The organism is Sphingomonas changnyeongensis (assembly GCF_009913435.1).
GTDB classification, from domain to species: Bacteria; Pseudomonadota; Alphaproteobacteria; order Sphingomonadales; family Sphingomonadaceae; genus Sphingomonas_B; species Sphingomonas_B changnyeongensis.
On record NZ_CP047896.1, the window covers coordinates 57,672 to 115,342 of the forward strand.

A 57,671-nucleotide genomic window follows, 5' to 3' on the forward strand; every position below is an offset into this window, starting at 1 on the left:
TGGCTAGCGATTTGCCCGCTGCGACGTCGATGAGCGCGGCATGTTGTGAAGCGTCGGCCGGCTGGATGAGCGGCGGCGCCGTGCTGGCGAGCGGCTCGGCATCGATGTCTGGCACTTCGAGAGGGGTTGGATCCTCGGCAAGGGAACGCGCGCTCAGTAGTCCGGGCAGCAGCGGATGGTTGGCGAAGGCGCCATCGCTCCAGATGGCCGGGTCAAGATCCTTCCAGAGCACCATACGAGGAAAAGGCAGGACGGCAATCGTCGCGAACCGCCGGAGGGTCAGCCGCCGCCCCCGATCGAGCACTGCCTTCAGCCGGATGAAGTAGGATTCGGGCGCTTCGTTCTCGCGAAGCGCCGGCGTCTCCAACCCCCAATGCTGCCGCATCTTCTCCTGAAGCGCGACATTCACCTCCAGACCTTCGTTGCTCGCGACCAGCGTATACTCGTAGCGGCCGTGCACCACCTTTTGTTCGAGCCGGACCGGCAGGATCAGGACAGGCGCGTGGTGCTGTATGTCAGACTCGTCGTCCTCATACCATTGCACAAAGCCCAGGCAGAGAAAGAGTGTGTGGAGGCCGGTCTCCCGCTCGTGCGTCCGATACTTCTCGTAAATCCCTTTCAGCCGCTTTTCGAGCTCCTTGGCGGTCAGGAGGACGCGGATCCGATCGTCTTCGTGGTGATCTTCGACATCGTCGTGGTCCGAGCCGCGCAAGTCGAAGGAGGGATCAAAGCCATGCGCGGCGGCAAGCGCCTTCACATCGATCGACTTGCCATAATCCAGCTTGGGCAGACCCAGCTGCTGCCGGACCGTGTGGCGCAACGCGCGTTCGGCTGTCTGCCAGGCGCACATATCGGCTTCGTCCTCGCCCAGCCTTTCGGTAGCCTCGAGAAAGGCGGGATCGGTAAGCCGCGCGCGCTCATAGGCGATGCGGAACTCAGGCGTGACCTCGTCCTTCGGCGTTACTTCCTCGTCGGGCAGCGGCTCGAAGCCGAGCGGCCCCTCCTCCAGCGCTTCAAGCAGCAGGTCGGGCCGCTCGTCGACTATGCGGATATGGCTGGTGGAGCGGCTTCCATGCTTGAAAGCGATCAGAGGGTTGCGCTTTCCGAGATCGATGAGCCGGGTGCGCAGCGCGGTAACTTCCGCTTCGGTACGGCGCTGCTCTTCGGTCATGGGCTTCGGCTCCATGGAGGTTGACCGCAGCTCGGAGATCGCGGCGGACATCTGTGGGGCGGGCGTGAGCCCTGATTCGTCGGGCAGATAAATGACGCTCCGCGCACGCGACGCCTTGGTACGCGGGTGCTTGGACTTGGGATTGGTCTTAACCCGAGCCGGTTTGACCATTCCCGCTTGCAGCAGCTCTTCGACCCTCTTCGCGAGTGCTTTCGCGGATGGTGTGTTGCGGTGACGCAATTCCGACATGACCAGTTTCAGCTCGGCAGCATTTGCCGAGTTTCGGTCGACCATGGCTTTCAAGTCATCGGTCGTCTTGTAAAAGAGCGGCCGAGCCATTCACTCCCCCAAAAGGATTAATAACAACATAATTTGGAAATGAGCAGCGCAGGAGTATTTTACTTATTCGGCTCCGACTATAACTTCGCTAACGTTGTTTATGTTAATTTCCCAAACCGCGAGCGATAATAATTACTACGGTCTCGATGATGGCATGCCTGTCCATCCAAATGACAACCCACTATTCGGCAGTCTCCGACGAAACGTCGTCATCGTCTGGCGTGACTATCTGCAAGACTCCCGCTGACTCTGGTGTGTCAAGCGTCTCCACCTCTCGAAGCCGCCGCTCAACCGCCCGTGTTCTCTTGCCCGCCTCATCTACGGTGCGCTTTGCAGTATCAAGCTGCTTCCCCAGCTTCTCCCAAACCTGGCCATACTTCATGAACTCGGCCTTGGCCGCTCCCAGCACCTGCCACACCTCGCTGGAGCGCTTTTCGATAGCCAGAGTGCGAAAGCCCATCTGCAAGCTCGTAAGGAGCGCCGCGAGAGTGGTCGGACCTTGTACCATAACGCGATGTTTCGATTGAAGATCGCTGGCAAGACCGGGACGCCGGATCACCTCGGCAAAGAGACCTTCGGTAGGGAGGTACATGATGGCGAAGTCCGTCGAATAGGGCGGGTGGACGTACTTCTCGCAGATCGTTTTCGCCTGCAGGCGAATAGCCCTCTCGAGCGCCAAACCAGCCTTCTCGACATCCTCAGCATTGCCTCCGTCCTGCGCGACGAGAAGCCGATCATAATCCTCATGTGGAAATTTCGCGTCGATCGGAAGCCAAAGCGGATCGCCTCCACCCGCGCGTCCTGGGAGCTTAACAGCGAACTCCACCATCTCGGCTGACTCCGGCCGGATACGGACGTTAGCAGCGAACTGGTCCCGCGTGAGCATATCCTCAAGGAGCATCCCCAGCTGTACCTCACCCCAACCACCGCGCGATTTGACGTTGCTAAGGACGCGCTTCAGGTCACCGACGCCGGTCGCGAGGTTCTGCATCTCGCCTAAGCCCTTGTGGACCTGCTCTAGGCGGTCACTGACGAGCTGGAAAGACTCGCCCAGCCGCTTTTCGAGTGTACCCTGAAGCTTCTCGTCCACAGTTGCCCGCATTTTCTCGAGCTTGTCGGCATTGTCGGCACGTAGCGTCTCTAGCCCCTTCGACACTGTCTCGCGGAGCGCCTCCTGACGCTTGTCGTTGGCCTCGATGAGCTGCGCAACCTTACCTGTCACGCCTTCAAGTGCGAGGCGCTGCTCTTCTCGGCTGTCGCGCTGCGCAATAATCAAGCGATCGGACAGAGCGGTAACCGCTTCGTTGGTTTCGCGCAGACGGTCTGTTTGCGCGGCGGACATAACCTGAAGCGCAGTCCGCTGTTCCTCTCGAGCCGCTTTCTGAGCTTCAAGCAGCTGGTCGGAAAGGTTGCGAACCGCATCATTGGTATCCCTGAGCCGTTCGGCTTGGGCTGTTGAGAAGCTCTCAGCGTTCGCTCGGATAGCCTCTTCAAGCTTGGCCCGACTGTCCGCAGCCTCAGTCCGCATGAGGCTCAGCTGCTCTGTCTGCGACTTGCCGAACTCGCTTAGCCGGTTCTCCACAGCGGCGAAACGCCCTTCGAGCGACTCCGTCTGCGAGCTGAACATTTTCCGGAGTTCGTCACGGCCTGTGCGTGCTTCTTCGCGGAAGGCGACGGGCAGTTCCTTGGCGACCTGCTCAATCACTGCCAAGCGCGAGATCAGCTCGTCGGGCAGAGCAGCCGGCTTCCTGGCGCTCTGCAGAACCAGCAGCATGAGAGCGAAGACTGCGACCGCGAGCGCCATTGCGATGTACAATAAGCTTTCCACCCGGAACCCCCATTTACGTCAGTCGTCCAGCTCGCGCACAGATGCCTGCCGAACAACGTTATCGGCCGCCTTGGTTCTCGTCGCATGGCGAAAGGCCGCCAAGTGATGAACCGCGGTCATCTCAGCTGCGTCAAGCCGACATATCCCCCATTTGCATCATGCTACGACAAAATTGGTCGGAGTTGCTGTAGTTAGATAAGCAGACCCAAACCCTTGATTGCAAGGCGAAAAGGCCGCCCAAGTGCAGCAATCAGGCACTCGGTCTGGACGCGCCCCAGTCACTGCGAACCCCGTTCACCAGCTCGCGTTTGCGAGCTGGTCTCACAGTTTTCGGCGGATGGCGTCCTGCAGCAGCTCCTTGTCGAGCGACGGGTCGGCCACGAGCTTGCGCAGCTTCGAATTCTCGTCCTCGAGCTGCTTTAGGCGGTGCGTGTCAGGCGGCAGCATGCCGTCTTATTCCTTCTTCCAGTTGAAGTAGGTCGCCTGGCTGATCCAGGCCTCCCGGCCAATATCCGCTACGGGAACGCCGTCCGCTCCCTGCTTCAGAAAGAACGCCTTCTGGGCGTCAGAAAACCTCCATGCCCTCAGCGTACTTCGCTCTTCCCAGCCAGGGAGATTACGTAACTCAAAGCGATCCAGTTTTCCGAGATCAGATCACTCGGCGATGCCCCCTGGAAGGACCCGTGACAGCCATTCGGCGGGGCCCCTCTAGGAGCGGGTCAGCGGTAAGGCCAAGGCGGAAGCCGCAGGGCCGTCCTCAATCGCAGGGCCACTCGCACCTACCTGACGCAGCGGTGCCTGGCCCATCATCCTGTTAACGATTCCCGCCATAGACTCGGCGGTCGTCCGATCACCCGCTGAGATGACGGCGCAGTGCGGGTGCGAGTTGCGGCCCGTCTGCCACATGATCTCCACGATATAGTCGTGCCGGTGATGGTACGTCGTGGTGGAACGGCGCCCGAAGGACCAGCCGCCCCCGATTCCGCTCGATCCCATGAAGCCGATCATGGGCGAGCCGCTCGTCTTCGTCTTGGCGGTGGTGGTCGTCTCCACCTCGACGCTCGCCTTTAGGATCTGGTCGGGCGTGATCTCAATCTGCTGATAGTCGGTGCAGGTGTGGACGAGGCCGATGCGATCGTCCCCGGTGATGATCATCGCGCCTGGTCGAGGGTTCCACCAGCTATAGCGGCTGGCGACCGGCTGTCCTCGGGACAGGTCGTCCAGCATGCGCTTGGTCAGCCGCTTGAACATGGCGTTGGCCACCGGCTGCGCCAGAAGCCTGTTGGAAATACCGCACAGGAAGAAGGCGAAGATCGCCATGACGATGTCGCCGCCATGGACGCCGTTGAGCAGCCGGGGTCCGACCAACACGATCATCGGACTCCACTTTAGCGCCTGATAGATCAAGTCGATCTTCTTCGTCTCGGCTTTGATCTCCTCGTTCGTCATGTCTTCGATTCTCCCGTTTCAACGTCAGACAGCATCCCCTAACACTCAGGCGCAACTGGCTTAAATTGCGTGAAGAAGGCAAGGCTTGTGCGTACGTGGAGGAGAATGCGACGGGCCGGCGTAGCGCGACACGCCCGCACAGTCGTCCCACGGCCGATCCCCGCCCGTGCAGGGGAACCCCGTGCCAGCAGTCGACTGCGGCCGTTCTTCCCGAATAGCCATGGCAAGCCTCGGGTGGATGATCGGCGGATGTTAATCGGACGCACGAAAGGCGGCTTGAGCACGAAGCTCCACGCCGTCGCCCTCGCGAACGGCCGGCCCTTGAGCTTCTTCATGACTGCCGGGCAGTTCGGCGACTACACCGGCGCAGCGGCGCAGCCGGCTCGGAGGTTCGCTTGCCATTGTGTACTGGCAAAGGTGTTCCGGCAACGTCCCTACTGTAGACGGGATGACCCGCGCGAACCCGTCTTCACAAGATGCACCTGCGTTGTCACGACGCTTAGGGATTCACTATCCAAACCGCTCATACGCCTGCACCCTGCCAAGAGAGCCGGTTCTTTTGCAGGCGGCCGGCCGGATCATAGTCGATAACCCGGTACGGCAGGTCGGGACTCCAGTCCCATAGCACCAAGTTTCGGTTGGCCATGGTCGCCCCAGGGACGAAGCTCGGCACGATGATCCCGCTATAGCCGTCCAGACGAAGGCGGTCGGCGACCAGCCAGGACCGGGCGTCGCGGTTCGCTCGCTGGCACGCCAGCCATCCGCATGCGAGGTCGTCCATTTGGACGTTGTGCTTCTGCCGACCTGCCTCGTCACTTAGGTCAGCAATGTCCTCGCAATCGACTTCAAATTCGCACATCTTCAGCGGCTGAAGGCGATGGCTGAAGCCTTGGGTGCATTCGCCGACGACCCTCATGATATCGATCGCAAGATAAAGTGTTGGCTAGCCCTTGCGGTTGAACCGCCCCCCGGTGTTTGCCGCACCCCCGCCGGAGAGGGGAGTGAACGACCAGACGGGGTCATGGCCACGATAGCAGCGCCCCGAGAACCTCAAGCAAATCCGCCGAGCGCGAGATGATCGAGATAGTCGCGGACCGCGCCCGCCTTGCCGGACTTGACCAGCGCCTCCGGCGTGTGTCCGTCGAGGCCGGGGATCGGCTGGGAGCGATACCAGGCCATCTCCTGCGCCTAGCTGATCCCGGCCTTCCGACAGCTGTCCGCTACGGGATCGCCGTCCGCTCTCTGCTTCAGAATGAACGCCTTCTGGGCTTCCGAAAACCTCGATACCTTCATCGTCCTGCGCTCTTCCCAGCCAGGGAGATTACGGCGAAAAACTCTAACTCAAAGCGATCCAGTTTTCCGGGCTCAAATCACCGCCGAAATCGCCGGCCAACGTGTCTGGGGGCATGCCCCCAGACACGTTGCCATCCCATCAAACAACCATTGACTGGTAACAATCAGGGGAGCACGTCAACGAAGCCTAGCTCGTAGTCACTGCCAATAGACAGGTTCAGCTGGCAAGATAACCGGCTCGCTGCAATGCCGTCTGCAACTGCTCGCAAAGTCGGTCCAGCAAGTTGCGGGCGTCAGGGCCTGGTTCCATCGGCGCGCTCATGCGCCACCGACGATGCTCAAGAAAGAGCGTAGCCCAGAGTTCCGGTAGGTCGCCCGACCAGAAGCCAGTTTCGCGTGCCCGGGAAAGTTGCTGGTCAGCGAATACCGATGGTGTACCTAGACCGGCGCGTTGGATGAGTTCATAGCCATCGATTAGGTGCGCGATCCCGACTGAGTTGCTCCAATCGAGCTGCTCTGGACACAGGCTGCGTAGCACGACTTCAATATGCGCCCCGGCGCTTGCGCGCAACTGCAGGTTGAGGATGGCACTGATATCCACTTTGCCAGTCCCAAACAACAAATGCGCTAAGCCGCTGATGTCCGGAACCATCGTGAAGCGGCTTCTCCCAACGATCCGGTGGCCCGCACGCTCGGCTTTAAAGCCTTGAGCGTTGCCCTTGCTGTGGCGAACTAGTTTCGTGCCCAGATCGGGCAGTGGCTCGCCGGGCAGGCCGCCAAGCCATCCAAATGGGCCGATTTCAAGCGTCTCTGGATGGTAGCGCATCCAGACTACACAGCCCGAGGGTTTCGACGAAAGCTTGGTGTTTACGTTGACTTTGGAGCGTTTCCCACCGGCAACCGTTGCTTTGAGCTGGATATGGCGGACAATGCCGTTGGCTTCGATGACAAGGTCGTGGCCCTGAAGATCGACGTCGCCGCGCAGCACGTCAAAGTCGATGCTCCGCGTAAGTAGGTGTGCCAAAAGGTCAGCAAGGAAGCGGTACTCAAGAACCTTTTCAAGTACCGAGGACCTATAGGCAGGATCGGCGCTTATGACACCATCACTTGTGTAATCCGCTGCAGCCAAATCCGCCGCTCCTTCAAGTAAAGCCGGTTACGGCCCTATGGTCGTTAGTGCGGCACATTCCAAGTCTCTCCGTCCGCTAGCCGACAGACTGGAGGAAGCGTGATCTCGGGCGTCGCCCATGCGATGCCATGGACTGGCACTAGCCAGCGCGGATTTAGCTGTGCGGCAAAGCGCTCCAACTCTCGGGCGCTAGCGTGCCCGCTTGTGTGGAGATGCAAAGTCCTTGCACCATTCGCGGTTGCTCGGTTCCAACCGCTTTGGGGCGCATTCGGGTCGAGATAGCCTTTCCAGTTCGAGAACACATAGGTGTCATCCGGTTCAAACGTGATCCCAGCGCGCTCGAAGTCCGGGAACATCGAATCTCGCAGCATGATAATGGATGGTCGGCCAACCAGCCGCCGGCGAGAGATTGCATAGGGCTGCCTGGCCATCCTGTCGGCCTCAGCTGACCGGCCGGCACGATGGAAAAGGCGCTGTCCGCTCGGGAGAATAAGGACTCGCAGCTTGTCGAAATCGCGGCCTGGCCGAGGGATGTTCGTGTCCTGCGCCACACGGTTTAGGACATCAGCGGCATACAGGTCGATCACCAGTTCGCGGCCACTTCGGAGCGCTGCCCGATACAACGTGACAGTGCGGTCAATGTTCTGCGCCGACCACTGAACAAACACCTGCCCTCTGGTCCTGCCGGCAACATCTGCGAAGCGATGTTCAAGCTCGCGCTCGGTGATCACCGGCTTGGCCGTGCCGAGATTGGTTCCTTCCATCAGCAGCACGTCGACGGTACCCGCTAGCTTCTTTAAGGTCACCTCCACAAGCTTGGCCTTTCGCCCGTGCGTCCGAAAATCGCCCGTGTAGAGTAGTCGTGTGCCGGAACATTCGATCAGAAGCATGTAGGCGTCAAAGGCGCTGTGGTCGGTCAAGAACGGTGTGACCGTGAAAGGGCCGACCCTGAATGAACCTCCGCGACTGTTCCAACAGGTAATCGAACGATCAAGCACCCCGCCGAACAGCTCCTCCGTCAGTCGCATGAGCTCCGCCGATTTGTGCCCCGTCATTAGGGACCAATGATCGGGCAACTCACCCACCAACCCCCAGTGGTCCATGTGGGGGTGGCTGAAGAGAACGGTTGCTGGCCGTACTCGGTCCAACGTCAGCGGTAGCAAATCTCGAGCTTCACGAGGCGCATCCAAAGGACGACCCGCATCAAGAATGAGGCGCTCACCCTCGGCCTCAAGCTCGATGCAGCTACCGCCGATTTGCTCCGTCCCCCGATGGACAGTCAGCGATAGGGTCAAAGGCACTCCCCGGGCAGCGGGGTTTTGAGCAGTCGATTGGCACAGGCGCGACTGCATATCTGTCGTACGACGAAGCGTCGCTGATCGTCGCTGCCACCTGTCAAACGGTTCAGATGCGGTTCGAGGGTTTTGGCGGCAGGCAGACGGGTGTCCTTTGGGCAGAGGGGATCATAGTTGCCTACCACGATGCCCGGTTGCGGGTTGATCTGTGGCTTCATCCTTCCAAGCGCGCGCCACAGATCCCTTGCAGCGCCATGCTTGCCCGCCCTCTCGGCCAGCAGATCAAGACTTTGGCCGGCCTCCTGAAACGCGCTCTGAACCTGGAGTGTCCGGTGTGGCAACCGTACCCACGCTGTATAATCGGTCAGTTGCTGGCAAACGTGGGGTTCCGTGATGCCGCCATTTTCGGGAAGGGTGGCGCGGAGTTCGGCATTGTTAGCCAATTTGGCCTCCCAAAAGTCGATCTGTGTCTCGCCGTCATCCTTCGCATGCGCGACCACAATGTCCATGCGCGGGGCAACGAGCTTACCCCGCCGCTTCTCCATGCAGGACACCAGCTGATTGTCGCCGGGTAGCGCCATCTCGAGGTCGATCACATTGTGGTTGTTCGCCACGAGGTGTTCGACGAAGCGCTTCTCAGGCATTGCATATGTGGCAGCGGTCATAATCCATCCGGCCACAATGTTCCGCGCATCGCCCATCAGGTCGTCGCCTTGGTAGGTCCGGTAGGCGTCGGCTGGCGGCGGAGTAGCTGCCTTCGTCCCCTTAACGACGCCCGCCGCATACTTCCAGTGCACCTTGAGACGAGGTTGACGCCGGGGCGTGGATAGCTCGGCAACGGATTGGCCGTGTACGTAGAAGTTCAGGTATCCGTTTCGGATAGCAAGCCGCAGCGGGAACTCGTCGTTTGCCTTGCCGCCTGGGAGAACCCATCGATCGAACAGAGCGCCAATCAGTGAGTTTTGTTCGCCAACATGCTTCCCCAATGCGTCAGCGTCGAATCGTCTTTTGAAGTCAGTCATGTTGCTAATTTACCCCCCGCCTACGACATATCCGGTCGCATCCAATTTGGACTATGACATTGTATTGTACCATTTGCTAGTGGAGGCCGATGCAAGCATTCGCATGGAGTCATGTCGGACTGATCCGTTCAATCAACGAAGACATTATCGCGCTCGAAGGCTGGAACTCGCGCGATAGTCCCGAGGGCAGGTTGGCCCACCCTCGCACGTCCAGCTGGGCGTTGATCGCCGACGGAATGGGCGGTCATGCGGCTGGGGAAACCGCGAGTGAACTCGCCACGATGTATCTCTCCGAACTGCTGCCGGTCGCCACCAACAGGGCACAAATCGAGAAGGCGCTGGCTGCGATCCATCTGCGTCTGCACGAGATCGCTGCAGCTCACGCTCAACTTGCCGGAATGGGAACCACTATCGTTGGAGTGCTCCAACAGGGCTCAAGCGTGATGATGTTCAATGTCGGCGACAGTCGGCTTTACCGTCTTCGGCGGGGCGTGCTGGAGATGTTGTCCGAGGACGACAGCGTTGGCCACGCTCTGACCCAGTGCCTGGGAGGATACGCTCCGGAGCCGCTTCCAGTCGCGCATGTGAGCGAATGTGTCCTCGAGGAGGGAGATCGCCTCTTGCTCTGCTCTGATGGCCTCACCGACATGGTTGACGATGACGCGATCGCCGGCATCCTGTCAGCCAGTCACGAGGACCCTGCCCACATGCTGGTCGTGGCGGCGCTGGAGGCCGGCGGCTACGATAATGTGTCGGTTGTGGTGCTGCTCTGACCCCTCGCTTTCAATGAACAAGACGCTGGGCAGTGCCCGGCCATTCTCGGCTTGGTCATCGTCCAGCCCCCTCTGCCAGAATGTCCCCCCCTCAGGTCATCGCCATGTTCGCGATAAGCTTTGAGTCATCCAGACTGACTACCACTGCTGTCCGATTGCGGGGCTCGTATCTAGCTGGCTACCGTTCAGGCACCGGCCGCCGATCGACCTGAGCCGTTCAACTGGGGCCCATTGGACGTGCCCCCCCCCAGCCGAGGAAATTACGGCGCAAACCTCTAACGCAAAGCGTTCTGGTTTTCTGGGATCATATCAGCTTTTTGGCACCACCATCATCGCGGCCAGCAGACCCTCGTTATGGCTGCGGGACCAGCGCGGGACGATCAGTTTGCGCTACGCTGTTCGCTCAAATGAAGCGATCCCGCGAACGAAGCGCTGCGGACACATCGCCATCAAGGACGCAAACTAGGTGGCGCTGCGCCCCGCGGTTCGCATGATTGGTCCGATAGCCCTGGTAGAAACGGTTGACGAAGCCGGCCTTCTCCAGCTCGGTCAGGACCCGGCTGAAGTTGGCCGCACTGGTCTGGCGTGCACGCTCTTCAACATGCCGATCAACGATCGCCTGAGCTTCGAACAAGTCCTGAGGCAGCTTGCCCGCCAGCTCCGCCCTGACCCGTTGCTCCAGCTGTCGTCTGCGGTCGCGGTAACCGGACAGTTTGGCGAGACGCTTGCTGACATAGTCCCGTAAGGTCAGCCGTTCCTTATCGTCATCGATGATGCTCGGACCGACCTTGCCGCCCTGATCAGCCTGTTCGGCCAACAGGCTCAGAACCATATAGGCATATCGCGGGCGCCTGGAGCTCTGGTGCAGGCGATCCATAATCTTCGCCACGTTGAGCGCGGTATTGCCCACGATACGTCGCTCCTTCAGTCCCGGTCTGTTCCTCTCCTCCTATGCCAGAGTCTGAGGAATCCGCCAAGCCAGACGGCAATGAAAGCGCTGTGATTCCAATGCGTTTGTCCGCTGTGACACTTTGCCGAACCGGCCGCGTCTCCCGCCTAGATCCGAGAGATGTTCATGGCCCGTTCGTTCCGTCACAACTAGCAGAAAAGGAGTCGCTTTTGGTGAGCGTAAGCCGCGCGCAGGCAAAGTGTCACGTGCGACATCGACGTAGGATCTGTCAGCCTTGGGTAAGCGTTCGCCCAGAACCGTCTGAGGAAAAGCGGCCTGTTCGTTTTCGGCCCATAAAGCGATACAGGGAGGGAGGATCTATCGTGCCGTAAGCTCTACCAAAACCGATAGATCGCGCCACCCGTACGCATCTTCGACCAGCGTCGCGTTAGGCTGCCCATCGGCCTTCTCGCCCAGGACCACACCTCCAAGCTTTTCATAAAAGCTCCGAGCAGGATCATTCTGGCGTAACACCCACAGGCTGGCGGCAGAGTGACCGGCAGCAGCTAACTTTTCCGCCATCGCGCCTATGATCGCCCCTCCAAAACCGCGCTTGTGATGCGAACGGAGCACGTAGATCGCGCTGAACTCGCCACCAAATCCGGCGTCCGCTAGGGCCTGATCCCGCTGTTGTCCGCAGGAACCGAAGCCGATCACCTGACCATCATCTTCAGCAACAAAGATAGCGAGGCAGCCGAACGCAGCGGGCTCGCCAAGGATTTTGCTTCACATTGCGATACGCGCGTCAATGGACAGGGCCCCCAGCGGATGATGCCGGTGTACGTCTCGTGCCACGATGCGACATGGACAGCGCCAAGCGTTGCAGCATCTGCTTGGGTAGCCCTGCGAAGCACTGTGTCCATATCTACCCCTCGACTCTTATGGCAGCTATCCAAGCATGACCATCGAAAGGCGACGGGACAAGAAACCTTTCAAACTCGGTCGCGCTGGATAGGAGGCGAGCTATAAGCGGACGTCGGCCGCGCCGAGCAGCGCGCGGCGCCTTTTGGCGCAGCCGCTCGGCGGGATGGCCAAGAGTGGCGGGAATCTGCCTGTTGAGCCCTTGTCGTCGCTCGCTAGCGGTCGACGCTATTCGATCGTTGGCTCATCTAGTCGCTGCGCCAGCCAGCTATCGACGATCATCGAAACGCCAAATGGAATGTTTAGCGCGCGGAATATCTCAAGGGCATCCGGTTGGACCGAAAAACCAGATGCACCATTGTTTGACCTGTAGCCGCAAAACACGTCAACTTGCGCCTCAAGCGAGCGCAGATAGTCAATATGCGGCTGAACCTGTCGCCATAGTTCGCGTAGGTGCTCCGAAAGTTCGGTGTTCTCCGGCACGGCAGCGGTGAGGTGCCAAGCATCTGATCGATAAGGCTTGGAGCCGGGCCTGCGTTGTTCACCCTGACGATGTTGATGTGTAGGCTTTATGCCGAGACGATCTGTTAGCTCGTCTAACCGTAGACCGATTCCATGGATTCGCAGCGTAGCACTGTAAGCAAAATAGCTTGGCTCAGTCTCTGGGTCGGGGGGCGGGGCCGGCATCACTCTATCTAGCCGGTTTCGGGCCGCGTTCGTCAATGCCCGCTTCTGGGCACGAGGTGCCGGTCCACTTTTCAAGCACTGTCGGACGAAAAGGCCTGTGGGGCCACCCAATGCCAGGGCAGTAGCCCGTCCACCGGATTGATGCGGTGACCTCGTCCAATCCGATCAAGCACGTTGGCGAGCCAGACCTGTGGGTTGATCCCATTGAGCTTCGCCGTTTCGAGCAGGCTGTAGATCGCTGCTGCCCGCTCGCCACCGCAGTCGGCACCGGCAAAGAGCCAGTTCTTCCGACCCACGGCGATCCCGCGTAGCGCATTCTCCGCCAGGTTGTTGTCGACCTCGAGGCGACCATCCTCCGTGTAGGTGAGAAGTGCCGGCTTCAGACGAACGGCGTAGCGGAGCGCCTCCGCCAGCGGTGACCGAGCCGACACCTGCGCGAGCACGCCGTCTGCCCATTGGAAGAAGTCGGGCGCCTTCAGCTTGGAGTATTTCCGCGCCTTGCGGCGATCGTCATGCGGGTCTCGGGAGATCCGCCTCTCGACCTCATAGAGATCGCCGATCAGAAACAGCCCTTCACGAGCGATGGAGCGGGCGTCGGCATCGAGCACATCGTGCAGCTTGCGGCGCACGTGCGCCTAACAAGCAATGGGCATGATCAGCCCCGGCTGTCGATTGGCCGCGTAGAGCTTCTCGAACCCGGCATAGGCATCAGCCTGCAGGAAGCCTGCAAACGTCTTGAGGTGCTCGCGCGGGCGTTCTCCCTTGCGATCCGGGTTGTAGCGGTGGAGCGCCGCGGGTTTGTCGCTGTGACGCCATCGTCGATTGTCGCGCACGTACACCCATAGCCGCCCCGTCGCCGTCTTGCCGCTAGCCGGCGACAGCACCGGAACCGGCGTGTCGTCGGCGTGAAGCTTGGGGCTGGCCATCACATGCTCCGCGATACGGTCGACCAGCGGCTGCAGAAGCCAGCTGACCTGCCCCATCCAGTCCGCCAGCGTCGATCGGCTGATCTCGACACCCTCCCGCGCGAAGATCTGCGATTGGCGGTAGAGCGGCAGATGGTCCGCGAATTTCGACACGACCACATGCGCCAGAAGGCCTGGACCAGCTCGGCCGCGGGGCACCGGCTGCGAAGGTGCCGGTGCCTGACTGATGGCGTCACAGCAATTGCAGGTCAGCTTCGGCCGAACATGCCGAACGACGTGGAAGCGTCCCGGCACATATCCCAGCACCTCGGTCACGTCTTCGCCCAACCGCGCCATGGCGCCGCCGCAGCTGGTGCAACCGTCCGCTGCCGACGCCGGGGTAGCACCTCTTCGCGGCGGAGATGCGCAGGGAGCGGCTGACGGCGAGGCTGACTGCTTTCTAAGCCCGGTTCCTCGGCTGTCCTGTCGGCGATGACGCAGGTGGCATGCGCCTGCGCGGCTTCCAGATCCTCCAGCGATAGCTCTAGCTGGCCCGCCAGCAGCAACAGCCGCTCCGAGGACTGGCCGAACTTCATCCGCCGAAGGCGCGCAAGCTGGACCTTCAGCTTCTCGATCTGCAGCGTCGTGAGCTTGATCGCATTTTCGGCTACGGCGAGCTGCGGCCGGGTATCCTGATGCGCAGATCGCTCTGCTGCCAGCGCCTGCTCGGAGGCAGCGATTTTGGCTTGCATCGCCGCCAAAAGCGCCTTCACCGCATCAGGATTGTCGGGGATGTCCAGCGCATCGGAAGACATGTGTTCCATACCAGAACAGCGACTCTCGCCCAAGCAAAATGCGCGGATTTCTGCTGCTTTCCGCTACATCTGGACGGGCAATCGAGGTGCTTCCGGTGCCACCGTGCGACGCCAGTCCATCGCCTCGATCAGCAGCGCGAACTGCGCTGCGCTCAGGACCACGCCACCATTCACCAGCGGCGGCCAAACAAAACGAAAACGCTCAAGGCGCTTGGAGAACAGGCAGAGGCCGGTGCCGTCCCAATAGAGCGCCTTGAGATAGCTGCCCTTCCTGCTGCGGAAGAGGAAGACGTGCCCGCCATAGGGCTCCTGGTCGAACAGCGGCCACACCAGCGCCGCCAGGCCATCGAACCCGAGCCGCATGCTCACCGGCTTGCTGGCTAGGTACACCTTCGTGCCGGGCGGGAGCGAGATCATGCCGTTTGCCGCAGCACCCGCAGCACGCGGGCCAGTGCCTTCTCGTTGACGTAGGTGTCGACCGACAGACGCACCCCACCGGGCAGGTCGATGTAGATGCCACCGGGTCGCAAGCCCGGGTTCGGCCGTATCAGCTCCTCCTGCGTCGGCCCTGCCTCGCGCCCCGCGGCGCGGAATGGCGCAGCCACCTCGGCGCCCCGAAGAGCCACGGCGGGCTCTACATCGGAGCCGGTCGCCACTTCCCCATAGGGGACAAACTGGAGCGGCTCGCCCGTCAACAGCACCATTTCGCGCTTCCGCTTGCGCCAGCCATGGATCAGGCTAGGCGACATCCCCAGCTGCCGAGCAACGCCCACGATCGTGGCCCCCGGCGCGTCGCATTGCGCCAGCACAGCGGCCCGCTCCGCGTCTGAATAGCGCCGGCGCCGCTCCACATGGGTGATGACCTCCATCCGGCTCATCCGCACTCTCCTTTCGGAGTGCGAAAGGACACTCCTGAGTGCTCCCCGCCTCGCGCAGCAGAAGTTGCCACGCAATATGGGTCAGATCGGACGCTTACTGGCCTTATGCGCATTGGTAGAAAGGTTCATCGCCCGCGCACCTGATCCTAACAACAGCCCCATGCGGTTGGTGGTCGGTAATCGACGGGTGCCCAACCTACCGGGGCTGGTATGACCGTGCGGGCATACCGTCACAGCAGGGCGTGATTGGCGGACACGAAAAGCGCCGCCCGAGAAAAAGGATGCCCAAATACGATCTGAACTGCCTCGAACTAAGAGGTACGAGGCGTACCAAACGTTGCCCTCTCGGCAGTTACGACGCCGTGCACCGGCCGCAATCGAGGTGCCGCAATCGCAAGGGCAGCAGCGCAAGCGGCTGATGATCGTGCGATGCCCAAACCGCGGCAGCGATGATCTGCCCGAGTCATCTGCTTGCCGCTACGATGCGACCAAGACCCGACCCTGGTCTAACCTCCCTGGTCGCAGCGCCCCAACTGGGTAGGCCAGGAGATCCCGCACTAGCCTGGCCTACCCATTCTTGGTCATTTTGCCTCTGCTCCGGCGGCCTTTGCTCAAACTGCGGCATGTAGGTTGGCGGGCCCTCACGATCGGAAAAGAGCAGAACTCGCGCCACGTGTTGCCTTCGGCCTTGGAAACCAAGGCGCCATTCCCACATCTGCTCTGAGCATTTCTGGGTTAATCCTCGGAGTTCGAAACACGTGCGCGGTTCGCTTCTGTCCTCTGCCGGCGCGATAGCGCTGTCTCTCATTCCCCTCGTCTCAGCCGGCGCCCTGCTCGCAATGGCGATGCCTCAGGCATCGAATCCTGTCGACTGATCCTTTTGTGAGGGACCCAGATACAGACCCCGAGGAAGCCAAAGCAACGACGCAAAAAGCCCTATTTCTATGACGAAGTCATGCTGATCGCCTCCGATCTTGAGCCACCAGTCCAGACCGGAGTAAGCACAGTATCGGCGTTTTTTGCAGTGCCCCGCTATGTCCTAATGTGTTTGGCAAATATGTTTGCCCGGACAGACGCTGAATGTATCTGTTGCGCGATTTGGCGCGCCTTCTCCAAATCCAGCTCGCCCTTTTGCAACCCATACATAAGCGACGACGAAAAGTTCGTTATCGCCGTCAGCGGCTGACACATCTCACGAAGAGCATCACCAATAATGTCACCACCCGAACTAATGAGGCTTCGGGTAGAGAATAGTGATTCGACCTCTACAATGAAACCTGCATAGCCATGGAAATTACCACCGCTTTCCTCAATAGGCGTTCCGATATCAATGACTTCTCTAAACTGTCCGTCTGATCGACGTACACGAAAAAACAAAAGAACAGCCTCTCTTTTTTTCGCACTCGAAAAGAAGTATTCATGAACGCCGGGCCGGTCTCCTGTATGGACCATCTCGATCCAACCTTTCCCCATAGCATCAGTTGCGTCTTGCCCCGTGTAACTCGACCATCGGTCATTGACGTATACACAGTCTCCCTGTGAGTCACATTTCCAGAGCATCGCTGGCGAGAAACGGGTTACGTGTCGCAGATGGTCAACGTCATGCATCGGACATTTTCTTCTTGTGCGAGAACACCCCACAGTCGCACGATCATAGCTACAAAGGCATGCGTGGAAAGCGCGGCGTTTGCGCTTGTTGGTCCCGCCTGCTGATGTGATCAAACGAGACAAGCCCAAGACAACCCTTGGAGGGACGCGCCCCCCAAGCGTGAAATCTCACAATGAGGGCTGGCGATGCTCGGAGAGGTCAGATAGCCACCACAGCGCGAGCGCGCCGACACGACGCACCGCCAGAGCGCAGCCCGACGCAAACGCCTCGCCCGGTTACGCAGCCAGCCGCATGGCCGACCATTCCGACCGGGATCCGCGCTCATCCGCCGTTTCGAAAAACAGCACTTCATCCGCGCTCAGGCGGATCATCTGGCTCGCCTGCACCAGCAAACGCTCGCCCGCACGAAGCAGCCAAAGCTGCCGGTCCGCCGGCCGATTGGCCGCCGCAAGCAACGTCGCAGGGTCCACGACATCCCTGTCGAGGGCCAGCAGCTGACCATCAACATCCACAATGTTTCGAAAGCGAAGACTCCAACCGGTCATTGCGCATCTCCTGTGAAGCGATAAGCGCATGATGCCGCCCGGCGGCGTCAAAATCTGTCACCCCCATATTCGTGAAGCATGCACAGCGTGTTGACGAGCACCATCTCCTCCACGGTGCGGCACGGCGTCTCAAGCAGGGAGGGACTGGCAAACACCGTCGCTGCCACCTGGGCTCTCGACACTGCAACATTGATCCGGTTGAGCGAGAACAGGAACGCGATGTCGCGGGGCAGCTCCTCACCGCTCGATGTCGTCATCGACACCAAGCACACAGGTGCCTCCTGCCCCTGAAATCGGTCGACAGTCCCGACGCGGACCGCAGCCGGAAGACGAGCCCTGAGCGCGTTCACCTGCGCATTGTAGGGCGCCACCACCAGAACATCTGCGTGTCCGATCTCACGCTCCCGCCCGTCCCGGTCGCGATAGATCGAACCCTCAATCTCGGAAATCCGAGCGATGACCGCATCGATCTCCTCCGGGCTGACCTGAGAGCGCCCAACATGCAAAACGCTGCGCATCCCGGCGCCGACCAGATCCTCACCCGATCGCGTAACCAGCGTCTGCCGTGCCGATGCATCGTCACTCCGCAGCCGTCCCTCATAGACAGCAGCCGAGACGAAGCCGCAGACCCTTGGATGCATCCGGCGGCTGACCGGAATGAAGATGCCGCGATCGGCCGGCACAATACGATGACCGTCAAGGAGATACTCAAGACAAGACCGCCCGCTATCCCCCGGATGGTTCCCCTGCAGCGGCTGAGGCAGCTGCATCGGATCTCCCACCAGCACGATGTTGCGAGCACAACGGGCCATCGCAAGAATGTTGGCGAGTGAAACCTGACCGGCTTCGTCCACGATCAGGTGCTCGAACGCGGGAGCCGGGTACCGGGCGAAATGCCACGCTGTCGCACCAACGACATGCGCCGCCGCTATCTCCGGCGCCTCATTGTCGCTGACCAGCACGATCCCCCCAGGTGCGTCACCCTCGCCATCGTCAGAGGCTTTCTGAACGATCCGGCACTCGACGCCCTCAGCCCGTGCGCGCTCGGCAACAGCCGCCAGCAGATTACTGATCGCCTTGTGGCTGTTCGAAGAGACCGCGACGCGGGCCCCCGAACGGACAAGGTCGACGATCGACAAAGCGCTCACATAGGTTTTGCCCGTGCCGGGCGGTCCCTGAATGGCAAGCGTGGTTCCAGCCATCGCCCCAATAGCGCGACTGGTTTGAACCGGGAGATCGCCCTCTTCCCCGATCACCCCATCTGGCCGGGGGCCGTCGCGAAAAACGGGCGGCGACCGCGTCAACAAATGCTCGACCGCGGGGAGTGTGCCGGAGTTGGCAATCATCTCCTCGGTGACTGCTGCCACGGCGTCCTTGAGAACATCATTGCGCAGCGGTTTCTCGGGCAGAAGGTCGAGCCGGTCTGGCAGCGGGCCCTTGGCAGTCGAGCGCCGCAGGACAAGGGTGCCAGCTTCATGATCAATCGACCGCAGAATAACGTCTTCAGGCGCATCCGCCGGCTTCACGCATGGCGACTGACCGGCGCGCAGCTTCGTTTCCTGCGGCGGAAATCGGTAGGTACGTTCCCAGGACTTGGTGGTCACCTTGACCGGATCACCCACCGCCTCGAGCCCTTGAATGCATTCAAGGTCGTCGAGCAACTCCTCGCTATCCTGAGCAAGGCGGTCAAAAATGCCCCACCAGGTCGGTTTATCCTCGCGCTTGTAGAACTGGCTGAGATCGAGAAGCAGCCGAGCCACCTGCTCGCCAAGGCGCGCTCGAACCGGCTGTAAGCGCGCTTCAAGCGCTGCCAGCTCGGCGTCTTCGGCCGCTACATTTGAGAGACTGCCTGCATCGGGAACGGCACCAAGCGTCGGCCAAGGCAAGGCCGTCGGCCTGACCGTGCCCACCAGCCAGTCGCGAAGCAGCTGGGTCGAAACACAGTCGGTGCGGTTGTACTCGTGGATCTCATCGAGAAGCCGCTGTTCGCCCGTCTGGCGCCACTCCTCGTAGAACACGACACTCGCGCCGGCGGTCGCAACACTCGCCGCCCGCTTCTCCATGTAGAAGGCCTCGAGATCCTTGATCGAATAGCCCCGCTCAGAGGCCACAAGCGCACCCGAGACGACCTTGAAGAGGTCAACAAACCGGCGCTCCCGTTGCAGCTGATCCATTGCTGCCTCGCCCGTGCGATGCTGGGCCGTGAGCCGCCTCAGCGCTGCCATCTCATAGTTGGCGTAGTGATAGATATGCGCCTGCGGATATCTGCGCATTCGATCGACGAGGAAATCCAGCAGCTCAGCGACTGCACGACCTTCCTCCGCACGATCATGGGCCCAGAAGGCCCGAAAGCACCATTCGTCACCCTCGCGAAACCAGAGGCCGTGGAGATACTCTAGCCCACCCGGGAAATAGGGATCGCCCTCAATGTCGTAGAAGACATCACCCGCATCCGGTGCAGGCAGCAGGCCAAAACCCTTGCCCGGCTCAAGGGCACGAAGCTCAAATGTCGGCGGACCACCAGCACGGCGCGCTGATTGCAACCGGGCCTGGGCCACAAGCCGTCGCTGTGTCTCGAGTGCCATCCTTGGCACCCGACCGTTATAGGCCCCAAGGGCCGTCATCGTGTTTATGCCCGCAGCCTCCAGCTTTTGACGCTGGGACCTGCTGATGCCCGCAACCAGAGCAAGGCTATCCTCCGCCTCCCATTGCGCCTTGCAGTGATCGCTCCACCTGCATAGCCCACAAGCCGTGACCGGATCCGGGCGCGTCGCGGGTCGTTCGTCCACAAACGCTTCCAGCGCCCGCCTTGCATAGCGGGCATAAGCCGACACCTCGGCCAAGCAAACGGTAAAGCGCGTGCCATCGCCGAGCTGCAGATGCGCCGCATCCGGTGCGGCCCCCTGCAGGTCGGCAACCATATCGCTGTACAGACAAAGCTGGAGGACGTGCTTGGGATCGGGCTTTCGCTTCAGCTTGGTGTCGACCACCTCATAGGACCAGGGACCAAGCGCCGACGGGCGCTCTACACGCTCCAGAAAGTCGGAATATCCGCCCCACTCGCCCTCAAGAAGGGCGCCTTGGAAGATGACGTCCGCGCCGCTGCGCATCGCCTCGAGCGTGAGCTCGACAGACTGCTGTAGCGAGATCCGCGCCTTTGGGATCTCGACCACCCGCCGGCCGCTTGCACGCAGCTGCTCAAGATAGGCAAGCTCATGGGCATCGCCCTGCAGCTGCAGCAGCTCCGCCTCGGCGCTGTCTTCCCTCGGCCTGATATCTCCCACCTCGATCAGGCGGAGATCGAGCGTCGTCGCGTGCCTGCAACCCTTGAACCGCATCAGGTCCGACGCCGATAGCCGGAGCCCACCATCAATCTTGAGCATTCACACTCCCCTTGGGTGCATCATGTCGCATAAGGGTGACAGAAGCTGTCGGGGAGCCGAAATGTCTTTTGCGAAGGGTCAGGAGCTGCTCAAGCTCGCGATGATGGCGACGCGGCGCAGCGGCGTGTCGCTCGAGGAGATCGTCGAGGAATGGGGCTGCTCCCACCGAACAGCACAGCGGATGACCGACGCCCTCCAGACCGCCTTCCCACAGACCGAGGCCCAAGATGGCGAAGACCGGAAGCGGCGATGGCACATCCATGCGCGGGCGATCGCTCCCCTCCTCACCCCTTCGGCTGACGAGCTTGCCGCACTCTCAACCGCGATCGCCCAGCTTCAAACGCACGCGCTCGAAGCCGAGGCCGCATTGCTGAGACAGCTGCAATCCAAGGTGCGCGCTCTGCTGCCGCCGGGCGCCGGCACACGGCTTGCCGTGGATGAGGAAGCACTGCTTGAAGCCCTTGGCCATGCAGCGCGCCCTGGTCCGCGGCCAGCCTCGGATCATGAGGTGAATGCCGCCATCTCAGAAGCCCTGAAAGGCCCCTTCCTGCTTCGGATCGCCTATCGCAAGCGCAAGCAGGATAGCCCAAGCGAACGCATCGTTGCCCCGCACGGGCTGCTGCTTGGGGTCCGCCGGTATCTGGTCGCCCGCGATACTGCCAAGAAAGGCCGGAAGCTCCAGCATTACCGCGTCGAGGAAATCTACTCGGCTGAAGTCCTCCCCGAGAGCTTCGAACTCGAGCCTGGCTTCAACATACGGGCCCACGCCGAGAAAGGGTTTGGCTCGTACGAGAGTGAAGCCGAGCACGATGATGTGGTCTGGCGATTCTCACCCGACGCCGCAGACCATGCCCGGCGGTTCGTCTTTCATCCCACGCAACAGATCGATGAGGAACCCGACGGCTCCTTGATCGTGCGGTTCCGCGCGTCCGGGCACCTCGAAATGTGCTGGCACCTCTATTCCTGGGGCAAGTCAGTCGAGGTGCTCCAGCCCGCGAGGCTCCGCGAGATGGTGCAAGGCCATCAACGCGACTTTGCAGCCCTGCCCTAGGCGGAGCGCAGCAGGTGCGCAGCCCGGGCTGATGTGCCGCGGGAGAGGATCTCTACACCGCGGGCTCATTGGGATCAGGCGGGGTAATGGCACTGCAGCCGCAGGCCAGAAGCAGGGCAAGAACGATGGCGAGATGATCCGCTTCTCCGCCTCTCGCTCAGCGGAACTGGCGGCCTGCCCAGACGACGCGACCGATAATGGCCAGCTGGCTCAGCTTGCAGTTCGGCCAGCTTGGATAGGCAGGGTTGTCGCTCCGGATCGCGACCTCGCGAGAGACCGGATGGAGTGCCAGCCGCTTCACCATGAGTGCGTCGTCCAGCCTCAGGACGTAGATGCCGTCCCGCAGCCTGTCTGCCGCGTCAGCTTGGTTCACCATGATCTCGTCGCCATCGGATAGCGTTGGCGACATGGAATCACCCTGCACTCTGATCATCGAGAGCTGGTCTATCCGCGTGGCGACCAGCTGCCTGAGCCACCGCGCGTCGAAGCTGACCGGATGCAAGCCATGCTCACCGTCGACCGAGGCGCCGGCACCGGCCGACGCCCCGACATCCAGCCGCTTTATGGGCACGAGCCCCGTGCCAGGCATTGACCGCGCAATAGGCAATTGCTCATCCGACCCACCCAGCAGGGCCTCACTCACGCCGAAGTAACGCGCAAGGGTAAGCCGGTCGTCACCATCGAGCTTCTGCGGCACACCGCGCTTGATGTACTGCTGGATGTATGCCGGATTGCGTCCCAGCAGCCGCGACAAGCCCGCATAATCCTCCCCTCTCTCCTTGATCAGGCGATCGAGTGCAGCGCGTGGGTCGGCAGTGCTCATCACATACCTATGCCAGAGAGGAATTGCCTAGACAAATAGGAATATGAATACGACGCTAGGCACATGACGATTCGGAGAGGGTCATGCTGCTGAAGCGCATAATGGCGTTCGCACGGTTCACTCGATTGCCGCCAGCTACCTCGGAGTCAGTCCGGACGCGGGGCGCCCATTTGGTCTCGGGCCTCAGAAAGGCACGGCACCCCCATTGCAGGCTCACCCAGAAGGCAGAGACCTTCCTCGCAAGCTACAAGGAGCAGCAACCATGATGAGCCGGTGCATGGAGGTCGCAAGCGTCCTCGCGGCATTCGGCACCCTTGCCGGGTGCGCTGCTGTGACGAACCGGCTGGGCGCCCGTCCCCTACTCGGGGGATACAAGATCATGGACGCTCCCTCCTCCGAGGTGCCGATCGGCGCCCTTTGGCTGCAGGGACAGGGACCCGCGGGGCCAGGGACCGAGAGCACCAACGTCATCACCCGTCGGAGCTTCAGCTCGTTGATCCTGAACCGCGCCGCGCGTCGTGGCCTCGAGCTTCGGTTCGCCGAATATCTCGGGCTTCAGCCGGGCATCGCGGCAAAGCTATCTGTATCGGTCTCCGACATCAGCATCATGTCAGTGAGGGATACTGCCGCCCTGGGATATCAACCAGGCGAGGCTTTTCTATCGGACGCGATGAAGGCCTCCAGGATCACCATCACCACAGAGAGCAAGGCTGAAGCGGAGCTCATGGCGGGCCTTTCCTCTCAGGGGCTGCACGTCTCAGGGAAAAGCACCATCGACGGCCACGAAACGCTCACCGTAGAGGGCCTGGATCTGTTCTTCGCCTACCGGGTGCTACGCCTCCAGAAGGATCGAGCAAACCGGCCGATCGGCAAGTTGCTCCGCCAACCCAAGGCTCCAGGATGGTGATGGATGCTCAACACGGTCGTAGCGACCAAATCAGGTCTGCTCCATGCCGGCAGAATGCAACGCGGCTTGAGCACTCGCCTGTCCCGTCAACACAGACGGTGCATCCGTATTTGCCGTAAGCGCGCTCAGACTGTTGCTCAGACTGTTGCTCAGGCTCCGCATCGAGGAGAGCAATTCGGCGGACACTGTGATGTCAGGGGATGGCGATCGATGCGGCCAGAGGCACGACAAAACCGGCTCGTTTGCCGCTACCACGAGAACTATCGCCGCAACCTCAGGGCGATTGGCGGTGATCAAACCGGACAATCCGGATATCGCGGCGGGTGCCGATCGGCTTGAGGCAGGCGCAAAGTGGCTGAAGAACGAACAAGGCCCCCAGCGTTCGACCTTAAGAAACACGCGCACGGTCTTTGGGCGGGCGGTCTTCGGGTTGGTCACAGGTCACCGACATTCCCGCGTCCACCGTGCCTCATATCGAGGCACCGCATAGCCGCGCGCCATCATCGCGCAGGCAATGTTCAGGCGCCCCACATAGACCTTGGCAAGCGTCCGCCCATAGCGGTCACGACCGACACGTTCGACACGCAAGGCCCGGCCTGCAGTCAGGGCCTCAAGCGCCCGCTTGCTCGCACGACCGTCGCCCGGTGTGCAGGTCCTGTGTCGGGGGCAGCGCCGGATCTCCGGAGCATCAATGCCGGCAATGCGGATGCGCTCCGCACCACAGCGCAAACTGTCACCGTCAGTCACAATGCATAGAGCCATCGCGGCCAGGGTCACCAGCATGGGTCAGCGCCGACCTGACAGAGCAGCCCGCGCTGCGTCGGCAAGAAAACCCGACCGGTTGCTCGTGACCCGGTCGATCGCTGCTACCAACCCTTCATCCATCGTGATGTTGAGGCGGACCGCTCTGCCCGGACGATCCGCGCGCACCAGGATGCGGGCCACTTCCTGAACCTCCACGTCGCTCTGAAGACCGTCGAGCATTGACGGCCCTGGGATCGCCTCCCCGGATTGAGACATCACCATCAGATGGCCAGCGAGAGCATCCTCGGCATTAAGCGCAGCCTCCTGCACGGTCCCACCGGCGGACACACAGCCGGGCAGGTCGGGGAAGGTGACGCCAAAGCCTTGAGCCCCCCGCTCGATAATCGCTGGATAAAAGACAACAGCCATGGCCGGACCTTAGGTCGTTGGGCGACTTCATTCCATCCGCATCAGCTGTGACGGGAAAGGCGTCGCTAGATTGACCGCTTCCTCCATCGACCCGGTCAGCCAAGTCTCATAGGCCTCGTCCTGAAGGATCACCGGCATGGCCTTCGGATGCACGGGCCGCACCAGCTCGTTGGGTTCGCAGGTGAGAAAGGAATAGGCAGTACCCTCTTCGGTCGGTCGCCACACACCGGCGAAGGCGAACACCGGACGGCTCGGCACCGAAAACCAGCGCTTGGTCTTTGCGCCAGCCGGCCCCTCCCATTCACAAAATGCAGTCACCGGCACCAGGCACCGCCTCTCGGGTCTGCAAAGAGCCGTCCGCCAGAACGGGCTGGTGAGATTACGAACATTGGTGACCGGGGCGCGAGCCGACGGCGGCGGCGGGAACCCCCACCGCATCAGGTCCACTATGCGCCCCTTTCCCTCTGCACGGACCACCAGCGCCAGCGATTTGGGGTAGAGATCCTTTGCCGGATCAAAACCGCCCCCTCCCCCACCGCTTCGAATATCCGAGCGACCTCTGCTGCAGGTTCGCGCATGCGGTACAGGTTGCACATGGCGCCAGCCTGTCACAGCCAACCTAAAGCGCCAACAAGGCTCTTCGGCTCTTGCTCAGGCATGTGTCGCGCAGACCTCGCTCATTTCGCCAAAGCCCCCTGCCGAGCATTTTGAACAATAACCGAACCAGCCCCTATGCGGGCTGTCTGGAACGAGGACCAACACGAACTGCATGGGCGCTTTTGCCTCGCATAGCGTGGCTTGCGGGATTTTATCACTGCTTCGAAACACCCCCATGACCTGGCGCCTCTTTCAGCATCCCTTTCTCGCGCCTGGTGATCTTTGAGCTTGCACGTCACGTGATTCGGTCGGTGCCCTCACCTCAATCATTCAATGGGGTTACGAGACACGCTCGAGTCTCTCGTCTTGGCTTTGACCGCTATTCGCCGGACACTCGCAACGACGCCCCTGCTCTTCTATCGCGTCATCATTTTGCCAGCCCGTCAGCAGCCGCGCTTATCGAGCGGATGCTCCGAACCCAAAGATGCCGCCTGTTCGACCTGACGAACGCGCCAATACCGTTGGCTTGCCTTCCCCGCTTTCCCACAACGACACACCCAACAAGGATCGCCGCTTGCGCCAGCCGACCTTATCGTAAAAAACTGCTCGGGCTGAGCTAAGACCATGGGGTTTGAGGGTGATAGTGGGGTTATTCAACCGGATCTTCGCTGGCCAAAGGATCGATGAATGGGCGTCCGACAATACGCTCGAGGCAGCCAGAACGCTTAATCAGGTCGCCGGAGACCTTATCGTTTTCGCCAATAATGAGATCGCCCAGGCGAGCCTCAAAAATTCTTTGTTCAACCCTGCCGCCTTTATCCATGAGCGGATCGCACCAAGAGTCCGAAGCGTGGCAGAGTCGGTTGCCGTCGAGATCGTTGAGCGGGCGAACTCCACCTTGCTCGAACTTGTTGAGGAGCAAGCCGTTTGGTCACGAGGGCCAGAACACACCGAAAATCCAGAGAGTGCCTTCGAGGGAGCAAGCGATATCGTAGCTGCCGCAGCTCCATTAGCAATCGGCGCCGCCAGCGCGGTGGCGCTGCCCTTCGTGGCCGTAACCACCTCTACAGCTTTGTTCGGCTTGATTAGCACGACCGCAATCAGTTGGCCGATATTGCTCGGTGGCGGCGCTATTGCTGGCGTTGGTATTGCAACCGGTGTCGTTAACACAGCCAAGATTCGGGATCGGTCCTCGGTTCGCCTGCAAAAGCGGGCCCGACAGTTTATCGTTTCTTTTCTGATCGAGGGCAGCGAACAATCGCCCGCAGTCTTGCAGCGAATTGCGTCTGAGTTCGAGCAAACGGCAAAGCGGGCAAAGAAAATATGATGAACCTTCTCACCAACACGCTGCTGCGTAAAGTTCCCGACCATTTGATGTCTGGCGTTATGTCGGGTGAATATCGCGTATACGGATCAATACTACGTTCTGTTACGTCAGGACAGATTGTCGGACACTTGCAAGAGACTTCGCGCCTTTCTTCCTTATTGACCTCAAGCCCCCTCGATGTTCCAGGCCTTGCTTTTGAGGCTGTCAATATCGTTCAGAATGAACAGATAAAGTCAGCTCTTTCACTCATGCAGTCACTGCAGATCGCAAATATCGCGTTGAGCGGTATATCGATTGGGGTGTCGATTGCAGGAACCGCTTTGCTGATGCGCCGCATCAGTCAGGTCGAACAAAAGATAGACGCTATCCTACCGAGCATATCTGAAATCGCCAAGGGCGTTGAAGCTCTCAAGACTTCGATGATTCTGGACGATTTCACACGACTTCGCACATTGGCAAGCCAAGTGGAAGAAGCTTGGCTTCCGTCTGCCTCCCAATCCGAATGGACCGCCATCGCCCGCGACTCTCATTTCCTTGCAGATAGCTTCGAGAGGCGCGCTCGAGAGATTGGCAGCGCCGGCGATCATCAGGAAATCGAGCCCTTTCTGGATGCCTACGCATTGGCGTCTGGCCTGCGGATTACGGCAAGGCTCGCTGCGGGCCAAGACGACATCGCTCGTCAAGCAGCGACGACCCACACGCACACCCTTGTTGCGCTCGGCGGATCGTTACGCCTTGATCGGATGACCCTCGCCAGCATGAAACGCGCCGAAACAGCAGCTACGCCGGAATGGCAGGAGAAAGCCAACGAGCTAGCCGACAAGCTACGCTCTACCGTTAGGGCCGCTCGCGCACGCGAACTTGCTGCCGCTTCTTGCGCCGAGACGCTATACGAGCTCGATAGACAAGAGATATCGGGTCGCGAATGGCTTGAAGCGTCAAGAGACGAAAGCACCAGTCCGATTCTGTTTTTGCCAGTCCGGAACCAAAATGGATCCTGATTGACCTCCTTATTGCAGGGGATGACGATTGGGTTTTGTTTAACCGGACCCTCCTCAAGCAAGACAAGTCCCGGCGAGGGTCGCAGATCCTGTTGCAAGGATAGAGGCATATGCTGCACAGAGTCCTGTCGAGGCACGTCCGTCACAAAACGCTTTGTCTTTAGGGTTTCGAAATGCCGTATTCTGATCCCCTCGATCCTGAGGCGCTGAAAGAAAAGCAACGGCGACTGCGTGAGGGGTTTTCGACGCCCCTGACTCTTCGTGTACACCGATCACTGTCATGGCTCCGGCGAGCGCAGGCCGAGTCTGATGACTTCGATGTCCGCTTCATCCTTCTCTGGATAGGCTTCAATGCAGCCTACGCCGGAGACATCGAAGCTTCGGCAGCCTACCCTCCGCCGGAGAGCGAACGCGGGCTGTTTCAGGCCTTTTTCTCGACGCTCGTGCGATTCGATTCCCGGCACCGGATCTACGACATGGTCTGGAAACGATTCAGCCAAGAAATCCGCCTTCTTCTTGACAACCGCTATGTTTATCACCCCTTCTGGCAGCATCAGAATGGCGTCCCAGGTTATGCTGATTGGGCAGAGAAGCTTGAGCGCAGCAGGACGGCGATCAATCATGCGCTGCGCGAGCACGACACTGTCAGGATCCTGTCGATCCTCTTCGATCGCCTCTATGTCCTGCGCAACCAGCTTGTGCATGGCGGCGCGACCTGGAACAGCGACGTCAACCGCGACCAGGTTCGCGACGGCGCATCGCTGCTTGGATGCTTGCTGCCCATCTTCATCGACCTGATGATGGACAACCCCGACCACGGATGGCCGATGCCGAACTATCCTGTCGTGGAGTGACGCGCGCGATCTTGGCCACTCCGACGCGGGTTAGGTATCGCACTCAGCCAGCTCGACGTGGCTGATCCCGTCCGGGCCATTCACGGGCGGCTTGAGTACGCCGGCCGCAACCGCTGACGTGACCCCCAGCTTTCCTCCGGCTGGGATTAGAGCCGGTAGGTTGTTTTGCGCATCGGCGCGGTTGAAGCAATGGGCTGCGTAGCGGAGCCCGAAGGGCGGAGCGAAGCAGGCCATTGCTTGTTCAGTTCGGCGGCGAACGCCGCCGGTGTAGCGTATCCCAAGGCCGAGTGCGGTCTCTCCCGGTTGTAATCCTCGACCCAAGCCGCGATCTCGATCCGGGCATGGGCAAGGCTCATGAACAGGGTCTCGTTGAGCAGCTCGTCGCGCATGCGACCGTTGAAGCTCTCGACGTAGCCGTTCTGCATCGGCTTGCCGGGAGCGAGGTAATGCCACTCTACCCCGATCTGACCGCACCACGCCAGGACGGCATTGCTGGTGAGCTCGGTGCCATTGTCGCTGACGATCATGCCGGGCTTGCCCCGCTGGGCGATCAGCTGGGCCAGCTCGCGCACCACACGGTGACCGGATATCGAGGTGTCCGGCACCGCTGCCAGGCACTCTCTGGTCACATCATCGACCACGTTGAGCACGCGGAACCGTCTGCCAGAAGCCATCTGGTCATGGACGAAGTCCAGGCTCCAGCGCTGGTTCGGCAGCGCCAGCACCGGAGCCGGTGCCCTGGTCCCGACAGCGCGCTTGCGGCTGCGTCGTCGCCTTACCGCAAGCCCTTCCTCACGATACAGCCGCTGGGTCTTCTTGCGGTTGATCATCACGCCCTCTCGGCGCAGCAGGATATGCAGGCGGCGGTAGCCGAACCGGCGTCGCTGGTTGGCCAGCCCGCGCAGCTTCTCGCGCAGGGGACCGTCATCATCCCGGATGGAACGGTAGCGCACGCTCTTGCGATCGGCATCGATGACACGGCACGCCCGCCGCTCACTCATCCCGTGGTACGCCTGGAGATGAGCGGCAGCTTCTCGCTTCGCGACGGGCGTCACCACTTTTTTGAAAGCAGATCCTTCAGCGCCACGTTGTCCAGCATCGCATCGGCCAGCAGCCGCTTCAGCTTCGCGTTCTCGCTCTCGAGCTCCCGCAGCCGCCGGGCCTCGGACACCTCCAGCCCGCCATACTTGGCCTTCCAGTTGTAGATCGTTCCTTCCGAAACCCCGGGCCGCCGGGCCAGATCAGCGGTCTTCGCGCCCGCCTCCGCCTCCTTCACCACCCCGATAATCTGCTCCTCCGAAAACCTCACACGCTTCATCATCTGTCCTTCCTTCAGGCCAGTCTCTAATCGCTCGTGGAGGAAAATCAGGGGGTCACGTCAAGTTCGCTAGAAGGGTTCAATCAGGACCAGCGATGCGCAACGCGTCTTTGATCCGCAGCAGCAGCGCCATTGTCACCGATTGCATTCTGGTGAGATTTTGCCTGCGAGAGGGTGCAATCTCGCAGGTGTTCAATTCCATCAAGCCTCCGGTAGAAGCAGTATTTCGCCACGGACAATGGGCCGGACCATTGCTTCTGCAATAATTTTGGCTTCGGCTTCGAGGGCGCAGACCAATTTCTTCCGCAGGGCGTCCAGTGGCTCCCGGCTAATCCTAGGCGGCTCCGGGAGATCGCTGCGCCCGAGGGTGTTCAGTTTCTGCAACAGCTCCCAATCGCGCAGCAGGTGAATTTCCCCATCTGAACTTTGCCAAGCGCCCACAAGGATGCGCTGGATCGAATGACCTTGGCCAGTCACCTCGTCGGCGATGCTGGCGATCAGCAAGGGGGTTTCCAATCTTGCGCAATGAGCAAGGTAGGCTTCGCGCTCTTCGCCATCGCGCAAGGCACGATCGAACAAGGCGTGCCCGACGCCTACGAGACGGACCGGGGCATCCTTTCCGCCCAATTTGGCACTTCTGTCGAAGACGAGGCCCTTGTAGCGATCCTGGATAGCGTAGTCCGCTTCCGCCCAAGCTTCTGGAGCAAGTACTTCCAGGCCATCTTCGCGTCGCATGACACGCCGCCCATTCGCCTCCATCGCCAGAGTCAAGAACCGCTCCAGATCGGGGAGATCGACCTTGGGAAGGTTGCGGCCCACCTGGGCAAAATCAAAGCGGCTGACGCTGCCGAGCATGGTGCGAACTGAATCGATCAGGTCTTCGCCCCCTATTGTCGCTGCGTTGCTATCGAACCAGCCATCCAGTCCTTTGCGGCCATGAACCTGCGCTCCCGCGAACAGTGCCTCGAACGAACTTGCCCCCGTCATGCCGATCACGAGCTGACTGATATCCTCGCGTTCATCCATAGCGACATCAAGTGCCGCTTGAATCCGCTCAAGTTTGGCGTTGAGCAAATCCCAAATTCGCGCTTCGACTGTATCGGGATTGCGCAGGATGAAGACTTGCACTGGCCGCGTCTGGCCGTAGCGCGAAAGCCGACCAACGCGCTGGTGAAGTCGCATCGGGTTCCAGGGCATATCGACATGGATCAGCGTCGCGCAGCGGTCCTGTAAGTCGATGCCCTCGCCAGCAGCTTCGGTCGAAACCAGGAAACGCACGTCGCCGCCATTGAAGGCTTGTGCAGCGGCGTCGCGTGTCCATCCACGCGGACCGCGCTTACCGTTTGCGAGTGCTACGTCTTCCAGCCGATCGTCACCGTTGATGAACGCGCAGCAGCCGTGACCGAAGCGCTCGTGCAAAGCGTCGACGACCATCGCCTGGGTGGCTTTGTACTCTGTGAAGAGGAGAACAGGCTCATTCACCGGCACCTCGTCATCGATCAGGTTTACGAGGCGGTCGACCTTATTTTCGCGCACGATAGGTTCAGCAAGTTCGAGCAGCTCGTCCAGGCGGGCGACTTCGCCCTCCATCAGTTCCGCCAGCACCTTGTCCCAGGCGTTTTCATCCGCTTCTGCGCGCTCGTCGAGGGTCTCATCTTCGTTGGATTGCGGCACGACCAGCTTCGGTGCGCGTGCTTGTTCTGCAACCGCCGCCAGCTTGTTACGCCGGCGAATGAGCGCGCTACGGATCGCAGCGATCGAGCTGGCGGCCAGTTTTTGGAGGGCTATCAGCAGCAGCATCCGCGCCGACTGCGCTCGCCCGTCGAGTGTCGAGGCATATGCCCGACCGTCGATGATAAAAGCGCTCAAAGTATCGTAGAAGGCGCGTTCAGCATCATTGAAACTGTATTCGCGCGATTCCACCGTCACCGGAGTGAATAGTTTCTCGCCCTTGAGATCAGTGACTGTCGCCTTGTTGTTGCGGATCATGAAGTCCGGCAACTGAGCTAGCTGCGCATCCTCGTCCTTGTCTGGCCCGAATATCTTGTCGTCGAGCAAGCTGAGCAGCGAGAAGAAGCCAAAATCCTTGCCCCGATGAGGTGTCCCCGTGAACAGCAGCAGCGATCCGATCCGACGGCGCTCTTCCATGGCGCGCAGTAGCTGGAATGAAAGCGTCTCGCCCATGCGTTCGTCGGCGTTGAGGTGATGGGCTTCATCGACAACGACTGCATCCCACGCGTCGGCATTCAGGAACCGGCTACCCTCGGCGCGACTCTCGGAAACTTCCCGGCGCAGCGTATGGATCGAGGCAACAACCATCTGCGCGGTGTCCCAGAAATCCGCGGCAGGAGTATCTATTGAACGATCATACATGTGGAGCCTGATGTCGAACATCTGGCGCATTCGCTTCTGCCACTGCGGGACAAGCTTGGCGGGAGCAAGAACCAGAAGCCGCCGTATCTGCGCGCGCGCAATCAGGGGCGTCAATACCAGCCCGGCTTCGATCGTTTTACCAAGCCCGACATCGTCCGCTACCAACCAGCGGAACGGCCAGGTTCGGTTGACCTTGTGGCAGACCCATAGCTGGTGGGGCAAAAGCTGTACGCGCGACCGCGAAAACACCCCCCATTGATCGTTGATCGAGCGAATCGCCATGGCACTGGCGCGTAATAAGCCATCACCACTTGGATCGATCTTGCCGTCACAAAGCGCCAGTTCCAGGGATCGCGCCAGCGTCAACTCTTCTCGCAGAACGGCATGAATCGCTCCAGTAAACCGGACCACAACGGTTGCGCCGGCATCCGACACGACCTGCCCAAACCCATGTTGGGCATGAACGACCGGGGTGTTCGGGTGGAGCTCCGCCAAGGCTTCAGGCATAGGCTGCAAATCCTCCCAAATCGCCGTAAGGCAGGATTGGCGTCATGAGATTCGAGCGCGCCTGCGGATAGGGCCAAGTGTTAAACAGTTCGAGCGGCAGGTCGCCGTCAATGCCGAACGGCATTGGATCATCCAGCAACGCCGTGACCCGGCGATGCAGTTCTCGGCCGGTGTCCATGCCGGAATCGATCGAACCAAGACCGATTTTTTCGATGAAGCTCCGAATGCGCAGGCGCGTGCTCCAGGCGAACGGCTGAACAATTAGGGCATGTTCCCGCGGGTAGATTTCCCGCCGCGCCAATTCGCGCACAATCCAGTTGGCACCCATGCCCAGCGAGCGGGCGATGGGCGCTCCTTCCAAGTTCATCCGAGCAACATTGGCGTCGCTCGACGGACGCAGCAGGCTGCTCAGAGCCACCTTACCGCCTTCCTGGCGGACCATGGCCGGCAATTTCTTGAAGATTGACCGGTAAGTGTCGAGGTGCCGGGCGATCATGCACATATCGCCGAGGCAGCGGCGCCACATCAGATAGTCTTCGGGGGCATCAGGTTCGCTCCAGGCGATCAATCTCGCAACGTAGCCTTTCAGATCAGGATCGTCAGGGTCAACGTGAGCCAGCTCCTTCCACCACTTTTCCGTCCGGCCGCGCTCAACGAAAGATCTGGATTGTCCCGGCTTGATCCGCCCCAGAGTCTGAAATGAGCCAAGCGAAAGCAAGGTGAACCAGGCCTCGTCGTCGTCCTCGCGCAGGAGTTGAGGTTCGCACAATTCGCGATAGGTGGCTTTCTCGTAGGCGCTCACCAAGTCTTCGCGGTTTTCATCCCACCATTCGACCACGCCTGAGAGGATTTCTTCGGGGCGGAGCTGTTCTGGCTCGTCTTGATAGACAGGCGGCTGGAACGGAGCCTCATCGCTTAGTAAGGCGATGATCACGCGCTGTTCAGCTGCCGATAGCTTTGCAAATGCGAGGAGCGCGCGAGCGGCTTCTGCGGACTGCAGCCAGGGGACGTTGTGCATTTCGTTGGGCCGGGCCGCCAAGTATTGCAGTGCTGCCAGTTCGCGTCGCGAGTCTCCGCAGGCTGTGTCCAACCAGTTCTTCAAAGTTGCACGCGGAACATAGCCTACCGAAGCACGAGCCAACTGAGCAAACTCCACGGCATCACCAGAATAGTCGGCATGCAAACGCCCTGACGTCGGAGCAAAGCCAGCCCGCATACGCTCGACCTGCCCTTCCTGTGTCTCTCGCGCGTCCTGAGGGAAGAGGAGCTGGGTAGCCGACACGAATTTGTCCTCTTCGGATTTGAGGCGGACGTCGCGTATAGCTCGATCAACACGGTCGCGCTCTTCCTTAGGCCAGTCTTGGCGAGCACTGGGGTTGTACACACCTCCGAGAAGCGCCGCCTGGGCTGGCGATATGTCCGGGCTACTAAACAGGCGTTCAGCCAAAACGCCAAGATCGCACTTGGCCGGACGGGAGAAGCCGAGTTCTGTCAGGCGGTTCGCCCAGATAGTGTCTACGGCATTTGCACCGAGACCAAACTCGCCAAGCCACGCCGAGACACGTTGCAGGATGACTGGGTCCGAAAGCGAATGCTCGTAGACGCTGTCGATGCCATCCACACAGGCTCGCCCACCCGAAGCAAGAGGTACCACTGAGCATTGCGCCACGAGGGTAGACAGGCCCCGTCGGCCCACCGATGTATCTGGCGACCAGCCTTCCAGCACGTGCAGCGCTTCGGTCAGTTCGTCCGCAATATCAGTGTACATTAGATCGACCAGTCGATCGAAAAATGCGTCTCGGCCTTCCGGATTTAATCCGGAGATGGCTGCCACTTCGGCCCAGTTTTCATGCAGAGCCACCAGGCGATCCCCGAGCGGGCCGCCTCGATTACGAAATTCCTCGACCTTGTCGCTGGCCTTGCCGTGGAGCCCCCGCCGACCCTGGTCCATCTCGAAGGGACCATTCAGCAACCAGGCACCGGCAATGACCTCCCCGTCCATCGGAACAAGGTTCCAAAGTCTGCTCCATGTGCGGGGAAAGGCTACCGGCGAGCCATCGACGATCTGAACGAACATCCGGTAACCGCCGTCGAGATCGAGTTGCAACGCGCGTCGGCCACGTCCATAGTCGACCATTGCCAGACCCAGCCCAATATCCTGCGGCTTTGCTTCTCCGGACGACAGCTCATCACCATCGCATAGGATAATCTGGCCGATTTCCGGCGCAGTGACTGGCAGGAACGGCGCTACCAATGCGAAGGCATCCCACGCCATGGCGGCGCTATCGGCCAGTTCGATTGGAACCGGTAAATCGATCACCGTGGCCAGCGACAGTGTGCGATTATACCGCTGTTGCAGCGCGCGACCCTCCTCCCAAGGCTCAGGGATCATCCCCCCAGAATGCGAAATCGCAGGCGTCCGCTAGCCACCCGCGCGTCATTGCTGAGCATGTGTACGGTTTTGAAGCCCAGCCCGTGCCGCCCGTGCATTCCGTCTTTTTCGGACGAGTCCATGTCCAGCATATTATCGAGATCGCGCGCAAACCGCGGCGGAGCATTCGGCCCGGGATGATTGATCGGCCGCCCCAATGGATGAAGCGCAGATGGCAGATCTGGCCGGTTTCGTCGCGCCGGACTTCGACCCGAACGTCTGATTTTCCCGACCCCTGCCGCGCTGCATCGACTGCGTTCTGGAAAAGTTCGAACAGTGCGCGCGAGGCATCATAGTTTCGTCTGTTCATCTTCTCGCGAACCGCGTTCAGCAGCTCTCCGGCTGCCTGAGGTTCACGGATCGCCTGCCACAGCTGCGCCTTGGCGGCAGCCCGTCGCTCGTCCTCGTTCTGCCCGCGTTTGCGCGAATCGGCATCGTATCGTTCGAGCGCCGCGAGCAGGTAGGGACTGCGAGTAAGCTTCTTGATCCGCTCAGCTAGTCCGTCTCGTATGTCTGCTATCGCTTCTTCAAGCGTCGCCTGGTCCGACGCCAGATAGCCATCGAATATATGCACCAGCGCGTTTCGCTGGTTCTGTATGGTCATGCGCAGCGGCGCGTCAAGGCGGCGAATGAAATTGCGAAGGAAATGTGTCGCCTGCTCGAGATCAGCCGGCATCACTGGCGAGACTGTCAAGCGCCATTCGGTAAATTCGCCTTGGTTTCCTTGGCGCCGCCCCATCTTGACGCAATCGTAAAGCAGCTCCGCACCTGCCGTGGCTTGCACTGCACATAGAGTTCCGGCTGCAGACAGCACCGGCGCCTGACCATTTTCGACCTGCTGAGCGGTGAAAGTAATCTGGCTAAGTTGGCTGGTAATGGTGCCACCAACAGAGAGGGTTTTTTCGGCGGCTTCGTCCAGATCGTCACATATCGTCTCGAATGAGGGATCGCCGGCAAAGCGGGCAGCCACCGCCTTGATCGCTGGACTGCGTCCCAGCATTGCCAGGACCATCTGCACTGTCGGATACAATTCCTGAAACAGCACGAACGGTTCGAGCAGTTTGCCGATCACCGCATCGACGTTACGGACCTGTTGGTCCGATAGCGGCGCTGGAGCGACGAAGCCTTCGGGCGGATCAAATTTCAGCGCGGGGTGCAGACGGGAAGACGACGCAATACCAGCCGCCTGCAGCCCCAATTGATCAGCGCGGGCGAAGGTCCCTGCCTCGCTGGGGACCTGCAGATCAGGCGCCAAAAAGCCGTTGTCGGCCAGCAATTCCCCTTTGCGCGCATCGAATGCAGCAAAATAGAGCCGCCGCGCAGCCTCGCCAACCTGTCCGCCACTATTCGCCAGCATTGCCAGCGCATTCAGCTGATCAACGATTTCGTCGATATCGGGCTCAACAAATTGGATTCCGACGAACGCTTGCCGCAGGCTTTCGGCCTCAGGAAAGGCACGCATCGCGCTTGCGACCAGTGGCCAGATACCGTCACCCAGAACACTTTTGGCTAGGGCAAGCTTGCGCAGGTCATCCTCGTGCTTGAGCGCATCGACGACCAGACCAGGCAGCATCCTTTCCGCCAGGTCGCGCAACGTCACCTGATACGATGCGATGCGATCATCCAGCAGCCCATGACGTGCGAGCCCTTGTACGATGGCGTCGGGCAGGTCAGTCGGCGCCACAGGGGCAGCATTGCCGGTCTTCTGCGCATAAAATTCGCGGGCGCAGGGCAACAGATCACGCACATCGCAAGGCGCAGTCCCGTCCTTGCCAGCCGGTAGCCATCGAGTTTGGCGCAGTTGCGTGACCAACTGCTCCTCGAGTTTGCCGACATCGGCCAAGGCGGCTGCAATCTCACTGGCGAAAGCCTGCGGGCTTGATGATTCTAGGGCCAATTCGATCTGGCGCAGCGCCCCCCAGGGATCGATCAGTTGTCGTTGGACTGAATTGGCTTCGCGGTCAGGCCAAGGATCGACGATCTGCACCAATGGACGCATGGCTACCGGCACGTTGTCGAGCCGACCCATCAGTAATGTCGCGGCGCGATGTAGTCCTGTTGCACCCATCGCCTTGTGTAGTGCCAGTTTAACCAGGACGTCATTCGAGATTCCGGACTTCAAAAGAGCGATCGCTTGTCCATCGTCGAATGGTTCGACGAATGCCGAGCGCCGAGCCAACTGCTCGCCCAGCCACGCCTTGTCGCGATCTTCGATTTCGGCCTCGCGCGCCTTTTGTGGATTCACTATATCCGCGACACGAGGATCGAGTAGCCGGACATTTTCGTCAGTGCTTGCAAGCTTCTGGACAATCGACAGCAAGGCCGCGTCCAGACCCGTGATCCGCGCCAGCACGGCGGTCCTGGGCAGATCTGGTTCACCTGAAATGATGCGGCGTAAAGCTTGCGCATCTAGCAATTTGCCCAGATCTTCAAGCAGAGCGATGCGTGCCTCGATGGGGCCGAAACGACGCAACTGTCCGACTATCTGGCACTTGTCTTTATTGCTGTTGCCTGATGCCAAGGCCAAATCCGTCGGCATCGGGAAGTTCTGCCTGGCCTGGTAAATTTCAGGTTCGATAATCGCAGCGGCCAATCCTTCGAGAAGGGTCTTGGGGCCGTGCTGGAAAAGCCGACCTTCTCGCACCAGCTCATGAATCTCGTTGGGGGAAAGGAGAACGCCGCCACCATTGGCGACCCTGACGACCGGAATAACTTTCAGTGACTGCGCGGTACTGTCCCGCGACAGCTGGGCAATGCCAAGGCCCCGGTCAGGATTGATGACCACACTGACGACTGCCAGCGCCTGGTCAGCTTGCTTTCCAGGAATTTTCAGAATGGGCTCAAGTAGAACCAATATCGCGACGACCTCGACCCGATCGAGCCGACGGAAAGGTGCGGCTGCCTCATCAGCCATCCATTCGTCACGCACACAAAGCGTGTATTCTAGTCCTGCCAGAAGAGCTAGCAGGGCGGAATCAGTTACGCTTTTCGGCAGGATCAGCAGCCGTTCGGTCGGCAGGTGACGGGTCAGCCGCTTGATCTGGGCAAATGGGGCCAACTTCGTTTCTGCAGCGACAGCCTGTCGCAAGGAGTCCGCCAACGCCGTGCGTGCCTTTGGGCCCACCGAAGCAGCGTCATGGTCAAGAAGATCGGCGAGAGTCTCCGCGGCATCTTTGTCGCGGAACGCGGCCAGACCGAAGCCCGTGATCAGTTCCGAGAGTTCTTGATCCGTCCATGCCGGAGCCGCCGCCCCCAGCGTTGTGCCGTATGCCAGCGTGAAGCCGTTGGACTGGCACCAGCTGCCAAAGCTGTCCCAAGCCGATACCAAGCGCCGTGGTCGTGTGGTCTCGCTTTCGCGAAGCGGCCGCAGGCCAGCGGCGTCAGTGATGCGCCACGTTGCCTCGCCCCTGTTCTCACGGACCCTAGCGAGAACCCTGTTACCGCAGATAGTCCGGGCCCTTTCGGACCACCATGGGGTTAGTGCGAGGGTCCGCAAGAGATCGACGCGGTCCTTGTCTGCTGGCATGGCTGCAATCGCTTGTGCGATTGCATCGAGGACGCTGGGCAGGGATGCTTCGGCAAGCAAGGCGTCGTTCCAACGAGCCTCGATGCTGTTGTCACGCTTGATATCGATGCGGTCGCTCGAAACAAAGAAATCGCCGTGAACAATGATTTCGATGTGCTCGCGCCCTGCCAGTGGAGCTTCGGCGAGCAGGACCCTGTGGCGCCCCGCCCTTGCATTTTTGGGATCCCCCAGAGGCAGATATACAGCCTGCCAGACGCGCAGACGCGCACCAACCTCGGCCGTTGCTGGATGCCGGGAGACAATAGCGCCACCGTGTGGGGTGGCCTTGCTTTCCTTTACCTGGCCGCCCAACTCCCAAACCAGCGGCCAGTCGTCTAACTTTCGCAATTCGGCAGCGCGGCCATCAGGTTCGTGCGCTTGCCAGCCGTGGACTTGCGCCGTCGCACCATTGACGGTGAAAGTTCCGCCGATTTCGGGCTGCATTGCCGCCTGGGCGGCCTTGCCTGGCCCCGCCAGACGACGAAAACCTGGGGCCACCCGAAAATTCCACGGCCGCTCACCGGGACACTCGATGTCGATTTGTTGGAGATGCCTGAGGCAGCTTAGTGCGGAATGCAGTTGTTCGCTGTCGATGATATCGCGCAGCGCTTCGCGAGGGGTCCAATGAGACTTGATCAAACTGAAGTCGTGGCCCGAACAGGGCCGCAAGGCAGGGGTGCGAAGCGGGATGTAGAGGACGAGCCCTTTTCCGAAGCCATGCGTGTCCGCCCACTGCGTCAACAGCGCTTCATCGTTAGGCGACAGGTCTTTCCAGACGAATGCCCGGTCCGCTTGCGCGATATTCTCGTAGGGGTTGAGGACCATCGTGGTTGGAGTGGGCGCGCCGTCGAGCCGGGCAAACAGGGCATAGGCATCGCACAAGTGATAAAGCGCCTTTTGCCCTAAGCCGAAACGCCCCACGGCATGGTCTTCCCCCGCCTTTCCGCCACCGCTTGCCAGTTGCAGTGCTTCCCAATTGTTGCTGCTTACCGCCCCGTCATTAGCAACAAAGATACCAGGCGCCTGCAACAAGGGATTGTCTGCGCCTGGATGACCTTGGTGGCCGGACAACAGCAGTTTGGATGCCCTGACGTCGTCAGCATTCTGGACCAGTTCCTTGAATATTGTGAAGCCCGACCCATAGCTTTCGCTAAGGAGCCTCTCGATATCCAGCACGACCGATTGCGCGGTGGTCTTGGGAGCCGTCATCGTGGTTCCTCGAAACGTCGAATCGAAAGCCGAATTTTAGGAGAGGCAGGTAGGAAGCCGCCTTCACGCGTGGCTAGCAGCAGGGTCCTAATTGCAGCACTTTGATCGACTGGGGTACTCATCCGAACAGCTTTTCAATGAGCTGATGAGTGCCATTGCTGTCGAAGCCCGACGCCCTCGTTTCCTCCGTTACGATCAGGCGGCCTGCCGGATTGTCTGCGCTCCAAACAGTGACTTTGAGCTCGTTCTCGTACCAGTCGAGCTTCTGCTTCCAGCGCGAGACATATTCGGCGCTGTCCATCATGCCGCAGTGCTCCCAGTACCAAGTCTCTTGGTCCTTCTCGATCGTGAAATCAGGAAGGCGATAGCCACCCTTGCTATCGCTCAACGGGCGCTCGAAGGCGTAACGAATTTTGCCAGCATTCTCGAGCTCGAAGAGCGCATCGGCGATGATGATCTCGGACTTTGAGCTGACCATGTCGCCGCGCCGAGTTGTATGAACGAGTTTCTCCGCCAACCATCCCCAGCGCACTCCCTTTGCGTCCTGGACGGAGAGGTGTCGCATATCAGGCTGACCGAACAAATTCGTGCAACGCCTGGCGGTTTCTGAAAAGAAATCGGATCGCAATTTCAGATAGTGGCTGAATGCGCCTTGATGCAACACCCAGACTCGGTTCTTCTGGCGGGTGAGGGCCGTGTAGAGCATCTCTCGCGTGAGCAAATTGCTATGTTGCGGAAGTACCAGGATGACCGTCCCGAACTCAGAACCCTGAGCCTTGTGCACGGTAACCGCGTAAGCCAGTTCGAGGTATTGTGAGCCTTCCTCAGCAAAGTCACCAGGCTTGAAGCTGTAGCTTTCTCGCGGCTGGGAAGCGAACTCCACCTTGGTCCAATAGAGCTTACCAGAGCCCGTATCGCCATTGACGATACCGACTTCCCCATTGGCAAGGTAACCGTTTTGCTGGCCATCCTCTCGGTTCCATCGTTTCCGCGAGTGGTTGCGCAGGCACATGACCTTATCGCCGTAGGTGATCTGATCCGATCCGCGCGGTGGGATCATCTTCCAGCCTCGGCCCCGCCTTTGGGCAGCTGCTAGCCGCTCAGCCCTGACAGTGCTCTTGATCAGCCGGTTTATCTCAGCCGACCCGCTGGCCATGTTGCGATGAGCAGAGAGGATCTGCCAGGCTTCAGCAGTCTTGCCGCAGCCTGCGTTGAAATAGATGCGCCCGTCTTTCTCGAATCCACCAAGCGAAAGTTCGACGTCGTGCTCGAGTGTTGACCGGTCGCTGCCGAGCTCTTGCGAAAGAACGTCGATGATCAGTTCCCGCAAGTCAGCCGGAGATGTCCATTCACGAAACCTCAGCCGCTCGCTGTCACCAGGAGTTGCCGCTTGCGAGACTATTGCATCTTCACCTGGAGGAAGCGGTTTTCCCGCGAATAGATTGCCCAATTGAACGTCGGGCAATGACAAGGCGGGAACAAGCTTGCGTGATGTTTCGTCGCCATCGCCTGTTCCACCGGCCTGGCGTCGACTGACGGTCAAGCGCGCCAGGCCGTGACCATCCTCCCCTCTAGGTGTTTGATGATGTCAACGAAGGGCCGTCCGGCGCCGATAGGTGGAAGCTGCTGCGGATCGCCGACCAAGATCAGTCGTGCTGATTTGGGCAGAACGCTGCATAGGGAAGCCATCTGCTCTTCGGTCAACATCGAGCATTCATCGACCACGCAGGTAGTGACACTGGCCGTATCTCCGACTTCAGAGACCAGATATCTGCCGGTTGCGCCGTCGTAGCGGCCGAACTCATTGAGAAATTGGGCCAAGGTACGTGTCTGCTCAGGCCTGCTCGTCTGCTGCCCCAGCCGCACGCGAGCCTTGCCAGTTGGGGCAAGCAACAGGATGTCCCTGCCGACAACATCGGGCTGACCGATCAGGATCTTGAGAAGTGTCGTCTTCCCGGTTCCTGCGGCACCAGTAAGGATGGCAATTCTCGAGCGCTCTAAAATGCCGAGTGCAGCGACCTTTTCTTCCTGCGCGGCCTTTTCGTCCTTATCGTCAGATTCCGGTGCACCAAATTCGGAAGTAACAAGCTGCGCCCAGTCAAGGCTGTTTGAGCTTGCATGCTTGAGGCGTGCTTCGATGTGCGCTCTGATGACATTGCCTGCCTGAGCAAAACGCACAAGCTGAGCGTAGGGTTGGTCTTCATATTCGCAGACGTCGATTTCACCGGCAAACTCCTCTTCGCAAAGCTCGAGCGTGGCCGCATCAACGGTCACCGTTCGCGACAGGGGCAATTCAGCCACCGCGGTCGCCAGAATGTCTGCCCGGAGTAGGGTGTGGCCCTGCGATGCGGCCCGTTCGAGAGCTTCAATGACGATCGCACGGAGGCGCAAGGGGTGATCGGGCTCATCCAGCTCGATGTCAGGGGCGCGTGGCAAAGCCGGCGTTGCCGAGGCATCCGCTGCAGGAAACAAACATCGGTCGATGGTTGTCAGGCAGACGGGATCTGGTCTGAGGCGACTTCCCTCAAAAATGAGATAAGGATTCGCCAAGACTGCGGCTGGATCAGCCGTGGAGAAAACGTCCTGCGCTTGCTCCTTGGTGATCTCGAAGCAGGCGAGTAAGCGCATGAGATCATAACGGTCTGCGTCTCGCTTCAGCAAATTGAAGCGCTTGCGCTGCATAGATGTGATTTTTGGGGCATTTGCCGGCGCGGTTCGCGTACCATCGAAGATCGCTTCGACGACCGACCACGCGTCTTCACTAGCATCCAATTCGGGTGCGAGCGCGAGCGCGAACAAGGTGCCATTGAACTTCGCGTCAAAACAGGAAAGCGCACTGCCCAGACCGGGGGCAGCGCCTTGCATTGTCCACAGGCGACTGAGTTCGTTGTCGATCCAGGTGAGGTAATTACCCCACGGACCAGGCAGAACTTTGGCAGAGGCTTCGACTGCCGTTCGCACGGCCTCGAGCGCGGTAATCGCGCTGCCATGGGTTACATGTTCGCTGGCGTAGCGGAATTGCGTATAGGCCTCTTCGGGGACCTCGGCCACGAAGGCAGCCGGATCAATGTCATCCGACGTCTCAGCGAGGTCCAGGACTTGGTGATAGGGCAAGACGACCCCATCGAGCCAAAAGCCTTCATTGTCGGGATCAGGACGCAACGAATGCTGGAATGGCCGCTCCCAAATCATCGAGCGGATGCGACCAGCGGCAGTACCTCCCTCGTACGGGTATTCGCCAACCTTGCCTGCGCTGGTCAGCCGCGCGACGGCCACGATCTGACGCGCTTGCGTCTCGGCCATCGGGGTCTGCCTAGCATAGAAGAAGACCAGTGATTGATCTGCTTCGATGAGCGAATGAAAACCTTCGAGCAAGGCGCGCTGATTGTCGCACTCCTGGACCCAGGGGGTATCGACAATCAACTTTGGTGCCTTGCCTTCCTGAGGCTCTCGAGCGGCTTCAGCTTCCAGACCGAGGTCTTCGGCTATCTGCCAGGCATGTTCGCGCAGCATCCAGCGGAAGGGTGTGAGCACACCCCATAGGCCGGAATATGCACTGCAGCAGGGAGGATATGCTTATGCTCATCACTGTAGTTTGAGTAGTCGAGCCGGCTGGTATGGTTGAAGGCTCGCGGCGACAAAAATGTGCCTCGCTCGGCTAAGCAGGGAGGCATTCGCTCCAGGTCATCGAGCGACGTGCCAGCACAGCTGGCTTCATAGTCGTCATCCCTGTTTTGAGCCGTGCGCCGTACAGCAAGGCAAGCTGAATTACCGATAGGATCTGCGCAGATTCGTCCGTTCCACCCGGTATCGTGCCAAGGAACACGAACGGAAACATGACGAAGAGCAGATCGAGCCATAACACACCTTTGTTTTCGAGTAACAAGAAGAGCTTGTGGCTTGCGGACCGTCAACCCCCAGCACTTGCAAAATTACGAGCAAATACGCCTGACGTGACCCCCTGATTTTCCTCCACGAGCGATTAGAGACTGGCCTGAAGGAAGGACAGATGATGAAGCGTGTGAGGTTTTCGGAGGAGCAGATTATCGGGGTGGTGAAGGAGGCGGAGGCGGGCGCGAAGACCGCTGATCTGGCCCGGCGGCCCGGGGTTTCGGAAGCAACGATCTACAACTGGAAGGCCAAGTATGGCGGGCTGGAGGTGTCCGAGGCCCGGCGGCTGCGGGAGCTCGAGAGCGAGAACGCGAAGCTGAAGCGGCTGCTGGCCGATGCGATGCTGGACAACGTGGCGCTGAAGGATCTGCTTTCAAAAAAGTGGTGACGCCCGTCGCGAAGCGAGAAGCTGCCGCTCATCTCCAGGCGTGCCACGGGATGAGTGAGCGGCGGGCGTGCCGTGTCATCGATGCCGATCGCAAGAGCGTGCGTTACCGTTCCGCGCGGGACGATGATGGTGCGCTTCGCGAGAAGCTGCGCGAGTTGGCCAACCAGCGGCGTCGGTTCGGCTATCGCCGTTTGCATATCCTGCTGCGCCGAGAGGGCGTGATGATCAACCGCAAGAAGACCCAGCGGCTGTATCGTGAGGAAGGGCTTGCGGTAAGGCGACGACGCAGCCGCAAGCGCGCTGTCGGGACCAGGGCACCGGCTCCGGTGCTGGCGCTGCCGAACCAGCGCTGGAGCCTGGACTTCGTCCATGACCAGATGGCTTCTGGCAGACGGTTCCGCGTGCTCAACGTGGTCGATGATGTGACCAGAGAGTGCCTGGCAGCGGTGCCGGACACCTCGATATCCGGTCACCGTGTGGTGCGCGAGCTGGCCCAGCTGATCGCCCAGCGGGGCAAGCCCGGCATGATCGTCAGCGACAATGGCACCGAGCTCACCAGCAATGCCGTCCTGGCGTGGTGCGGTCAGATCGGGGTAGAGTGGCATTACCTCGCTCCCGGCAAGCCGATGCAGAACGGCTACGTCGAGAGCTTCAACGGTCGCATGCGCGACGAGCTGCTCAACGAGACCCTGTTCATGAGCCTTGCCCATGCCCGGATAGAGATCGCGGCTTGGGTCGAGGATTACAACCGGGAGAGACCGCACTCGGCCTTGGGATACGCTACACCGGCGGCGTTCGCCGCCGAACTGAACAAGCAATGGCCTGCTTCGCTCCGCCCTTCGGGCTCCGCTACGCAGCCCATTGCTTCAACCGCGCCGATGCGCAAAACAACCTACCGGCTCTAATCCCAGCCGGAGGAAAGCTGGGGGTCACGTCACATGCCATAGAAATGGCATAGAGGCATATTACCTGTATTGAGCGCCTTTTATAAACATTCGGGCATTTGCGAGGATCCGTACGATGAGGATGCTGTTCGCAATCTTCGGACTGGGACTGACCACGTTCGCCGTTCCGGTTTCAGCACAGCAGTTTGTCTGCAGCGGAACGACGAACTCCCCCTACCCTGAGTTCGTATCCACCTACCATGATCACCGACGGGTGGCGCCCGCAGGCACCGGCCTCACGGGCCGGTTCACGGCATTTCATGCCATCTTCGACGACGCCGATGACGATGACGGCGACGGTCAGGCCGACCTCCGGCTCAACCCGGAATATGTCGTTTATGAGCTGCGAGGCGTCGCGCCAGACAGAAACGGCAACTACGCCGAACCCGAAATCTCGATCAAAAGACCAAATAAATGGTATGCCTCTCCAGGCCTCGTGGATCTGGTCGAAGGCATTGCCGGCGTCACAAATCGCCGTATCGATGACAGCTACAGCGGGGTCGGCACAATCTGGAACCGCGGCCACCTCGCCATGAGCGACCATGCCCAGCGCATAAGCGCCGAGGCTGGATGCAACACCCATGTGTTCTGGAACGCCTCCCCTCAAGCGGCCGATCTCAATCAGGGCCCCTGGCTGCACCTCGAAAACTATTCGGCTGCCGCCTCGAACAAATACCGGAGCGTTTGGGTGGTTGCCGGCCCGATCTTTGACCCCTCCACGCCCAAGCTGACCATCGGCGACCCCGGAGAGCTGAGGGTCGAGATTCCCGATGCGTTCTTCAAGGTTCTGATCCACGAAAGCCCCTCTGGGATCGACACCCTCGCGTTCATTTTTGAGCAGCCGAACGCAGCAGGACCCGATGGCAAGCCAGTGCCAACAGCCAGCTGGGTCAACTGCAAGAACGCCCGCCAAGCCGGTCATGTCTACGATCATCGCCCCAATCTGGTGACGATCGAGGAGATCGAGCGGCGAACCGGGCTGCGATTCTTCTCCGACCGGCCAAACCGGCAAACGCTGATCCGCGCCCGAGCCCAACAGCTCTGGCCGGTCGAAACGGTGTTCTGGGATCCAGGTTCCTCATGCGCCGCTCAGCGCAGCCACCCATAAGCGCGGGGGCGCTGGCATGCCGAAAAACCTCGTCATCCTCCTCGATGGCACGTCGAACACGATCAGCGAAAGCCGGACCAACATCCTGCGGCTGTTCGGCGTTCTCAAGAAGGACGAAAACCAGCTCGTCTATTATGACCCAGGCGTCGGCACCCTCGGCGCTGACAGCGCATATTCGCACTTCCTGCAAAAGGCGCATGAGCTCTGGGGTCTCGCTACCGGCTGGGGCTCGATAAGAACGTCAAGGAAGCCTACCGGTTCCTCATCGACCACTACGACAACGGCAAGTCGGACGGCTCAGGCGAAAGGGACCGCATCTATGTCTTCGGCTTCAGTCGCGGCGCATACACAGCCCGCGTGCTGGCAGGGTTCATCCACGCCGTAGGTCTCATCCCGAAACACAATCTGAACCTGCTTGATTATGCGTACCGCGCCTACAAACGGGTCGATGAACAGGACACGGCAGGCGCATTCAAGGAGGTGCGCCTCTACGAACGCGCCTTGGATCCCGATCGACCACCAATCCGCATGCTTGGCCTGTTCGATACCGTTGCGTCACTCATCGAGCATGGACCGCGTGGCCTGCGGCTGAAGTCGCACGCCTTCACAAGCGAGAATACCAGCGTCCAGTCCGTGTACCACGCGGTCGCTCTCGACGAGCGCCGGACGATGTTTCGCCCACAGCTCTGGCCAGCCGGGAAGCCATATTGGGGCAATCCGTTCAACAGCGAAGCCGCCATTCCCCAGGAGGTGGAAGAAGTCTGGTTTGCCGGGAGCCACGGCGACGTCGGCGGCGGCTATCCCGAACATCAGAGCGCCCTGTGCAAAGTGCCCCTTGTCTGGATGCTCGATCGCGCGAAGCAATGTGGCCTCGAGTTCAAAACGGCCAGCATCAACTCACTGGTCTATGGCAAGAGACAGGACTCGAAATACGTCCCGCCCGATCCGCTGGGACCAGCTCACAACACCATGACGCTCGCATGGTCGATCCTCGAGTTCCTTCCGCGACGCAAACCCCGGGACTCCAAACGGCCATCGTTCCTCGGCATTTCTTTGCCGCTCTTTGAACCTCGCAATGTGCCCGCTGACGCAAAGATCGATGAGTCTGTGCACAAGCGCAGATCCGAGCTTGGCTACGCGCCCGTCAATCTGCGGCGAGAGGAGATTGGCGCGTTGTCCCAGTGATGGCACAGCCGCAGGGTAGCAAGCGCCGCCGCCGCTCAAAGATGTGCTAGCGCGTCTCGCGCAACTTGACGCGCGCTGGGCTTCATTCTGCCGCGCGCGCCCCCCCTTCCCTCGCCATGCCGGTCGCAGCGACCGGCAGAAACTCCTGGCGATAGGCGGTCGGGATCAGCCGCATCTGAGCGCGAAAGTGTGCTCTGCCACCTGAAAACTGGATTGACGTGATGGGGTGGACGGCCCCTGCACCAGCGTAGCTGTGCAATGATGCGGCCGTAGAGCCACGTCTAGAGGAGCCGTCCCATGCAGCAGGATGTTGTGACCGTCGGAGTTGATCTGGCGAAGAACGTGTTTCAGGTTCACTCGATCGGTGCGGATGGGAAGGTGTTGGTGCGCCGACAGCTCCGGCGCGCCGAGGTGCTGAATTTCTTCTCGGCACTGCCGCCCTGCCTGGTCGGCATGGAGGCGTGCGCGTCGGCGCACCACTGGGGACGCGAGCTGATAGCGCTCGGCCACGACGTGCGGCTGATGCCGCCAGCGTATGTGAAGCCGTACGTGAAGCGCGGGAAGACCGATGCTGCCGATGCAGAGGCGACCTGCGAGGCAGTGACCCGGCCGACCATGCGATTTGTGACGGTGAAGACGCCCGAACAGCAAGCCGTGCTGATGCTTCACAAGACCCGCGACCTACTCGTCAGGCAGCGGACCGGGCTCATCAACGCGTTGCGCGCCCACCTCGCCGAGTATGGCATCATCAGCGGCAAGGGGCCGGGCGGGGTCACCGTGTTGATGAAGGTGCTGCACGAGGCGCAGGAGCGGCTGCCGGAGCACGCGCGATCGGCCCTCCACACGATCGGATCGCAGCTTCGCGCGCTTGCCAGTGAGGTGCAGCGGCTTGAGGCCCAGATCCTTGCCTGGCACCGATCCGATGCTGCGAGCACCCGGCTCGCCACCATTCCCGGCATCGGTCCGATCACCGCTTCGGCCATCGCGGCGGCCGTGCCGGACGCGACCATGTTCCGATCCGGGCGGCAGTTCGCGGCGTGGCTCGGCCTCACGCCGCGACCACACGGCTCAGGCGGCAAGGAGAAACTGGGCGGCATCAGTAAGCAGGGCGACGGCTATCTGCGACGCCTGCTGGTGGTCGGCGCCACTGCGGTGATGCGCATGGCGCGCAACGAGGTCTACGCGGCAGCTGCCGCGTGATCGCCATCCCCGCCGCAAGCTGAGCAGCGGCGGGGTGGTGCAGAGGGTAGCTCAGCGATGATGACAGACCGGTCAGACCGGGGATCGCACAAACCCAGGGGAGCAGAGCGCCTCGAGCGCGATGACGTGATTAGGGATGCGATCCGCGGAGTTCATCAGGGCCAGCAGCCATGCGGTGCTGCGCGAACAGGCCGAACACATGGATGCACCCGACCGGTGCCCATCACGCTGCAGATACTCCTTGCACCGCAGGGGCCGTCCACCCCATCACGTCACTCCCAACGGAACAAGGCGGGCCATGCACTTCATCAGCCAGCGATGACTATCTGGCTTATGATGTAGCCCAAGGCAGCCGATGCAACGTTCACATACTCTTGGTCGCGTGCTGGCCTTATTCGAACGGATCGGAGGTGATAGAATCCATAGACCGCTTTAACTCATGTTAGGCCTCCAAATCGACAGCCCAAGGATCGCCCCCACCCAGCCTAGCCCAATGATGACATACGTTGGTGTTAACGTTGCCCTGGAAAGGATTGCTACAGCCACGAACCCAACTAGTAAGCAGGCGGCTCCCCGCATTCTGTAATGTGGAACAAAGCTGACCACAATTGCAAGCGTTCCGAATGAGTAAAATACTGATCTCAGTAGAAATACACGATCCTGATTGAAAGGCCATACATTCTGAATTTCAAAAATCACTCCCGCGATAGCTGCGATAAGCAGAAGGGCGATTGCACGAACGATAATCATGTCAGCATGGCCCCTTAGTTTCCGAGTTACAGGCGTTTTGCAGGACCTGTTGGTCCACGCCTTTCCAGGTGCTATCCACCTGCGGCCCCCAGATGCCTTCCAGAATTGGAGCCTGCTGCCATGCATTCCCCTCGCCATAGGTTTGGATAGTGATGCTACCATTCCTTCCAACCTCACCATAACGCATCACAAAGCCCTCATTATTGCCGGGCCGATCGGCCCGGCGGGAGCGGAGCGACCTGGCTGCGCACCCGCGCGGCCACCTGCAACGCCGGCACCACGCCATAGCGCACCTGCCAGCGCCCCGCCGATTGATATTGCTGGATGATTTGCCACAGGCGACTGCAGGGCAGTTTCAGCGACGGCGCTTATTGCCCCGTAAAAACCACCACATGCACCCCCGGCGACGGCGGCGCTTTTATCTCGCCGTAAATTCCCATACCCCCTCCGACGCCCATGTCTCCAACGACGAGCAGCTAAAGCGGAAGAGATTCAAGTGCTTAGCACGCCCCTGGCACCAAAATGGCACCAGAGTCTCGCTCATGGTGCCACCTGCCTCCCTAAAAAACGATGTGCAGACAATGGCTTACACCATAGGGGGAGCCAGTCCTTTTATCTTGCATTCGTTCTACTCCGTCTCTTCCGCGCCAACACCGTCGATGCCGCGTCCGTCTATGTCGCGATCAGCAGGACACGGGAGGGCGCGGGCCGCGCCGGCCTCACCGAGGCACTCGGCCTGCGCGATGGCGCGCAGGTCGGGCGATGGACAAGAAGATCAGCGGAATGGCTTTCCTAGCTCACGACCACGACTGGCCGTCTAACCAGCGGGGCCTTTGGAACGAGCGCTCCAGAGCAATGCCGAGATCGACAAAAGAGCCGTGTGGGCGGCAACTATCGCAAGCCAAGATAGTATGAACGTTCTCCTCTGCTCAGCGCTCACTATCACTGAGCCAACTTGCCCCGCGTTCCACATTCCAGAGAACATGTTGAGAAAGAACGATGACTCGATTGGCAGGAACGAAAATATGATAGCTATTGCCATTGCCCCGAGGACAAGCAGCCAACCCGAAGTTCTACCAGACAGCCTGGAAGCAACAATGATTATGCCCACGCCTATCACAAGCTGAATCGCGTAAGATGCGTCAGAGGACGAGCCGATAAGTTGCAACCCTAATAGGATTAGCGACAAAACAGCAGCCACAAAGGATAATAAGGTAAAACATAACCGTCCACTCATCTAAACCCTCTCCTAGTGCGAGCGCGCTCGATAATAGTCCTCGAGTTACTCACCCACGTTCCGCGAGCGGCGTTTGAGAGAGGACCCATCTGCTTCCAAGAATTACCTTCGCCATACGTGCGTATCGTAACCCCCCCCCTGATTATCAGGAACGACCTTTCTAACTACGAACCCTGAGCCAGGAGCGTGATCAGCTTCTGTAAAGTTGGTCACCACAGTTGTTCCTGACGTGTCCCGGCTTGTAAAGGAAGTGACGTGATCAGCCCCCCACGGCCCCGGAATGTTTACGTCGATTGATGTTCCCCCAGGGGTTGCAGCGCCCTCTCCGGGGGTGGGATGCTGAACAAGTTCACCTGTCAGCAAATTACCGTAAGATGCATCACCGGTGCCCGCCGTTACGTCGACATTATAACTGTGGAAGGTTATGTCAGACGGCTTGAAGTCCTCCCAGCCCTCAGGCGTAGGGAAGCTAACCGGGTCGAACGACTTGTCTTCAGGCGTGCAGACTGTCGTTCCATCGTTGCTTTCGCAGCGCTCCCCCGTTGGATCGCGCCCGTTAACCGGATCGTTTGCGACATACGTATACAGATTGATTTGGTCATCATAACCGATCGGATCGGTCTGCAGGAAGCGGCCGAGGGTTGGAGAGTAGATGCGTGCCTTGTAGTAATACATGCCTAGCTCAGGAATCCAGGCTTGGCCAGTATATTGGAACCGCCCTGTGTTGCCACCACCGGGGATGCCATACTCGTCATAGGTGTTGATGTCGGTCACTGCGCCCGACCCATTGGTGACCGCGATGATTGAGCCCTGATGATCGGCCATGAGATAGCGTGGTAAGGCTGTGCCGGTGCCCTCGTACCAGATAACCGGATCATCCTCCGCGGCGCCGTGCACATAGCGCCGCAGCATCGTGCCGCGGAAGCTGACTGACCGGCATTGGCGGAAGCAGACGTTCATTGCTCTTGTCGGGAATGGCCGACTCTGGGTCGGGAGCCGTCACGGCTCATAACGGGTCGATAATGGCGGCTTTGCCTCTCTCATGGAAAAATGCTGTCGTTCGTAAAGCGACCCCATTGTGGACGTTAAGCCAATCGCTATCCTGATCGCGTGCAACTGCTGAAAACATTCCCTTGGTGGCTGACTGGCCTGCTTCTCTACCTCTGGTCGGTTCCGATGCTCATCGCTGCCCTCTGGGTTTTCGATCTTCGTTTCTCATATGACGGAGATCTGCTTTTTTGGGTGATCGCAGCCTACATTCTGCCGGTTGGTGCGATCCAGGAAATGTCGGGAGTAGAGTTTGGCACCTCACTGGGCATCTACCTCGGCATCTTGGCGCTCGCCACTGCATGGTTCGTGCGAAGCCAGCGCAACATGCATTAACTGGTTTGAACCAGCGTCTGCAAATCCACCCATCTGCGGTCATTGGGCACTTTCGCTTTCACTCCCGACAGCGGACATGGCGTCAGGCTTCCGTGCCGCCTCCTTGGCCTTTGCCGGGTATGAGGCCATCGGTGAAAGCTGCATGGCATCAGATATCTGAAACCTATCTATCGGTTCCGCGCGACTTTCCCCATTGGCGCGCCGCCGCGTAGCCGAGATAGCCGGTGGCAAACAGCGCGTAGAGCGGCTCGGGCAGGCTTGCCAGATAGGCGCCCATGTCCTGGGCGGCGGCGGGGTCCATATTGGCGGGGCAGCGGTCCACGCCCTCGACCTCGCTCCGATGCTCCGCGCGGCCGGGCAGGCGCGAGACGTCGGGGCTTCTTTGGCTTATGGGATTTGGCCTTTGTTCCAAAGTCCGAAGCCTCAGGAACAGTCCGCTTTCGCACCTCTTTCGAAAAAACCTGACAGGCTGAAACCGACCCCAAAGCGGCCTTCGCATGAGGCACCTGATGAAGGCGTGATTGAATGTCCTAGCTATCTCAAGTATGCAGGAGTGCTGGCTTAGAGAAACGTATGACCAGCACCCTTCCTCCCGTTCACGCCGCTTTTGTCGCACGCATCCTCGCGGCGGTGAAGCATCATCCGTATGTCGACGGTCTGCTTGCGGGTGGCTCGTTCATCCATGGCGGATTGGACGAACACTCGGATCTGGATTTCGTCCTCGTGATCGACGAGGTTGCATATCCGCAGGTCATGAATTCACGAATGGCATTTGCACAAAGCCTGGGCACGCTGATCAGTGCCTTTTCGGGAGAACATGTGGGCGAGCCGCGCTTGCTGATCTGCCTTTACGGGCCCCCGCTGCTCCACGTGGACCTGAAATTCGTGACTGCATCCGATCTTGATCACCGAATCGAGATGCCTGCGGTGCTGTTTGCGCGCGATCGCGAACGCATCGCGGCACAGCTTGGCGCCGCGACGATCGCTTGGCCCAACATGAGCCCGGACTGGTTCGAAGCACGCGCCTGGATTTGGCTGCACTACGCCGCCACCAAGCTGCTGCGCGGCGAACTGTTCGAAGCGGTTGGCATGCTTTCCTTCTTCCGTGAACAGGTGCTCGGTCCGATGCTATACCGCCGGGCAGGTCTGCCGCAGCGCGGGGTCAGACGGATCGAGATGCTTGGCCTCGACGGGGACAAAGCGCTTGCATCGACAGCGCCGCAGCTTGAGGCTGCGTCGGTCAGAGCTGCGCTTCTATCGGCGCTTAACTTGTATCTCCAACTTCGGGCGGATGCGCCGCCGCAGAACGCCACCGATGGTATGCCGTCTATGTTGCTGAGCTTTCTTGGAGCTGACCTGTCTTGCTCGAACGTCATCTCGGTTCCAGAGGCACAGGACGTGATTGATTGACGGCAGCTTCCCACCCATCAGCGGCCATGAGAGGGGCCGAGCCGCGATCCTGAAAGCGGTATGTCGGCTTTGCTCCGGCCGCGAAAAGTTGCTGCCATTCAGCAAACGACCCCGTTACTGCCGTTCCAGCCTTCGCTACACTGACAGATGATCACGGCGTGAGGGCAAAGCGATGAGAGGCGATTTGACAGGTGGATGTTTGTGCGGTGCCGTGCGCTACACTCTTCGCGATGGATTTCGATTTCGACCGTATGCCTGCCATTGCACCGACTGTCAGACGCGAACTGGCGGAGCCTTCAGCAAGCATATGTTGTTCGCCAAGCAGGATCTCGACATCGCGGGCGAATTGGACGTCGGTTCCTATGAACAGCCGAGTGGTGCCCTATCATCGATCTGGGGTTGTCCGAATTGCAAGGTCCGCATTTTCGCCGAGAATGACAAGCGTCCGGGCTTTGCATCGTTGCGCTGCGGAACGCTCGATCGAAGCCACGAGGTTGTACCTGCCGCTCATCTTTGGGTCAGCAGCAAGCAAGCCTGGGTGACGCTCCCTGATGGGGTACCCGCACTTGCCGAACAACCACGGACCCAAGCCGAATGGATAGCGCTTGTCGGCCCTACTCCGAGTTGGCGATCAGCCTTGCAAGGTTTTGCTGCCAAAGCCGCCATGCCGGAAACCACCCATTACCGGTCATAAGCGAGGTCGATGCTCGGCTCTGAAAGCAGCATGGCGGGTTTTGGCGAACCCAGCCATTCAGTATGTCGTTCGGGAAGGACCGCAAAGTCCCAGTTCCGGTCGTGCGCAGCTCTCGAATCAATGGTTTGATTTCGGCAGAAATTGCCCTGCCGCTTTTGGGATCGAGCCCAAATGCTGCTGATGGTTTCAAGCAGGTGATGGGGCGGCGGATGGTCACCCGCTATGCTATCGCCATTCCTCATAGCGTCGTCCCCGCCCGTGATTTCCCGTCCATCCTGGTACCTCGAGGCCGGTCTCGGCAGCATCAGCGGCTAGGCAGCGGGTGTGATCTCGCCATCAGCTTTCGCGCAGCCCGAGCCGGTCATCGTCGTCTACAAGCCGAAGGCACTCGTCCCACTTCCAGAGAACCGCGTTGAGCGCCTCCGGAGGCGCGCCCCGCGCGAAGCTCGGTACGATCAGTCCACGATATCCCTTGAGGATTGCGGCATGCGCCAAATCGTGTGTGAGCACCGCCTGACCCGTCAGCATGCGGTCCCGCCACGAAGCGTGAGCCAGCTCGTCGCGCGTAATGCCGAACGCTCTTAGTGCCGTTGCGTCTCGGCCATCGAGCAGTGGCCCAATGTCCGCCTCATAGGCGACCAACATCGTCGGTTGCAGCGTTCCCACCTGGTTGGCTTCGCGCAGCGCGGTTTCGGGGGCGAGCGATGTGTAAAGCGCGGGTTGGCCGATGCGGTTGAACCGTCCACCGTAACGGGCCGCTCCCTCGCCAGACAGCGGATTGCGCGCCCACCTGGGATTCAGAGCACGATAAAGCAGCCCGGTATACTGCATGGTGTCAGGCGTGAATGCCTGCGTCGACCGCGTCGATGTAGGTCAGGACATCATCGGCGCGGTTGTCCTGCACCAGATCCATTGCGGTCCTGCCGGAAAATCCGGGTAACGGCTCAGAACGATACCACGCATAGGCAAGCAGCGATGAGCCGAAACGCGGTTCGACCTTGTTGAGCACTTCAACCATCTGGCGGATTCGGCGCTGCGTCCGATCGGAAGCGATCCGGTCCTTGCGCTGTATGGCATCCTTGCCGAGCCCGAGCGAGCGAGCCAGCTCCTCAACGGTTGTACGGAGGGTCGCAGCGATCTTGCCGGGAGCGAAGGCGCCATTCTCGGCGTAGTTCTGAAGCGACATTGCCAATCTCCACGGGTTCTGACGCATTTTAGCGTCTAAATCGGCGGCAAGCAACGTCGCTATCACTGGTTGGCGTCGCTCGCCGGATGCATCCGGCCAGCTGGTGTAGATCGCGGAAAAGGGGGCATCGCGAACCGCGAGATCATTCGAAGGGAAGACGCTCCCGCTGGCGAGGAAGCCCTCGTTGAGCGGCTTGGCGGTGATCTGCACCATCTCAGGCAGGCCACAGGCCATCTCGACCTGCTGTCGCCTCCGACTTTCATCCTCAGATGGGTCAGAGCAAACCCGCGGCTCTCATCGAGAAGACGCCGCCGCTGGCAAAAATCAGGTGGTCGTGGAGGGGCACTTCGAGCTGGTGACCGATCTGAGCAAACGACCGTGTGACTGCTATGTCCTGGAGGCTGGGAGTCGGGTCCCCTCCCGGATGGTTATGGGCCATCACCATACGTCGCGCTCCGGCGTTGAGCGCTTCATGGAACACCCTGCGCAGTGGCGCGTCCACATATGTGCGGCTACCGATTGCGATCAACAGGTCCTTAAGCGGACGCCCATCAGACGTCAGAAGAAGCACTCGAAAAACCTCTATCGGCAGCGATTTAAACGATGGAGAAAAATAGGACTCGAGAAGACTCTGGTCCAGATTGGACCGTTTTTGGGCCAACGCCATTGAAATGCCAAGCGTGAGTTCGCTTTTAATGATCGGACCTCTCCCAAAGAAAGGATTGCCGATATGTGCACAAACCAGACCATACCCCAAATTGGAACCAGAGATAATCTAATTAATCTTACAACTGCGGAGATCAGGGAAAACCTGACCGTCGTCGCTGACATCCTCGGTCTGCGGGGTCAGGCCCTGGCCGCCTGCTATGTCTCCATGGCAGTGGATCAGCTCAACCGGCGGGATATTCTTGCGGCAGAATCCGACAGCGCTGTCGCCAAATGATCAGGTCTCTCCGCCTGCCAGTCGGCCAGAGCTTTCGAGTAGTGTTCGAAGGCCCTCCCCTGCCCTGTGCGGCAGCACGGAGCGCAATGTCGAGCTCGACGAGAGGCGGGATGCCCAATGACCGCTTGATGCCCTCAAGCGCTCGACGGGCATAGCTTTGACGATATGTTCGTGCCGCGCTGGCATGCTGCGCATGCCCAACCGGGTCACGAACAGCGCGCCAAAACTCGTCAAACGGGTCTCGAGGCCCCTTCCCCGCGGCCCAGGCGACAAGAAGCGCAAATCTGAGCGCTCCGGTCGGCTCGAGCGGCCCATTCGCACAACGTTCGGCCGCGTCGGTCAGCGCCACCAGCGCACGAAACACCAGCTCATCATGTCCGATTCGCATACCCGGCAATTAGAACATTACCGGAACATCGTCTCCTGTGGCTTGTGTGCCAGCCAACGGCAGTCTGGATGATCCGCCGAGCCTTGTTGCTCGGTCATCAGCCCTACGCAGCTGCAGTGTGGTTCATTGCGACACGGCGATGGCGAACCATCGTACCGGTTAGGCCGAAGCCGCAGATCAGCATTGCCCAACTCGTCGGCTCAGGCACCGCATTGGCGGTGATGGACCATGCAATCTGCCCTAGGGACGGGGATACGAAGCCTTGTAGCCATATCTGCGGCCGGCCACGCGAAATGTGGCATACCGTGGTGAACATGACCGGGATCGCGCAGTCCGTTGCGGCTTGAAAATCAGGCGGATAGGTGAGCCTGAGTGTGACTGAGTTTGGCGTCGAAAAGCAGGCTCCGAAGCCAGCGCACCCAATGTACATCGGCCGCAGGTCGGATGTGACCCATCCGCTTGGGCGCCGGGTATAGATGACCTCTGGCACCTCGCTTGATACTCTCGGCTCCATAAGGGAACCGGCAGACCAAGTGAGCGTGTAATCCCATGTTGTGCCTTGGCTGTGGGCGATCGGGGCCTGGAACAGGCCACCGAAGCGTGCACCCGGTTCTGCGACGCCGGACATAATCACGTTCGCGTCCGCGGACGTCGCAACCGCCAGCGCTATTGCCAGAGCGTTGAACACCTTCATGCTCCCTTCGAAGGAATGATCGGGCCCGTCGTGCTTGGTTCTCTCATTCATCGGTCCACATCGCCAGTCGCAAAGCATGCCGCTGCGCATGGCTATTGCGTAGATGGAAATGCTTCCGACCGTTTCTGAGGTTCCTCCCTCCCCTGCCTATCCCCGAACGGTACCGTGGACAGCGGCGATTTCTTCGCATGCGCTCATGAATC

42 protein-coding genes and 11 pseudogenes (1 of these 53 only partly in view) are annotated in these 57,671 nt (G+C 60.1%); 16 read left to right on the top strand and 37 right to left on the bottom strand.

Features of this window, described 5'->3' with window-relative positions; genetic code table 11:
* The 4 genes and pseudogenes from GVO57_RS14205 to GVO57_RS14220 all read right to left on the bottom strand — a co-directional run.
* Nucleotides 1-1,510 carry the 5' portion of a DUF4011 domain-containing protein gene (locus GVO57_RS14205; protein WP_160594074.1) on the bottom strand. 2,405 nt of this gene lie to the left of the window's left edge, so the window shows 1,510 of its 3,915 coding nt (coding positions 1-1,510); the start codon lies at nucleotides 1,508-1,510; its stop codon lies beyond the left edge, outside the window.
* A 181-nt stretch (nucleotides 1,511-1,691) separates the two neighbouring features.
* Nucleotides 1,692-3,314, bottom strand: a complete 1,623-nt coding sequence (rmuC, locus tag GVO57_RS14210; protein WP_233281612.1) for a DNA recombination protein RmuC — start codon at nucleotides 3,312-3,314, stop codon at nucleotides 1,692-1,694.
* A 289-nt stretch (nucleotides 3,315-3,603) separates the two neighbouring features.
* Nucleotides 3,604-3,926, bottom strand: a pseudogene (locus GVO57_RS15190) (transposase); the annotation flags it as partial.
* A gap of 120 nt (nucleotides 3,927-4,046) precedes the next feature.
* On the bottom strand, nucleotides 4,047-4,787 hold the full coding sequence (locus tag GVO57_RS14220) for a hypothetical protein (RefSeq protein WP_160594076.1): 741 nt from the start codon (nucleotides 4,785-4,787) through the stop codon (nucleotides 4,047-4,049).
* A 156-nt stretch (nucleotides 4,788-4,943) separates the two neighbouring features.
* Between GVO57_RS14220 and GVO57_RS15700 the strand changes: the two are divergent.
* Nucleotides 4,944-5,162: pseudogene (locus GVO57_RS15700) on the top strand (hypothetical protein); the annotation flags it as partial.
* 148 nt (nucleotides 5,163-5,310) lie between these two features.
* Here GVO57_RS15700 and GVO57_RS14230 read toward each other — a convergent pair.
* From GVO57_RS14230 to GVO57_RS14255, 6 genes and pseudogenes are all read right to left on the bottom strand, one after another.
* A pseudogene (locus GVO57_RS14230) lies at nucleotides 5,311-5,715 on the bottom strand (RES family NAD+ phosphorylase); the annotation flags it as partial.
* Between the two features lie 122 nt (nucleotides 5,716-5,837).
* A pseudogene (locus GVO57_RS14235) lies at nucleotides 5,838-5,972 on the bottom strand (antitoxin Xre/MbcA/ParS toxin-binding domain-containing protein); the annotation flags it as partial.
* 6 nt (nucleotides 5,973-5,978) lie between these two features.
* Nucleotides 5,979-6,080 (bottom strand): annotated as a pseudogene (locus tag GVO57_RS15530) (transposase); the annotation flags it as partial.
* Between the two features lie 217 nt (nucleotides 6,081-6,297).
* Nucleotides 6,298-7,209, bottom strand: a complete 912-nt coding sequence (locus GVO57_RS14245; protein WP_160594077.1) for a hypothetical protein — start codon at nucleotides 7,207-7,209, stop codon at nucleotides 6,298-6,300.
* 44 nt (nucleotides 7,210-7,253) lie between these two features.
* Nucleotides 7,254-8,561 (bottom strand): MBL fold metallo-hydrolase, encoded by a 1,308-nt coding sequence (locus GVO57_RS14250; RefSeq protein WP_233281614.1) that lies wholly within the window; start codon nucleotides 8,559-8,561, stop codon nucleotides 7,254-7,256.
* Entirely contained in the window at nucleotides 8,501-9,526 is a 1,026-nt protein-coding gene (locus tag GVO57_RS14255) for a hypothetical protein (protein WP_160594078.1), read from the bottom strand. Before GVO57_RS14255 ends, GVO57_RS14250 begins: the two co-directional genes overlap by 61 nt.
* Nucleotides 9,527-9,615: 89 nt before the next feature.
* Here GVO57_RS14255 and GVO57_RS14260 point away from each other — a divergent pair, with 89 nt between their 5' ends.
* The gene (locus GVO57_RS14260) at nucleotides 9,616-10,299 is read left to right on the top strand and encodes a PP2C family protein-serine/threonine phosphatase (RefSeq protein ID WP_160594079.1); all 684 of its coding nucleotides are present in this window, start codon (nucleotides 9,616-9,618) and stop codon (nucleotides 10,297-10,299) included.
* A 403-nt stretch (nucleotides 10,300-10,702) separates the two neighbouring features.
* On the opposite strand, the gene GVO57_RS14265 is transcribed toward GVO57_RS14260, so the two are convergent.
* The 9 genes and pseudogenes from GVO57_RS14265 to GVO57_RS14305 all read right to left on the bottom strand — a co-directional run bounded on the left by GVO57_RS14265 (nucleotide 10,703) and on the right by GVO57_RS14305 (nucleotide 20,931).
* Complete coding sequence (locus tag GVO57_RS14265; RefSeq protein ID WP_160594080.1) at nucleotides 10,703-11,209, bottom strand: hypothetical protein; 507 nt, start codon at nucleotides 11,207-11,209, stop codon at nucleotides 10,703-10,705.
* Nucleotides 11,210-11,566: 357 nt separating this feature from the next.
* A complete protein-coding gene (locus GVO57_RS14270; RefSeq protein ID WP_160594081.1) occupies nucleotides 11,567-11,905 on the bottom strand; it encodes a GNAT family N-acetyltransferase in 339 nt (112 codons plus the stop codon).
* Between the two features lie 432 nt (nucleotides 11,906-12,337).
* Complete coding sequence (locus GVO57_RS14275; RefSeq protein ID WP_160594082.1) at nucleotides 12,338-12,796, bottom strand: DUF4279 domain-containing protein; 459 nt, start codon at nucleotides 12,794-12,796, stop codon at nucleotides 12,338-12,340.
* Nucleotides 12,797-12,867: 71 nt separating this feature from the next.
* A pseudogene (gene tnpC, locus GVO57_RS14280) lies at nucleotides 12,868-14,516 on the bottom strand (IS66 family transposase).
* A gap of 63 nt (nucleotides 14,517-14,579) precedes the next feature.
* The gene (gene tnpB, locus GVO57_RS14285) at nucleotides 14,580-14,933 is read right to left on the bottom strand and encodes an IS66 family insertion sequence element accessory protein TnpB (protein ID WP_160594083.1); all 354 of its coding nucleotides are present in this window, start codon (nucleotides 14,931-14,933) and stop codon (nucleotides 14,580-14,582) included.
* Entirely contained in the window at nucleotides 14,930-15,394 is a 465-nt protein-coding gene (locus GVO57_RS14290) for a transposase (RefSeq protein WP_160594084.1), read from the bottom strand. Before GVO57_RS14290 ends, tnpB begins: the two co-directional genes overlap by 4 nt.
* A 1,032-nt stretch (nucleotides 15,395-16,426) precedes the next feature.
* Nucleotides 16,427-17,002 carry a PAS domain-containing protein gene (locus tag GVO57_RS14295; RefSeq protein WP_160594085.1) on the bottom strand — a complete coding sequence of 192 codons (576 nt, stop codon included), beginning with the start codon at nucleotides 17,000-17,002 and terminating at the stop codon, nucleotides 16,427-16,429.
* Nucleotides 17,003-17,278: 276 nt separating this feature from the next.
* On the bottom strand, nucleotides 17,279-17,548 hold the full coding sequence (locus tag GVO57_RS14300) for a hypothetical protein (protein ID WP_160594086.1): 270 nt from the start codon (nucleotides 17,546-17,548) through the stop codon (nucleotides 17,279-17,281).
* Nucleotides 17,549-17,595: 47 nt separating this feature from the next.
* Nucleotides 17,596-20,931 carry a TM0106 family RecB-like putative nuclease gene (locus tag GVO57_RS14305; RefSeq protein WP_160594087.1) on the bottom strand — a complete coding sequence of 1,112 codons (3,336 nt, stop codon included), beginning with the start codon at nucleotides 20,929-20,931 and terminating at the stop codon, nucleotides 17,596-17,598.
* A gap of 61 nt (nucleotides 20,932-20,992) precedes the next feature.
* Here GVO57_RS14305 and GVO57_RS14310 point away from each other — a divergent pair, with 61 nt between their 5' ends.
* The gene (locus GVO57_RS14310) at nucleotides 20,993-21,982 is read left to right on the top strand and encodes a helix-turn-helix transcriptional regulator (protein WP_160594088.1); all 990 of its coding nucleotides are present in this window, start codon (nucleotides 20,993-20,995) and stop codon (nucleotides 21,980-21,982) included.
* A 157-nt stretch (nucleotides 21,983-22,139) separates the two neighbouring features.
* Here the strand turns inward: GVO57_RS14310 and GVO57_RS14315 are convergent, their stop codons facing one another.
* On the bottom strand, nucleotides 22,140-22,805 hold the full coding sequence (locus GVO57_RS14315) for a S24 family peptidase (RefSeq protein WP_160594089.1): 666 nt from the start codon (nucleotides 22,803-22,805) through the stop codon (nucleotides 22,140-22,142).
* A 277-nt stretch (nucleotides 22,806-23,082) separates the two neighbouring features.
* Here GVO57_RS14315 and GVO57_RS14320 point away from each other — a divergent pair, with 277 nt between their 5' ends.
* A complete protein-coding gene (locus tag GVO57_RS14320) occupies nucleotides 23,083-23,712 on the top strand; it encodes a hypothetical protein (RefSeq protein ID WP_160594090.1) in 630 nt (209 codons plus the stop codon).
* A 441-nt stretch (nucleotides 23,713-24,153) separates the two neighbouring features.
* On the opposite strand, the gene GVO57_RS14325 is transcribed toward GVO57_RS14320, so the two are convergent.
* Genes GVO57_RS14325 through GVO57_RS14335 form a run of 3 tightly spaced genes read right to left on the bottom strand, consistent with a single transcriptional unit; the run spans nucleotide 24,154 to nucleotide 25,497 of the window.
* Nucleotides 24,154-24,495 (bottom strand): thermonuclease family protein, encoded by a 342-nt coding sequence (locus tag GVO57_RS14325; RefSeq protein WP_160594091.1) that lies wholly within the window; start codon nucleotides 24,493-24,495, stop codon nucleotides 24,154-24,156.
* Nucleotides 24,496-24,498: 3 nt separating this feature from the next.
* On the bottom strand, nucleotides 24,499-24,885 hold the full coding sequence (locus tag GVO57_RS14330) for a type II toxin-antitoxin system HicB family antitoxin (RefSeq protein ID WP_160594092.1): 387 nt from the start codon (nucleotides 24,883-24,885) through the stop codon (nucleotides 24,499-24,501).
* Nucleotides 24,886-24,912: 27 nt separating this feature from the next.
* Nucleotides 24,913-25,497, bottom strand: a complete 585-nt coding sequence (locus GVO57_RS14335; protein ID WP_327785568.1) for an SOS response-associated peptidase — start codon at nucleotides 25,495-25,497, stop codon at nucleotides 24,913-24,915.
* A 628-nt stretch (nucleotides 25,498-26,125) separates the two neighbouring features.
* On the opposite strand from GVO57_RS14335, the gene GVO57_RS14340 reads away from it, so the two are divergent.
* From GVO57_RS14340 to GVO57_RS14350, 3 genes are all read left to right on the top strand, one after another.
* Complete coding sequence (locus GVO57_RS14340; protein WP_160594093.1) at nucleotides 26,126-26,809, top strand: hypothetical protein; 684 nt, start codon at nucleotides 26,126-26,128, stop codon at nucleotides 26,807-26,809.
* Nucleotides 26,806-27,810 carry a hypothetical protein gene (locus tag GVO57_RS14345; protein ID WP_160594094.1) on the top strand — a complete coding sequence of 335 codons (1,005 nt, stop codon included), beginning with the start codon at nucleotides 26,806-26,808 and terminating at the stop codon, nucleotides 27,808-27,810. The genes GVO57_RS14340 and GVO57_RS14345 overlap by 4 nt, the downstream gene beginning before the upstream one ends.
* 173 nt (nucleotides 27,811-27,983) lie before the next feature.
* Nucleotides 27,984-28,664 carry a HEPN domain-containing protein gene (locus tag GVO57_RS14350; RefSeq protein ID WP_160594095.1) on the top strand — a complete coding sequence of 227 codons (681 nt, stop codon included), beginning with the start codon at nucleotides 27,984-27,986 and terminating at the stop codon, nucleotides 28,662-28,664.
* A gap of 146 nt (nucleotides 28,665-28,810) precedes the next feature.
* On the opposite strand, the gene GVO57_RS14355 is transcribed toward GVO57_RS14350, so the two are convergent.
* The 8 genes and pseudogenes from GVO57_RS14355 to GVO57_RS14380 all read right to left on the bottom strand — a co-directional run bounded on the left by GVO57_RS14355 (nucleotide 28,811) and on the right by GVO57_RS14380 (nucleotide 43,580).
* Nucleotides 28,811-29,863, bottom strand: coding sequence for an IS3 family transposase (locus GVO57_RS14355; protein WP_233281617.1), 1,053 nt, complete (start codon nucleotides 29,861-29,863; stop codon nucleotides 28,811-28,813).
* Nucleotides 29,830-29,985: pseudogene (locus GVO57_RS15200) on the bottom strand (transposase); the annotation flags it as partial. The pseudogene GVO57_RS15200 and the gene GVO57_RS14355, both read right to left, overlap by 34 nt.
* A gap of 76 nt (nucleotides 29,986-30,061) precedes the next feature.
* Nucleotides 30,062-30,184, bottom strand: a complete 123-nt coding sequence (locus GVO57_RS15325; protein ID WP_268830450.1) for a hypothetical protein — start codon at nucleotides 30,182-30,184, stop codon at nucleotides 30,062-30,064.
* Nucleotides 30,184-32,862: a DEAD/DEAH box helicase gene (locus GVO57_RS14360; RefSeq protein WP_233281599.1), complete on the bottom strand. Its 2,679-nt coding sequence runs from the start codon at nucleotides 32,860-32,862 to the stop codon at nucleotides 30,184-30,186. The genes GVO57_RS15325 and GVO57_RS14360 overlap by 1 nt, the downstream gene beginning before the upstream one ends.
* Entirely contained in the window at nucleotides 32,855-35,254 is a 2,400-nt protein-coding gene (locus GVO57_RS14365; RefSeq protein WP_160594096.1) for a hypothetical protein, read from the bottom strand. The genes GVO57_RS14360 and GVO57_RS14365 overlap by 8 nt, the downstream gene beginning before the upstream one ends.
* Nucleotides 35,244-40,067, bottom strand: coding sequence for a sacsin N-terminal ATP-binding-like domain-containing protein (locus GVO57_RS14370; protein WP_160594097.1), 4,824 nt, complete (start codon nucleotides 40,065-40,067; stop codon nucleotides 35,244-35,246). The genes GVO57_RS14365 and GVO57_RS14370 overlap by 11 nt, the downstream gene beginning before the upstream one ends.
* A gap of 118 nt (nucleotides 40,068-40,185) precedes the next feature.
* Nucleotides 40,186-41,610, bottom strand: coding sequence for an ATP-dependent DNA helicase (locus GVO57_RS14375; RefSeq protein ID WP_160594098.1), 1,425 nt, complete (start codon nucleotides 41,608-41,610; stop codon nucleotides 40,186-40,188).
* Nucleotides 41,607-43,580, bottom strand: coding sequence for an AAA family ATPase (locus tag GVO57_RS14380; RefSeq protein ID WP_160594099.1), 1,974 nt, complete (start codon nucleotides 43,578-43,580; stop codon nucleotides 41,607-41,609). Before GVO57_RS14380 ends, GVO57_RS14375 begins: the two co-directional genes overlap by 4 nt.
* A gap of 499 nt (nucleotides 43,581-44,079) precedes the next feature.
* Here GVO57_RS14380 and GVO57_RS15205 point away from each other — a divergent pair.
* From GVO57_RS15205 to GVO57_RS14400, 5 genes and pseudogenes are all read left to right on the top strand, one after another.
* A pseudogene (locus GVO57_RS15205) lies at nucleotides 44,080-44,232 on the top strand (transposase); the annotation flags it as partial.
* A complete protein-coding gene (locus GVO57_RS14385) occupies nucleotides 44,199-45,251 on the top strand; it encodes an IS3 family transposase (RefSeq protein ID WP_233281618.1) in 1,053 nt (350 codons plus the stop codon). The pseudogene GVO57_RS15205 and the gene GVO57_RS14385, both read left to right, overlap by 34 nt.
* Nucleotides 45,252-45,366: 115 nt before the next feature.
* On the top strand, nucleotides 45,367-46,398 hold the full coding sequence (locus GVO57_RS14390; RefSeq protein WP_160594100.1) for a DNA/RNA non-specific endonuclease: 1,032 nt from the start codon (nucleotides 45,367-45,369) through the stop codon (nucleotides 46,396-46,398).
* A gap of 16 nt (nucleotides 46,399-46,414) precedes the next feature.
* Nucleotides 46,415-47,583: pseudogene (locus GVO57_RS14395) on the top strand (DUF2235 domain-containing protein).
* Nucleotides 47,584-47,880: 297 nt separating this feature from the next.
* Nucleotides 47,881-48,759, top strand: a pseudogene (locus GVO57_RS14400) (IS110 family RNA-guided transposase); the annotation flags it as partial.
* Between the two features lie 2,113 nt (nucleotides 48,760-50,872).
* Here the strand turns inward: GVO57_RS14400 and GVO57_RS15535 are convergent.
* Nucleotides 50,873-51,682, bottom strand: coding sequence for an RHS repeat-associated core domain-containing protein (locus tag GVO57_RS15535; protein ID WP_327785569.1), 810 nt, complete (start codon nucleotides 51,680-51,682; stop codon nucleotides 50,873-50,875).
* A gap of 198 nt (nucleotides 51,683-51,880) precedes the next feature.
* On the opposite strand from GVO57_RS15535, the gene GVO57_RS14410 reads away from it, so the two are divergent.
* Entirely contained in the window at nucleotides 51,881-52,153 is a 273-nt protein-coding gene (locus tag GVO57_RS14410) for a hypothetical protein (protein ID WP_160594102.1), read from the top strand.
* A 163-nt stretch (nucleotides 52,154-52,316) separates the two neighbouring features.
* Here the strand turns inward: GVO57_RS14410 and GVO57_RS14415 are convergent, their stop codons facing one another.
* Nucleotides 52,317-52,475: a hypothetical protein gene (locus GVO57_RS14415; protein ID WP_160594103.1), complete on the bottom strand. Its 159-nt coding sequence runs from the start codon at nucleotides 52,473-52,475 to the stop codon at nucleotides 52,317-52,319.
* Between the two features lie 251 nt (nucleotides 52,476-52,726).
* On the opposite strand from GVO57_RS14415, the gene GVO57_RS14420 reads away from it, so the two are divergent.
* Both GVO57_RS14420 and GVO57_RS14425 read left to right on the top strand, forming a co-directional pair.
* Nucleotides 52,727-53,563, top strand: coding sequence for a nucleotidyltransferase domain-containing protein (locus GVO57_RS14420; protein ID WP_160594104.1), 837 nt, complete (start codon nucleotides 52,727-52,729; stop codon nucleotides 53,561-53,563).
* A 172-nt stretch (nucleotides 53,564-53,735) separates the two neighbouring features.
* Nucleotides 53,736-54,257 (top strand): GFA family protein, encoded by a 522-nt coding sequence (locus GVO57_RS14425; protein ID WP_160594105.1) that lies wholly within the window; start codon nucleotides 53,736-53,738, stop codon nucleotides 54,255-54,257.
* A gap of 336 nt (nucleotides 54,258-54,593) precedes the next feature.
* On the opposite strand, the gene GVO57_RS14430 is transcribed toward GVO57_RS14425, so the two are convergent.
* From GVO57_RS14430 to GVO57_RS15705, 3 genes are all read right to left on the bottom strand, one after another.
* Nucleotides 54,594-55,088, bottom strand: a complete 495-nt coding sequence (locus GVO57_RS14430) for an RES family NAD+ phosphorylase (protein WP_160594106.1) — start codon at nucleotides 55,086-55,088, stop codon at nucleotides 54,594-54,596.
* Between the two features lie 4 nt (nucleotides 55,089-55,092).
* Nucleotides 55,093-55,443, bottom strand: coding sequence for an antitoxin Xre/MbcA/ParS toxin-binding domain-containing protein (locus GVO57_RS14435; protein WP_160594131.1), 351 nt, complete (start codon nucleotides 55,441-55,443; stop codon nucleotides 55,093-55,095).
* A gap of 274 nt (nucleotides 55,444-55,717) precedes the next feature.
* On the bottom strand, nucleotides 55,718-56,110 hold the full coding sequence (locus GVO57_RS15705) for a JAB domain-containing protein (protein WP_160594107.1): 393 nt from the start codon (nucleotides 56,108-56,110) through the stop codon (nucleotides 55,718-55,720).
* Nucleotides 56,111-56,173: 63 nt separating this feature from the next.
* Between GVO57_RS15705 and GVO57_RS14445 the strand changes: the two genes are divergently transcribed.
* Nucleotides 56,174-56,386: a hypothetical protein gene (locus GVO57_RS14445; protein WP_160594108.1), complete on the top strand. Its 213-nt coding sequence runs from the start codon at nucleotides 56,174-56,176 to the stop codon at nucleotides 56,384-56,386.
* 491 nt (nucleotides 56,387-56,877) lie between these two features.
* Here the strand turns inward: GVO57_RS14445 and GVO57_RS15710 are convergent.
* A pseudogene (locus GVO57_RS15710) lies at nucleotides 56,878-57,000 on the bottom strand (PEPxxWA-CTERM sorting domain-containing protein); the annotation flags it as partial.
* Nucleotides 57,001-57,671 lie beyond the last annotated feature (671 nt).

What these genes read in the sequence shown, in the direction of transcription:
- rmuC (WP_233281612.1), bottom strand. Translation starts at nt 3,314, where the DNA reads ATGGCGCTCGCGGTCGCAGTCTTCGCTCTCATGCTGCTGGTTCTGCAG.
- GVO57_RS14220 (WP_160594076.1), bottom strand. Translation starts at nt 4,787, where the DNA reads ATGACGAACGAGGAGATCAAAGCCGAGACGAAGAAGATCGACTTGATC.
- GVO57_RS14250 (WP_233281614.1), bottom strand. Translation starts at nt 8,561, where the DNA reads ATGCAGTCGCGCCTGTGCCAATCGACTGCTCAAAACCCCGCTGCCCGG.
- GVO57_RS14255 (WP_160594078.1), bottom strand. Translation starts at nt 9,526, where the DNA reads ATGACTGACTTCAAAAGACGATTCGACGCTGACGCATTGGGGAAGCAT.
- GVO57_RS14260 (WP_160594079.1), top strand. Translation starts at nt 9,616, where the DNA reads ATGCAAGCATTCGCATGGAGTCATGTCGGACTGATCCGTTCAATCAAC.
- GVO57_RS14275 (WP_160594082.1), bottom strand. Translation starts at nt 12,796, where the DNA reads ATGCCGGCCCCGCCCCCCGACCCAGAGACTGAGCCAAGCTATTTTGCT.
- tnpB (WP_160594083.1), bottom strand. Translation starts at nt 14,933, where the DNA reads ATGATCTCGCTCCCGCCCGGCACGAAGGTGTACCTAGCCAGCAAGCCG.
- GVO57_RS14290 (WP_160594084.1), bottom strand. Translation starts at nt 15,394, where the DNA reads ATGAGCCGGATGGAGGTCATCACCCATGTGGAGCGGCGCCGGCGCTAT.
- GVO57_RS14295 (WP_160594085.1), bottom strand. Translation starts at nt 17,002, where the DNA reads ATGCATGACGTTGACCATCTGCGACACGTAACCCGTTTCTCGCCAGCG.
- GVO57_RS14300 (WP_160594086.1), bottom strand. Translation starts at nt 17,548, where the DNA reads ATGACCGGTTGGAGTCTTCGCTTTCGAAACATTGTGGATGTTGATGGT.
- GVO57_RS14305 (WP_160594087.1), bottom strand. Translation starts at nt 20,931, where the DNA reads ATGCTCAAGATTGATGGTGGGCTCCGGCTATCGGCGTCGGACCTGATG.
- GVO57_RS14310 (WP_160594088.1), top strand. Translation starts at nt 20,993, where the DNA reads ATGTCTTTTGCGAAGGGTCAGGAGCTGCTCAAGCTCGCGATGATGGCG.
- GVO57_RS14315 (WP_160594089.1), bottom strand. Translation starts at nt 22,805, where the DNA reads ATGAGCACTGCCGACCCACGCGCTGCACTCGATCGCCTGATCAAGGAG.
- GVO57_RS14320 (WP_160594090.1), top strand. Translation starts at nt 23,083, where the DNA reads ATGGAGGTCGCAAGCGTCCTCGCGGCATTCGGCACCCTTGCCGGGTGC.
- GVO57_RS14325 (WP_160594091.1), bottom strand. Translation starts at nt 24,495, where the DNA reads ATGCTGGTGACCCTGGCCGCGATGGCTCTATGCATTGTGACTGACGGT.
- GVO57_RS14330 (WP_160594092.1), bottom strand. Translation starts at nt 24,885, where the DNA reads ATGGCTGTTGTCTTTTATCCAGCGATTATCGAGCGGGGGGCTCAAGGC.
- GVO57_RS14345 (WP_160594094.1), top strand. Translation starts at nt 26,806, where the DNA reads ATGATGAACCTTCTCACCAACACGCTGCTGCGTAAAGTTCCCGACCAT.
- GVO57_RS14350 (WP_160594095.1), top strand. Translation starts at nt 27,984, where the DNA reads ATGCCGTATTCTGATCCCCTCGATCCTGAGGCGCTGAAAGAAAAGCAA.
- GVO57_RS15325 (WP_268830450.1), bottom strand. Translation starts at nt 30,184, where the DNA reads ATGGAATTGAACACCTGCGAGATTGCACCCTCTCGCAGGCAAAATCTC.
- GVO57_RS14360 (WP_233281599.1), bottom strand. Translation starts at nt 32,862, where the DNA reads ATGCCTGAAGCCTTGGCGGAGCTCCACCCGAACACCCCGGTCGTTCAT.
- GVO57_RS14365 (WP_160594096.1), bottom strand. Translation starts at nt 35,254, where the DNA reads ATGATCCCTGAGCCTTGGGAGGAGGGTCGCGCGCTGCAACAGCGGTAT.
- GVO57_RS14370 (WP_160594097.1), bottom strand. Translation starts at nt 40,067, where the DNA reads ATGACGGCTCCCAAGACCACCGCGCAATCGGTCGTGCTGGATATCGAG.
- GVO57_RS14380 (WP_160594099.1), bottom strand. Translation starts at nt 43,580, where the DNA reads ATGCTGCGCGAACATGCCTGGCAGATAGCCGAAGACCTCGGTCTGGAA.
- GVO57_RS14390 (WP_160594100.1), top strand. Translation starts at nt 45,367, where the DNA reads ATGAGGATGCTGTTCGCAATCTTCGGACTGGGACTGACCACGTTCGCC.
- GVO57_RS15535 (WP_327785569.1), bottom strand. Translation starts at nt 51,682, where the DNA reads ATGCTGCGGCGCTATGTGCACGGCGCCGCGGAGGATGATCCGGTTATC.
- GVO57_RS14420 (WP_160594104.1), top strand. Translation starts at nt 52,727, where the DNA reads ATGACCAGCACCCTTCCTCCCGTTCACGCCGCTTTTGTCGCACGCATC.
- GVO57_RS14425 (WP_160594105.1), top strand. Translation starts at nt 53,736, where the DNA reads ATGAGAGGCGATTTGACAGGTGGATGTTTGTGCGGTGCCGTGCGCTAC.
- GVO57_RS14430 (WP_160594106.1), bottom strand. Translation starts at nt 55,088, where the DNA reads ATGCAGTATACCGGGCTGCTTTATCGTGCTCTGAATCCCAGGTGGGCG.
- GVO57_RS14435 (WP_160594131.1), bottom strand. Translation starts at nt 55,443, where the DNA reads ATGTCGCTTCAGAACTACGCCGAGAATGGCGCCTTCGCTCCCGGCAAG.
- GVO57_RS15705 (WP_160594107.1), bottom strand. Translation starts at nt 56,110, where the DNA reads ATGGCGTTGGCCCAAAAACGGTCCAATCTGGACCAGAGTCTTCTCGAG.
- GVO57_RS14445 (WP_160594108.1), top strand. Translation starts at nt 56,174, where the DNA reads ATGTGCACAAACCAGACCATACCCCAAATTGGAACCAGAGATAATCTA.